Origin of the sequence: Paraburkholderia podalyriae (assembly GCF_014397785.1) — a bacterium.
Classification (GTDB): domain Bacteria; phylum Pseudomonadota; class Gammaproteobacteria; order Burkholderiales; family Burkholderiaceae; genus Paraburkholderia; species Paraburkholderia podalyriae.
Map to the genome: position 1 here is coordinate 1 of NZ_VZQQ01000054.1, position 42,556 is coordinate 42,556.

Below are 42,556 nucleotides of genomic sequence, written 5' to 3' on the forward strand. Positions count from 1 at the left end.
CGACTTCACGTACGACCTGCGGCAAAAGCATAGTGTGCCGCTGCTTGAGTCCTTCAAGGCGTGGCTCGATGAACTGGCGCCGAAGGTGGCACCCCAGAGCCTGCTCGGCAAGGCGATTGCATACACGCGCAACCAATGGGAGTATCTCAGCCGCTACGTCACCGACGGTTGCGCCCCCATCGATAACAATGTGTGCGAACGCGATATAAGGCCGTTTGCCACTTCGAGGAAAAGCTGGCTGTTCAGCGACACGGTGGATGGCGCAAAGGCGAGTGCCACGATCTACAGCCTGGTCCTGACATGCCGGGCTTGCGGCGTCGAGCCTTACGACTATCTGCTGTATATACTCACCGAGCTGCCGCAGCGTGCGCCGGGCGCAGACGTGACCGACCTGTTACCGTTCAATTATGCGCAGCAACAGCCGGCTAAGGCACAGACCGGCTAACGCACTGAACACGCGTCGGTCATCATGACTGCGCGCGCTCCCATCACCCCGATGCAGACATCGCCGGTTGATCTCAACCGACGCGGTGCGGCTACGCTCGGCCGTTACTTGCAAACGATTCTCCATTCCGTGTGCTAAATCCACCGCTTACCATCATCCGGTCGCGCTCTGGGTTTGTGCCGCGCTGTGAGCCTGCTCCCATATCTCCGCCGCTTCTTTCGCCACATAGAGGCCCATAGCCAGTCCAACGGCCAAATCGGCGTAGCGCCATCCGGTAGCAAACACAACTATCCCCGAGGTCAACACACCGACGTTCGCGATGACGTCAGTACGCGTGCAAATCCAGCTCGCGCGCAGGTGGACTTCTCCCGACCGGTGCTTAGCGAGTAGGGCCAGAACGGCGACGTTCGTTGCTAGCGACAGAAGTGAATACGCAATTATCACGAAGCCGAGAGGCTCACTCCCGATGAAGAATCGACGGGCGACATCGACCACGATGCCGACGCTCAGGAGCAGCAGTGTCCCGCCGGTCCACCGCGCCGAGTATTGTTTGAAGCGTGCCCCCCTTGTTACCGCCATCAATGCGAGGCCGTATGCGCTCGCATCGGCCAACATATCGAGCGCGTCGGCTATCACGCCACTAGACTCAGCCCTCCATCCGGCCAGCATGCCAACCACGAACATGGTCGCATTCAGGACAAGTGCGATTCGGAGCGTGCGCCGCTCCTCACTGTTCCTGGCTGACGCCGACCCGCAATCGCATGACATCTCGTCGCCTCCGTCGGATTACCAATGCTCGCGTGTTGCCCAGCGAGCGCCGGGCAAGTGCGCGGAGTTAGCCACAGCCAACCTTTCGTTGGACGACGGCCGGTATCGATACGGCAGGAGCGCAGCATGCGCTGCTCGCACCTGCCACGGTCTTCTCGTGACTATCCGCGCCGAACAATGGGATGTCTCCAAGCGTGTGATACGTCTCCCAAGGCACGCCGGCCGGGTCCTGCGTCCAGTACTTGTCCGACGCTGCGTAACAGCACTGCGCGCCGGGTTGGTCCTGTATCTCCACGCTTCCAGCGACAACCTGTTCCCGTAGCGCAGTGAGTTCCTCTTCGCTATCGACCTGGAAGCCGAGATGATTGACTCCGGCTTCGCCTCCTCGCGCAGAGATGGCAAAGTTCACTCGTGGGTCCTCCAGCATCCACTTCGCGTAGTCGTCCTTGAGCACAGTCGGATTTGCACCGAACATGCTGCTGTAAAACCGCACGCTCTCGTCTAGCTTCGGGACAACAACGTGCACGTGAAATCGCTTCATTTACACCTCCGCTTCGTTGGGCGCGCAAGCGCATTGCTCCGCTGCGCAGCAGTTTTCCATCAGGAAATCGATGAGCGCCTGCATGTGGTCGTAGCTGGCGCTGTAGATGATGTGCCGCCCCTGACTCTTACTTTCAACGAGACCCGCGTGAGTGAGCTCCTTCAGGTGGAAGGACAGCGTAGGCGCGGGAAGCCCCAATTTTTCAGCAATAGCCCCCGGACTCATGCCCGACCGTCCAGCAATCACCAGAAGACGGAAGACTGCAAGACGGGTGTCCTGTGCGAGCGCCGCGAGCGCCTTGACTGCCAGCTTCGAATCGAGGGTTGCCATCACTGTCCTTTATTGATTGCTCGCCTGCGGTTCCTTGCGGGAATGGTTGGCGATTGCTCGAGAAGCAAGGTCAGTGGCCGGGTCGAGCGGACGCTCTTCCTTCACCCGCTCGCTGTACCGGTCGACGAGATAGTCGGCACGACCGCGCAGCAGCAGCGTGAACTTGACGAGCTCCTCCATCACGTCGACCAGACGGTCGTAGTAAGACGAGGGCTTCATCCGGCCTGCCTCATCGAACTCTTCGAACGCCTTGGCAACTGACGACTGGTTGGGGATGGTAAACATGCGCATCCATCTTCCAAGCTGACGAAGCTGATTCACCGAGTTGAACGACTGTGAGCCACCGCTGACCTGCATGACAGCCAGCGTGCGCCCCTGCGTCGGGCGGATACCGCCGCTGACGAGTGGCAGGTGGTCAATCTGTGTCTTTATCAGGCCGGTGATGGTGCCGTGGCGCTCCGGGCTGCACCAGACGTGTCCTTCCGACCACAGCGACAGCTCGAGTAGCTCCTTCACCTTCGGATGGTTCTTGACGTCGACGTCATCGGCATGCGGAAGACCGCGCGGGTCGAAAATCCTCGTCTCGGCGCCAAAAGTTTGCAGCAGTCGTGCACCCTCCTCGACGAGCAGTCTTGAGTACGAGCGCTCCCGCAGCGAGCCGTAGAGCAACAGTATCCGCACAGGCGGTTGCCCCTGCATTCCAAGCCGAGCCGCGATGTCTGAGTCGAAGAACTGTTGCTGGGCGGCCGGAAAGCTGCGGTCGCCATCGATTGGATGAACTGTCATCTGGTATCTCTGCTATTTGATAATTCCAAGTATATGGAAATATCCGGTCAATTCAAGACGTTTCGCCGCCATCTCTGGCCAGTCGAAATTTTGCGCCCTCGGCTGCTTGCATTCTACGACAATTCCGGTATTCTGGAAATATGAAATCTTCGGGGCGACTTCATGAGGTACAACGAACCGGTTATGCCTGAATCGCTTCTCCCTGTGTCAGGCGGGTGGCATTGCCGTTCGATGCAGGGGCTTCTGATGCTGATGGCCCATGGGCGCGCAACTGGCTCACAGCCAGAAGCGGGGAAAGGCACCCGGGAAAATAAGGCCGGATTGCACGTCTCTCGCGATGGACGTGGCGCAGGCGTTTCAGAACGAGACGGGACGCACCACGTCAGCGAGATTGCTAACGCCAGCAGTCGACGAGAAGCTCCCGCTTGCACGTTTTCTTGCTCCGGGCGGCTCGTCTGCAGCGGTCCTTCTGATGGGCCTCGCAGACGAAGGTGCGAAGTTTTTCGTCGCATTGACGATGTCGGTACAAGGGACAGGGGTCAGCGCGGCGCTTACGCAAGTTAGAGCGGAGTTTGTCGCGCGGCGCGTCGAGCGATTCTGCAAACGCAATGGAATCGGCTATCTCGGCTTTGTGAACAGGGCGCCGCAACTCGCTCTGCCGACGTTGACGCCGCCCATTCACGAGCAGGTCGCCGCCGCAATCGCGCACAGGTTGGCCTCAGCAACTTTCTTCTGCTGTGACGCCTTTCGCACCGGTAGCGGCAACGTCCATAACCTTAGCCAGATGAGAGAGGCTGAATAAATTGAGCACAACGTCGCGCCCAAGTGAGAGCGCCAGCGCAAACAGCACCCCGGCAGATAGTCAGGACAGACTCGTTACGTGGGCTTTGGCGCTAGCGCAACTTGTCTCGTGGGGCTCCGTGTATTACTCGTTCTCTCTGTTGGTCGTACCCATGGAGCAGACCATGGGTTGGAGCCGCACGGCGACAAACGCTGCATTGTCGGTTGGACTGCTGGTCTCCGGGTTTGCTGCCTATCCGATTGGCCGCTGGATTGACCACGGACTCGGTCGTAGGGTCATGGCCGTGGGCTCGATTATCACGTCAGCCATGTTGTTGCTCTGGGCTGATGCTCAGTCACTTACAGTGCTGTTCGTCGTATGGGTCGGTCTGGGGATTTCGATGGCGGCGACTTTCTACGACCCCGTCTTCGCAGTTGTGACCCATCGGTATCCAGGGTCCTTCAGGACCAAAATCACGCTCATTACGCTAGTCGCAGGCTTCGCTAGCACTGTCTTCATTCCGCTCACTCAATTGCTGGTGGGCTCGGTCGGCTGGCGCACATCACTGATTGTGCTCGCTGCCTTCAACCTGGCTATCTGCCTCCCCATTCATGTGGTGGCCATCCGCTCGTCACGTTCCGACGTTGGTTCGCGGCCGAACAGCGACGATGTGAGGCTGGCAAACGACGCTGCAACGCGCCGAGCACTGCGCACGCCAACGTTCTGGGCGCTCGCTGTCTGCTTCACCGCCTACTATGCGACATTTGCGGCACTCACATTCCACCTGGTGCCGCTGATGGTAGAGCGAGGCGTGTCGAATGCGGTGCTGGTCACAACCATGGCGCTCATTGGACCCGCTCAAGTGGCCGCGCGTGCCGTGTGGTTCACGTTCGGTCGAACCGTGCACGTGAGCACTGTGGGTATCATTGTCGTGACGCTTTTCCCGCTGTCGGCCATTGTCCTGATAAGCGCCGGTCACTCGGCCGGGCTTCTGTGGCTCTTCGCACTTTGCTACGGAGCCGCGAACGGACTGATGACAATCCTGCGAGGCACTATCGTGCAGGACCTCATGTGGACCGAAGGGTACGGCGCGGTCAGCGGCATGCTTTCGTTCCCCTCAAATATCGCAAAGGGAATAGCGCCGATTGCCGCAGCGAATATCTGGAGTCTTACTCATGGCTACGTCGCTGTCGAGTGGACAGTTTTTCTGGTCTCGATACTGTCGGCAATAGCGTTCTTCGTAGCGGTTCGGGTCAGCCGGCACTCAATGCGCGTCGCCTCACACCGCCCAAAATCCTCAAACGACGTACAAAGGCCATGAAAATACGTGCTGCAAAAAGCGACGACCTTGGTGCCATCAAAGCATTGCTGGCAGAGAATGACCTTCCGTTTTCCGACGTCACCGCCGACCTGCTAAGGGACTTTTTGGTCGCTGAAGATACCGATGACGTCCTCGTAGGCAGCGTCGGACTGGAGAAATTTGGCCGCCCCGCGCTGCTGCGGTCGCTGGTGGTCGCACAGGCTGCTCGCAGTGACGGACTCGGGACTAGCTTGACGGCTCATTCAGAGAATCTTGCTCGCGCTTTGGGCATTTCTCAGCTTTGGTTGCTGACAACGAGTGCCGCCGACTTCTTTCAGAGGTTTGGCTATGTATCTGTTGACCGCTCGAGCGTGCCCGTCGAACTGCAAGCCAGTACGCAGTTCGCGCAGCTGTGTCCGGCGACCGCCGTGTGCATGATGAAATCGCTTTGACATTGTTGGGCAACCACTCGTGGTCCCGGTCGCCGAACTAGCGCGCTTGCCCCATCTGTCCGCTCTCTCCACCGTCACCGACTTCGCCAGATTCCACGGTTTTTGCTGGCGACAAATAGGAGCGCTTCAACGGCTTCCGCCGCTTGGAGTCTTCGGAGGCCGTGAGCGCCGTGCGCCTATCGTCAAGAAGCGCATTCGCTAGAGCAGCAATCGCCCCCGCGTCTACGATACTCCGGCGAGCAACGAAACCGCTGCGCGTGAGCTGGGGGAAGCTGTCGCAGGCGGAATCGCTTTCGCCATTGGTCCGGAGCACGGGCGAGAAGCGCCGACCAGCCAAGGCAGCAGGAGTCGGGCTGAAAAGCCATCCTATGATGTTGCACAGACCGAGAAAACGACAGCCATCTCAAGCGCTGTGGCGGTCGTTCCTGCGACTGTGACGTCAGTTGGGTGCCGTCATGTGAGCTATCGGAGCGCACCCACCAATAAATGTCTCAACGGATGCTTCCCAAAATCTCAGTTTATGGTTCCCGCTACACCAGCGGGTCCCGGAAGTTCCACTGGCGAAATATCTGCTTGCGTGGAAAAGAGCGGCGTGCCGTTCCACGACCTCGTCACCCATCGCGATGATGGTCTCCGGCGGAAGCGCCATCGCAATAAGGGCGCAGACGCATCCAGCAGGTGGCGGCGAGAGAAAAAAACACCCTTCTTCAAGGGTGCCCCGGATAGGCAGATTCAATTGGCGCCCCGACCGCTGCCGTCCTGTAATTGAATTTTCGTCGTTTGCAGTTCCTGCATCTGTCGACGTCCGCAGAGCACCCTTACGCAGCCCAGCGCTGGGGACGTTGTACGGGCTTGCGGCCGAGACCAATACAGGGTCATCAAGGCATTACGGTGCCGCCATTGACCTCAGGCGACAGCCATCCCTTATGGGACCCGACAGCACGTACGGGTCCTTTTTTTCTGCATGCCATGGAGGCTTCCCCTTGAAGCCGCCGTAGAGCACTACAACTGCTTACAAATCTCGCAGTGGGCCGGTGCACCGCTCTGTCGGCTGCGGCGTTCTTGCTGACACACATCAACGGAGCGCGACATGAGCACCAACCTGACTTCCAGTTCACCGCAGCGTGGTCGCATTCACCCTTTGGTTGCGGGTGCAGCCGTGGCCGTCATCCTGGCCAGCGCTACGGGTATCGCGGCGATGACGGGCATTCTTCCGACGTCCCGAGCTGTGACGGCGCCTACGACGCAAGCTATACCGGTCGCGGCACAAATCGCCAGCGCACCGGTCGCTTCGCCGCAACCGAACGTGGAGCAACGCGTGACCCGGGAGGAAGCACCGGCCCAGCCGCGCGTCCATCATCACCATAGTGTGCCAGTTGAGCAGGCCCAGAGGTATGCGAACAACGATGCATATCAATCCTCGGCAAAACCCGCGCCGAGGCCGGTCGCCGTTGACCCGAACGCCGGCGAAGTAGTCGCCGTCAATACGGTCCAGGAATCCGAGCCTACAACGGGTCTCGGGGCCGTAGGCGGGGCCGTTGCTGGCGGGCTGTTGGGAAATCAGGTCGGCGGAGGACGTGGTCGCGTTCTGACAACGATTGCCGGCGCCGTCGGCGGTGGCCTGGCGGGCAATGGTATCGAGCATGCCGTGCGCAAGGCGACGAGGTACCAGGTGCAGGTCAGGATGCAGGACGGCAGCTACCGGAATTTCAACTACACGACGCAGCCGCCGGTCCAGGTCGGTGAGCGCGTTCATGTCTCGGGCGACTCCCTGAGCGCGTCGTAATCAGCCTCCCAAACCGGCGGGACCATTACGGTTACTGCCGGTTACAGACTTGACAATCCGACCGTACCTGCTGCGGCTTGGCACCCTTATAATCGGCGCCGTTCGTCGTGTCTGGCACCCGTCAGAACTGAGCAGGACAGGAGAACTCCATGAAGCGCGCTATCCTTTCTCTTGCCGTGGGCATCTCCGCTGTGTGTGCATCCAGCGTGGCTTTCGCTCACGTAGACGTCGGAGTTTTTCTGGGTGTGCCCGGTCCTGTCTATGCCGCGCCGCCTGCGGTCGTGTACGAGGCGCCGCCGCAGGTGGTCTACGCGCCTGCCCCAGTCTATGGCTACGGATACCGCTATGAAGGCGATTACGGCGACGAACGCCGATGGCATGACCACGGTCGGCACCGTGGATGGGAACACCATCGTCACGAAGACGACGACTGATTTGCCGCTGCCGGCCCTCGATAGCGTGTGATTGGTCGCAGTCGGAACTGAGCGCGACTCTTCCTCGACAAGGGCCATTTCTCGCAGCCCGGTAAGTGCCGTAGCCTTAGCTGGATTCGCGGTGCGTCCGTATTGGAGTGCTTACGCGCATTGACGCAGGCAGTTACTTGCCGCCGTGTTTCGCCTGCCATCTCTGCATAAAGCCGGATTCGTCGTGCTGGGCATTGATGATGTTCCTAGCCAGCCGCTTCAACTCAGGGTCCTTGCCGTACTTCAGTTCCACCTCGGCCATCTCGATGGCGCCCCGGTGATGGGGAATCATGTGACACGAAATCCTTGTCGGCATCTCCAGTGTACGGAGGGGAACCCATACCTTTCATCATGCGCTCGTCATCCTCCTTGAACGCCGCTGTCGACGGGCCAGACCCGGTATCTGCCGAACTGAACATATTCATCCCAGGCATCGACGCACTCTGCTGAGCGTTCGCGGCAAGAGCAGCGATAGCCAACGTCATGCAGGCGAAAGCGGACGCGGCACGGAGGGCGGTTGAGCTTTGAATCTTGAATCTCCTTGATTAAACGTCACTCCGTGTAACGGTGAGATGGATGGCGACATTGCTCATGTGAGCGTTTGTAGCGATTAGAGGTACCGTCAACCGGGCGCTGGGCGTCACTCGCATCGACCCAGGAGCGCCAGTTTGAAAAGCGACGCTAGAAGGAAAATGCGGGCAACCCCCAGGGTATGACGTCCCGAGTCAGGTTTCGGCTCTCGTGGACGACACGATGCAACTACGCTTTGACAGTCGGGTGAAACCCCGCTGCTTCAATTGCCGCGAGCACACGGTCGGGCACGAGCGTCGAATCGACTGTCACGAGCTTTGCATCCATGTCGATGTTCAGCTTCGCTGCCGGGTCAACACCGGTGACGGCGCGCGTAATGGCGTTGGCACACCCGCCGCATGATATATCCAGAACTTCGAATTTCATTTCTACCTCCAAGGCAAACCGGAACCCACATCCTGAAGCTTCCCATGGTCGGAAGGTCAAGCAGGCTTAAAGCGTCTGCTTTCGCTTTCTGCTGCCGCTTGCAGGCGGTGCCCGGCAAGCTACCCTGGAGCGTAGCGAATCATGTCGCCACCGTGCTGCATGATGATGTGTACTGTCGCACTGATGGCAAACGTGACGAAGGACGCTACGCCGAGCGAGGTAGCATCCTTCTGTTTTTCGTCTCCAACGTAATGAAGCACGGCCGCCGTTGCTATCCACGCCACGCCAAAACTCATTCCAGCGAGGACATCTGAAAACCAGTGGGCTCCCAGATAAAGACGTGAAAAAGAGATGAGGAGAATGAACAGAGTCGTAGCAATCGCGATGCGAAGCCGCGCGACATTGCTCCAGGCGCGCGCGACGAAGAACGCGAGAAAACCATAGGTGACGACGCTTAGCGTCGCGTGGTTGCTGGGAAATGAGAAACCCTGAACGCCGTCGTACATCAACGCCGGTCGGGGTCGATGGATGACAAATTTCAGCGTCACTACAAAGAGCTGCGCGAACCCGACGGCCGCAATCCAGTAAAGGGCGCTTCGCAGCTTCTTTTGCGATACGAGCCAAACTAGGACGACGAGAATGACAGGGACCGTGACAGGTGCGTCTCCCAGTTCTGACACGCCAACCATCAGGGAATCGAGTAACGGGAAGCGAATCTGTTGCAACGCGGCATGAATCTGGACGTCGGCGGCGACGAGCGGGTCGCCACTGATGACATCCTCCAGTACGCCGAGGAAGAGCCATACGCCACCAATCACCAGCACCCCAGCCACGAGCAGGTTGCGGACCCCGATGCGCTCATAAAGAAGACGCCAGGTCATGCTTTGCCGCTGCGTGTGGTTGTACCGCTTGCCAGCACAAACAGCGTCGCGACGCAGAATCCTGCCCCGGCATAAAACGTCGCGCTCGCTCCGAAGCGGTCCCAGAGTTCACCGGCCACAACACTCGCGACAAGCATCGCCAGGCCGCTCATCAGGTTGAAGAAGCCGAACGCGGTGCCTTTCAGCGCGGGCGGCGCTGATTGCGCAACCATGGTCGACAGCAGACCCTGCGTCAGCCCCATATGCAGCCCCAAAGGGCCATGCCGATTATCACGACGGGCCACGAGTTGCCATGAGCGAGCACGATGTCAGATGCGATAAGCACAATGAGGCCGCCAGACAGGAGCCTTGTGTGACTCGTCGAGTCGGCTAGCTTTCCGAACGGATACGCCGAGACGGCGTACACGATGTTCATCGCCACCATGACGAGGGGAACGAGCGCAATCGGAACGCCTCCTTGCATCGCACGCAGAACGAGGAAGGCTTCACTGAACCGTGCGAGCGTGAACACTGCGCCGACACCCACGACCCACCAGTATGCCCGCGATAGTTTCTTCAGATTTTCGAGCGTAACCGGATTGACACGCTTCGCTCCCGGCTGCCGTGCAGGTTCCCTGATGCCGAACGCCAGTAACGCAACCGCGATGAGCGCCGGCACCACCGCTATCCAGAATACCCTGCGAAAGTTGTCTGCCCAGAGCAGCATCAGGACAACCGCAAGCAACGGTCCAAGAAACGCGCCGACTGTTTCCAGCGATTGTCGAAGGCCGTAGGCCGCGCCACGCAGATGTGCGGGCGTGATGTCAGCAACGAGGGCATCTCGGGGTGCACCCCGAATACCTTTGCCGATACGGTCGACGACCCTTGCAGTCAACACGAGTCCCGCTGTGGGCGCCAGTGCGAACAGCGGTTTGCTCAATGCCCCCATGCCGTACCCGATGACCGCAAGCCACTTCCGGTTGCCAAGGTAGTCGCTCAGCGCCCCGGAAAACATCTTGACGATGGGCGTAGCCGCCTCGGCAACGCCTTCAATCAGTCCAACCACCATGGCGCTTGCTCCGAGGCTCGTTACGAGGAACATCGGTAGAAGGCTATGGATGATTTCAGACGAGACGTCCATGAACATGCTCACGAAGCCAAGCATCCAGATGCCGCGAGGGATTTGACGGAGCGTCCCGGGGCGCTCGATGGAATCAGTCCGCACGTGTCCTCTATTAGGTGACGAGTTACCTCAACACTTGCATTGTCGCGCTCTAATGCAACAGGACATTGAAGTGGACCGCAGTCTGCAACGCAAATTTGTTGTCGGCCCCACCTATGATGCCTTTCGGAGCTGCCGCTCGCGTCGATACACATAGAGAGCTGGCAACAGGTTTGTGCTGAGCAAGCCACTCCATAACAGCCCACCGAGTGTAACGACGGCGAGCCCTTGCTCCGGAGCTGCGCCTTTTCCGAAGCCGAGCGCGGTTGGTAGCAGACCCAGCGAGCCAGTCAGCACGGTCAGTAGAATTGGCCTGAATCGCACCTCGACTGCATCGCGTACTGAATCGAGCACTGACAGGCCCTGCGCTTCGTTTCGCTTCACCAGTTGCAGGAGCACGATGCCATGGTTCAGGCTCACGCCAATCAACGTCAGAAACGCAATCAGGCCGATGGCGTTCAGACCGATACCACTCACGACCAGCGCGATTGCTCCGCCGGAAAATGCCAGAGGCATCTGTAGTAGAAGCAGCCCGGGAACCAGCAGGCCATCAAACTGTAGCGTCAGGATGCCAAGCATGAGTGCCAGCGCGACTGCCGCCGCGATAGCGACGTTAAGCGCGGCATGCTCCAGTTGTGGGTACAGGCCGCCAAACTTCACGTCGTATCCTGGCGGCAGGCGAAGCGTTTCGAGCGCACGCTTCGAGGCCGAGATGACCTGCCCGAGCGGCGCGGTCGGTGTGGCCAGTATCTCGATTGCACGAAGCCCATTCAGATGCCGGATGACGTTTGGCCCCGTCGCCATGTGGACATCGGCCACGTCCCTCAAGGCGACCCAGCCGTTGGCCATGACCGGGATTTGCTTCAGTTGCTCGATGGAAAGCTGTGTGGGGTCCGCCAGTCGAACGAAGACGTCCAGGTGGCTGTTGCCCTCAGGAATCGTTGCAATCGTCTGTCCTGCCAGCAGGATGTGCAACTGTGAGAAAAGCTGTGCCGGAGTGATGCCGTGAAGGGCAAGACCGGCTGGGTCAGGGGTAATCTGCAATTCGGTGATGGGGTAACCATCGTTGTTGAATACGTCAGACAGCTTGGGCACGCCCGCGAGTCGGCTTGTCACTTCAGACGAGAGCGACTGCAGGGTCGTCATGGAATCGCCATACACGTCAATCACGAACGGCTGGGGCAACCCGGAGAGTGTCTCGCCCACACGCTCCAGTGTCGGCGTGCCAATCGCTGTCTGTACAGCGGGCAACTTCGACGCGTCGAGGACCTGCTGCCCGATTTTATCGAGGCTGCTCGCATTAACGTTCGGTTTCAGCGCGATTTGAATCTCACCTGCGTAAGCGGGTTCGGTGTAGGAGGTTCCTGATGCCGAGCCCACGCGTACGAAAACGTGCGCGACTGGTCCAAGACCTAGCAGTCGCTTGCTTATGCGGTCAGCAACGTCCTGGGCATCGTGTAACGATGTACCGGGCGGCAGCGTAAAGCTCTCGAGCAGGACCTCCTCATTAGGCAGCGGCAGGAAGTCGACGGGCACCAACGCGAGTCCTGCTACCGAGAGCACAAAGATAGCGATGCACGTCCAGAGGGACAGCCTTGGGCGGCGCAGGGTGAAATCCAGCAACCGGAAGTTATGGCTCTTGAGCCACGCGACCGCCCGCGAGCCTGACGTCGCGCGCCTTTCGACGTGTGGTCCGATGAAGCCCAGTACAAGCGGAATCAGGCTCAGGGAGATGATGAGCGAGGCGATAAGGCTCACGGTCATCGCCAGTGAGAACGGCACAAAGAACAGTCCGGCGAGGCCGCCCACGAATGCGAGCGGCAGAAAGACCGAGACGGTCGTCAGCGTGCCGGAAATATCGGGACCCGCGATGTCGCGCAAGCCCTGAGCCACCCCTTCCCACCGGCCATCACCTAGCTCCCAGCGGTGGTAGATGCTCTCAAGCACAATGATGGCGTCGTCGGCCAGCAAGCCAACCGCAACCGAAAGGGCACCGAATGTCAGCAGGTTCAGTGTCTGTCCCATCAGATACAGGCCGGCAATACCCATCAGAAGCGAGAGCGGGATGCTCAAGGCGAGTGCCCAGATTCCGCGACTCGCGCCGAGCATCCAGAACAGGACGGCAACGGCCAGTACCGCGCCGATAGCGAGGTTCCGTGTCAAATCCTGGGCGACCACCCCGACAATGTGCCCCTGGCTGTAAATGCGCACGAAGCGCGTACCGCGTGGCAGTTGGGATTCAAGCTCACGTAGCGTCTTGTCCACTGCGTCGACAACCGGCACGGTCGAGGCGCCTGGTTGCTTGAAGATAATCAGCGCGATGGTCGGCCGGTTGTCGAGCTTGACCGCGTGGTGTGACGGTAGGGCTGAGCGGACAACGTCAGCCACTGCGCCGAGCGGAACACCGCCACCGGGCGCCTGCACGGACACCCCAGCATAGGCGGACGGCTCAGTTGGAAGATTTCTACCTTCGATAAAGACGTCCTGGTGCCCCAGGTCGACATATCCGCTCGGCACCATCGCGGTCGTGGTTTCCAGTGACGATGTGAGCGCCGATGCAGAGACGTTGAACCGCTGCAGCTTCCCGAGGTCGGGCCGCACCCATATTGCGTCCGCGCCTGGTCCGACGACGGACACGCGTTGAACGCCCGCCACCGCCCGGATACGGGGCGCGAAGTTCGATTCGACCAGACGCTGTACCTGTGAGGCATCTACACCGTCTGGAATCTGTATTGCATAGTCCGCGACTTCGTTGATTGCGTTGCCGGAGATTTCCGTCGTCACGCTCGTCCCTTTGGGAAGCGCGCCATTGACGCGGCCCACCACGCCGTTGACGTCCTGCAGCGCGCTTGCGGCGGTTGTCCCTTCTGCGAACCGCGCTTCAATCTTGACTGAGCCCTGGCTCACGACCGTCCGCACGTCGCTCAAGGACTGAAGCGACGTGAGCTCAGCCTCGACAGGCCGGGCGATTAACCCCTCGAGGTCGAGTGTGGTCGCCCCGGGCAACTGGGCGACGATGCTCACCTGCGGCATGTTGAACTGCGGCAGGACTTCCGAGTGGATGTTGATGAGCGCATAGATGCCGTAGGCAACCAGGGCGCCGTACAGCATGACCCATAGCAAGGGCCGCTTGACGATGTCGTTGAGCATATTTTTGTTGGGTGGCGTCAATCGGCTTGCTGGTAGTGCGCAGAGAAGTCCTGATGGAAGAGCAAATAAGTGTCCTGTGTGACGACCCGCTCGCCCGGCGAGAGACCGGTCCTGATAGCGGTCCAGCCGCCGTCAGCCAGTCCGGGGGCGACGTGGCGACGGTGATTTCCCGATTTGTCGTGAACCAGTACCCACCATTCGCCGCCATCGAGGATGAGTGATGTGGATGGAATAGCCAGCCGCTTGTCGTCGGACGCTGACAGGGAGACGGTGCCGACGGCGCCAGATTCAAGGCTGCCGCCCGGTGCGACATTCAGCCAGACCTCCAGCTGACCGGGTGCCGTGACGCTCCATGACGTGCGCTGGACGACAACGTCGACGGGCGCATCGCCACGTTCAGGCAGAAACACTCCCTTCATACCGACGGAAGCCAAGGCAGCGTCGCTGCCGTAAAGCGTCGCGACAACATGGAGGTCGCGCGACGACGAGACGGTCACAAGCGCCTGTCCGGCACTCACGTACTGACCATCGGCCGCGCTGACCGCTGTCACGACGCCTGCTTCCGACGCAGTGATTGTGGCAAGTCCGGTGTAGCCTTGAGCGGCCGACTGTGCGGCCACCAGTTGCTGGCGCGCTGCATCCAGGTCAGCGCGAACGCGGGCGATAGCGTCGCGCGTGCTGAGCTGGTCCTCAAACTTTTGTTGTTCGATGGCCGCCGCTTGTGTCGCAGCGGACACGCGTATCTGGGCAGTTTTCAGGTCGGCCGCAAGACGCGTCTTCTCGGACGTCACCGTCGGCCCCGTCAGATGCGCAATCGTCTGCCCCGGTCGAACCGTTTCACCCGGCGTGATTCGCAAGCCCGAGACAATGCCCGCCGTTGGTGCGGCCAGTACAGCATTGGACACGGCCTGCACGTGCGCTGGTGCGGTTACCTTCGCCACGATGCGCTTTTGTACTGCAGGCATCGTCACAACGTCCTGGGCGAACGCGTGGGGACTCACGGCGCACCACGAGCTCACGAGGGCGGCAATAACGAGCAGGCGGATAGACTTCATCTCGGACCTATTGGAGAGATTGGTGGTCGATGGCGCTTACGCCAATCAAGGTGCACAACTCGACCTGCTGCTGAAACACTGCATTCTCGAGCTTTGTGATTGCGATACGCTGGTTGAGCCGGCGCGACTCGAGGTCCATCAACGTCGGGAGTGTCACGTCGCCCCGACCATGAGCGATACGCGCCTGTTTCGTTGCTTGCTCCAGCGACGCTTCGATTGACCGGGTGTTGCGAAGCTGTTCATCAAGCAGGTCCAGGTTTGAAACGATGTTGTCGACGGCGGCGTACGCCTCTTTGAGCCGTTGCGTGTACTCCTCGTAGAGGCTCTCCCTCGTGGCTTTTTCGACCGCAATGTTTCCCCGATTGCCGTTGAACAGCGGCAACGTCACGGTGACGGCGATGCCCGAGGTGTAGATGGCGGACGTGTCCCGGCCTCGCGTAATGCCGATATCCAGGCGGGGAAATTGCCCAAGAAGTGCTGTGCGGTAGCGCTCGTCCTGTTCCGCGTAGCCGGCGCGCAATGCTAGAAGGTCAGGACGACGCTGGCTGAGATTGGCGAGCGCGTCATGTACGGCGTCGAGCGGCACGTCGTAGGGTTCGGGCGGCGCCGCAAGCATCAGGTGGGTGCCAGGCCGCAGGTCGAGCAGTGCAGCGAGTTCCTGCTGCGCCTTGAGATGGTCCTGCCCAAGCGTGTCCAGTTGCTGCAAGCCGTCGCGGTACGCGGTTTCCGACTGCACTGCGATATCGCGCGTCACGTCGCCCCGCGCGAGCGCCTGTCGCATGCGGTCGGCGACAACCTGTTCATGAACCACCAGTTGCGCGACCTCTGCCTCGACTCGGGCAAGGCTCACATTGCTGACATACAGCGCGTAGGCATGGTTGGCAACCTGCCATCTGGTCCACTGCAACGTGAGCTGCTGCTTGTCCGTTGCCGCCGCCGCAGCACGCTGCTTTGCCGGGTGGTCAACAAGCGCCGACACCTCGTAGCTGAGCCCGACCATGAATGCCGGAATAAATCCAGTCGCGCCGGGACGGTCAGTGCTGAAGCTGAGCTGTGGGTCCGGGAGTAAGCCCTCGGCATATTTGTGAGCGTTTGCGATATCCAGCTCGCGTTCGGCGCGCCGGACGTCAGGACTGTGCGTCAGTGCGCGTTCGACGACCTGGTCGACAGTCAGCGGTGCAGCCGCTCCGGCGATGTTATCGGGCCAGTCCGGGGCCGTCGGAAGGGGCTTCGGCGCGTATGACGCACAGCCCCAAAATGTCGCAACCAGCACCGCAAGCGTGCCTCGCACGAACGCGAATTCTCTGACCCGACGCAGGCCAGTTGCGCGAATTCCGTTTTGCGACCTAGTATCGTAGGCACCGCTCGGCACGATGGCTATCCTGTGTAAAAGACGCTCAGGATGCTATTCCGCAAGACTTAGTTTTGACTTAGCACGACCTGAATTAGTTTTGGCTTAGCTCGATATCCACGATTCCGCGACACCTATGAGAATCCTCCTGGTTGAAGACGACGAAATGATTGGTGCTGCCATCGTTCAGGCGTTGAAAGATGCCGCGTACGCGGCCGACTGGGTGCGCGACGCGGAAGCTGCGAGTGGCGCGCTCCTGGGGCAGGAGCACGATGTCCTCCTGCTGGACCTGAACCTGCCGAAGGCCGACGGCATTGACGTGCTTCGGTCACTTCGCGGCGCAGGCAGCAAGATTCCAGTGATTGTTCTCACGGCGCGCGATGGTCTCGACGACAGGATTGCCGGGCTGGATGCCGGTGCCGACGACTACCTGGTGAAGCCGTTCGAAATCGGCGAACTGCTCGCCCGCCTTCGAGCGGTAACGCGTCGGCTAGGCGACCATGGCGATACCCGCATGAAGAGCGGCAAGCTCAGTCTCGACGCGGCTACGCACATCGCTGTGTATGACGGGACCGAGTGTCGTTTGACCAGCCGGGAGTTTGCCCTGTTGAGTGCACTGTTGATGCGTCCCGGGACTGTCCTCTCACGAACCCAGCTGGAGCGAAAGCTTTACGCATGGGCACAACAGGTGGAAGGCAACGCGGTAGAGGTTTTGATTCACGGCATCCGCAAGAAGCTGGGTGCGTCGGTGATTCGCAACGTACGAGGTGTGGGATGGCTGGTAGACAACGAAGACAATCACGCTCGCTGACGCTGCAGCTTTCGGCGTGGATTGGCGGCGTGATGGCGGCAGTGGGGGTGCTTGCGTGTGGATTTTCGTTCGCGTTCGCATTGCAGGAGGCGCGCGCGCTGCAGGACGGCCAGTTGAATGAAATCGCGGCACTCATAGACAGTCACGCGCTGGCATTGACGGGACCCCGGTCGTCCGTGGAGAGCTCACAGGATTCAGACGTCAAGGTTGTCATCGACAAACTAAGCCCAACCTCCGGAGGCCTGTTACAGGCAGTTGGGCTCGCAATACCCGGGCTGATGGCGGATGGGTTCCACGACCTCGAAGGCAGCGGACAAGGCTGGCGCATCAACATCCGTACGCTTCGAAGCGGTGAGCGCGTTGCCGTTGCGGAACCCTCTGCCTTGCGCGATGAAATAGCAAGGGACGGTGCAATGCGAACCCTCGTGCCCGTCCTGCTTCTCATGCCCGTGTTGTTTGTCGTTGTTGTCGTGATTGTCAGGGCGAAGGTCGCACCGCTGACTCGTCTTGCGAGGATGGTAGACCAGCAAACGGACACGTCGCTTGAGCCGCTACCTGAAGAAGGTATTGCCACCGAGGTGCTTCCTTTTGTGCGGTCGATTAACAGCCTCATCGCACGGTTGAAAGAGGCCATCGGTCAGCAGCGCCGGTTTGTTGCCAGCGCGGCCCATGAATTGCGCTCGCCGCTTGCAGCCCTGTCGTTGCAGGCGGGCAATCTGGGGCCCGCCATTACGTCGCCAGACGGCCGGGAGCGACTATCAGCCCTACAGTCCGGTTTGCGGCGTACCCATCGCCTGGTGGAGCAACTGCTGGCCCTGGCAAGGTCTGAGCAAGGCGGACTGGAACGGCCGGCAGCTTTATCGTTGAGTACTGCGCTAACTGATGCAATCAACGCGAGCATAACGCTCGCACGAGCGAAAAACATCGACCTCGGTATCGAACAGGTCGACGATGTCGACGTTATGGTCGATGCGTCGTCCATGGCACTGGTACTGAGAAACCTGGTCGACAACGCGGTGCGATACACGCCCGACGGCGGAAAGATTGATGTATCGGCGGTCCGGCTGGCGGGTGAGTTGATGGTCGAGGTCGCGGACACGGGGCCAGGCATACCGGACGACGAACTTGAGCGCGTGCTTGACCCGTTCTATCGTCTGGACCACTCGGTAGTATCTGGAAGCGGACTGGGTCTTTCTATCGTCTCTGAAATCGCTCGCCGCACGGGGGGGCGCCTGGCGCTGGCGAATGTCGAAGGCGGATTCCGCGCCCGCTACTTCCAGCCGCTTCAACAGACGGTGTGATTGCACGACCGAACCCACACACCCGAGAGCGCTGGGGATTTATCGCGGCCCAGCTCCGGCGTGGCTGGCTGGTGCGAAAGACCGTAGCAAGTTTCTGATTGATGGCGGCGGCGCGGCGGCCGATGTGGGCGCTTCGAACGGGACGAATCCCTCGGCCAAAAAGGCGGTTGTCAAGAAAGCCGTAGTCAAGAAGGTCACCGCGACAAGAGCCACACCGACGAAGAAGCCGGCGGCTAAGAAGACTGCTGCCAGGAAGGTGGTGAACGCGAAGGCATCGGCAAAAAAAGCGATTGCAAAGAAGGCAGTGCCGGCCGTAAGCAAGAAGGCATCGGCGAATAAAGCACCGAGGACGGAGGCCGCAGTGGCCTCTTCGTCTGCCACAGTTGAGTCTGGCGCCGAGTCGATGAACTAAGCGCAGTTGTCCGTTGCCCGGTGAAGCCGCGATTCTCTGGTCCCACCGGGTGCACCAAGCCGACGACGTTTTATTGTGCCTGTGCTGCCTGACGTTGCGCGGCTTGTTGTTGAGCGTGCTGTTTCGCAAGGTGCCTGCCAACCATGCAGCCGCCGACCGCCCCAACGACCGCGTGGTGTCCAGCATAGTGGCCTGCTACTCCGCCCACCACCGCGCCCTTGAGGCAACCGGCGGCGTTCGCCGTTCCCATTGTTGCCAAGGCCAGGGTAGTGGCCAGCAAGGCGATTTTTATCGGGTTAACTTTCATTCGAAGGTAGTACTCTGAGGTTGTACGTTGGGTATGTGGTGCCTTCCGGCGTTGTTTCAATAGCCACCCCAGCGGCCGCGCTCGTGCCACTCGTGCTCACGCCATTCCTGGCGGCGCCATTCTCGTTCACGCCAATCAGGACGCTCACGCCATTCCCGGGCCCGCCAGTCGTCGTAACCGCCATACGCGACGGCGACGGGTGCGGGAGCATACACGACGGGAGGCGGCGGTGCGTAGACTGGCTCTGCAGGTGCATACACAGCCGCAGGAACGCCTAGTCCAATGGCGACGTCGACGTGCGCGGATGCTGCCGTCGATGCGGCCAAGACCGCAACACCTAGAATCGCGCCAAGTATCTTCTTGTTCATTTCGCTACTCCTCGCAGGTTGTGTGCAATGTCAGTGACTACGGTGCGAAGTTTAGGAGGGGAGATTGGACACAGGTGAAACGGCCGTGCGAGATTGGTAACGGGGGATTACGGGCTCCGATGCTGCGGACGCAGCCGCATTGTTGCGCTACTTTTGACCAGTCAGGTCAGCACACACTTGGAGAGGTAAACAACTGCTCGAAAGTACGACGCCGGTTCGTGGTTCACGGGCTTCGCGGGAGCGCATGTTCGATGTCCCGGTTTGGAAGCAAGCATCGCAAGGCTTGCAGGTAGCAGCCGCCGCTGCCGTTTCGCCGACACGCCCGGGTTCATATGCTGCCTCTAGACTATTGCCAACGCGTTCCGAATTCACATATCGGCGCTTAAAGTGGACCCGGGACCGCAATGTTGGCGATGTCTCCGGTCATGCAGGCTGTGATGCCCTGCGCAACACGGTCATGCTCATCGCTTTCCATCATCTCGTGCCCGCCCGTTCTGAAAAATGTGACCGTCAGGACGACGAAGATGGCGCCAATGATTGTGTGGAGAACCGTGATGTAGTTGAAGGAACCGGGATGTGGCACTATTCACATCGAAGACAGTCGGGCTCTCTTTCGTCTATCGACCTTCTGGGGATATTGCCAGTGCATATCGAGTACTTGTGGATTAGCCATTTTCGAGGCATTGAAAGCCTGAGTTGGCGACCGGCGCGGGGCATTAACTGCCTGATTGGTCCTGGTGACAGCGCGAAGACGACCATTCTTGATGCGTTAGAACTGTTATTCGCTGAGCGCCAGGTTGTGACCTTCGATGACCTCGACTTTTATGACACCGACACCTCGAAGGCGATTTCGATAAGTTCTGTCTTGTCTGGGCTTCCCGCCGAGTTCCTGCGCGACGACCGGTACGGCCTATTGCTGTCGGGATGGAATGCGGCGACCGGACAGTGGACTCCTGAGCCGGCGGAACATCTCGGCGTCAAGCCAGTACTAATCCTGCAGCTTGACGTCGACAGTACGCTCGAGCCGTCGTGGTCAATCTACGTTTCGCGTAGCGGTACAGTGGACAAGTCCCGGCGTTTGAGCTTTGCGGACCGCAAGGCAATGGCTCCGGCAAGGCTCGGCGTGTACGCCGACCGCCATCTTTCTTGGGGTCGGGGCTCGTCCCTTCAGCGGGTTGGCTCGCACCCGGAACAGCTACCAGCGACGCTCAACGGCCTGCTACGCTCAGCACGCGACAACTTTGCAGCGGTTAGTGCCACGGCGTTCTCCGATGTAGTGAACGCAATCGCGCCCGACATCGCCAAGCTAGGTGTGAGTGTCCGGAGCGGGTTGGTCGCAAATCTTGACCACACCAGCTTCTCGATGAATGCGAGTGGCATAGCGCTGCATGATGGAAATGTGCCGATGCGTTGCATGGGAACAGGTTCGTCTCGTCTGGCGGTGGCCGCATTGCAGAGCGCCGAATCCGCCGGGAGACAGTTCCTGCTGGTCGACGAACTCGAGTACGGCCTGGAGCCACATCGTATTTCACTTCTTGTCAGCCATTTGCGTCAGCGCGTCGCCAGCAGCGGGCAGGCGTTTATAACGACTCATTCGACGGCGGTTCTTCGCGAAGTGCGTTTTGATGAAGTTTTCGTTTGTCGACGCAATGCGAATGACGGCACTGTGAAAATTTCTGAGGCCGCGACGACCACTACGCCGGTCCTTGAAGCGAAGCGATACGTTCGCGACAAGGGCGAGGCCCTGCTTGGAAAGACGGTGCTCGTTTGCGAGGGCCAAACGGAAATCGGGTTGCTGAAAGGTTTCGCCGAGGGAACGGGTCGAAATTTTCAGGCAAGCGGTGTCGTTCTCGTAGACGGCGGCGGTGACCCAACAGTGTTCGCCGTCGCACTGCACTTCGCCAAGCTAGGCTACCGCACGGCGGTACTCACGGACAGCGACCGGCCAATGGACAAGAAAACGTTCGAGGAACTCGTGACGTGCGGCGTTCGCCATTTCGCATGGGGGCAGTCGCGCTGCACCGAGGAGGAACTGCTTTCTGGACTGCCCGTCGCTCTGTTGGGCGACCTGCTTGCATTGATTGCCGAAAGTATCAGCCTTCCCCGGTTGTTACAGGAGCTCTCGCGGTTGGCGCAAGTCACCTTCAACAGCCTCGATGAAGTTGCACCATATCTTTCGAACCCGACGGCGGTGCAGGCGATTGGAAGCCAGGCGAACAGGTCGAAGTGGATTAAGAACCACTTCGACCTTTGTTTTGAAATTGGTTCGAAGGTTCTGTCTACGGCTGACCTGCTGGGCGAGGGCAGCCTCGATGGTCATCTGCGATTGCTCACTGACTGGTTGACGGCCAATGATTGAGGTCGCCGTCGGGCAAATGCTGGCAACGCGAAAGGGAGCCATCGAGGCTCCTGCCGGTACGGGAAAGACCGAACAGATTGCGCTCGTAGCCGGCACTCTTCCGGGGCGCTGGCTCGTGCTTACGCATACGGTCGCGGGTGTTGACGCAATCCGGAAGCGATTGAAGAAGTACTCAGTGCCTGACGCGAAGGCCCAAGTCGAAACGATATCAGCATGGTCTCACCGCTGGGCGCGCGCATTTCCCGAGAATTCGCATCTACCAGTTCAATGGACGACAAAGGAAAACGATTGGTCGACAGTTCAGCGTGCTGCCGCTGACCTCGTCGAGAGCGGTGCGGTCCAGAGCGTCCTGGCTGCGTCTTACGATGGCGTGCTGGTGGATGAGTATCAGGATTGCTCGGAATCGCAGCATCGATTGATATGCGCACTCGGTCGGATTATGCGCTGCTATGTGTTTGGAGACCCGTTGCAGGCAATCTTCGGCTTCACCCAAACTGACCGCGTCGTCGATTGGCATACGCGCGCTCTGCCCGAGTTTCCCTTGGCTGGACAGCTCGCGACACCGCATCGTTGGAATGCCGTTGGCAATGGAGACCTAGGAGCCTGGTTGTTATTTGCACGCGCCGGAATTCAGGCAGGGAACATCGACTTGACCAAAGCACCGCGCTGCGTCGAGTGGGTCCAATGTGAGGCTAGACAGCCCGTCACTGATTTGGGCCAGTTCTGTTCAGTTCGTACGCAGCAACCCGGGCAGACGATGGCGGTACTCGATTCCAGCTTCGACGCAGTACGTCGTGCCAAGCTGGCGAAAACCATTGGCGGCACGACCGTCGAACCGGTGTCCGGTAGATGCGAGCGCGGCTTCTACGACTCCGTGCGCAATACCACCGGTATGAAGCGTGTGGCGGCCGTCCTTGATTTTGCAAGCACTGCATTTGCGGGAGCTGACGCCTCAGGCAAGAAAAAACGGGTCGAAAGTCTGGTGGCAAACCCGGGGCGCCAGAGAATCCCTGCGTCTCCTGCAGAGATTGCGCTTTGCGCGGTCGCGCGCGATGCCTCATTCCGGAGTGTCGTGGATGCGTTGCAGTGCATCGAAGTCGAAGGCGGTGTTACTGTGACTCGGCCAGAGCTCGTCTACGGGATTAAGGCCTCTTTACGCCTTTGCGTTGAGAATCTGGGTCTCTCACTGGAAGACGCGACATGGCAAGTTGCCAACACGCGACGCGAGCGTGGCCGAATCGTGCGCAACCGGTCCGTCGGAAGCACGTTGCTCGTCAAGGGACTGGAATTCGACCACATTGTTATAACACCGGATGCGTGCCGGACCAGGCTTGAGTGGTACGTCGCGCTGACACGCGCGACCCGGTCCGTGCGAGTGCTCTCGCCACACCAGTTATTCACCGTCGGCTGACGAGTCGCTGATTGTTTTTTGCACGAGGCTTCTGGTTCTGATGCTCCGACTCGGCGCAACCTGTGAGGAATTTTGTGCGTTGCCGATTCGGTACTGACTACCGGAGGCTATCAATCCATGCACGCGCCCAATCCAGGCCGGCATGTTGCGCCTCTTCTTCTGTGTCGAAGTACGCGAGGATGCCTGAGGATTCAACCAGCTTGCCGCTCAACGTTATGGTTCCGCTCGCCGCATAGCGTTCCGGTTGAAGGATGTCCGCTTGCTGCAGGATGGCATGCCCCCATACACTGTAGCCGTGATAGAGCAGCGACTCCATCAGTGGGAAACCACAGCAAAGGCCCCGCGAGCAGTTACGCGGAGCACATTGCCTTCGGGTGTTATTTGTCGTGGAATGTCTGACGTGTCTGGCTCGTTCGCGGGAACGGCTTCTTGCAAGTGGCGTTGCTTCGCCATGAGCTTGGGCGTAGCTGTCGGCGCGAGCCGCGCGCGCACCTTCACCGTATGCGGAACCACATGTCGATGAACTGCGAGCTTGTGCGTAGTCTTGACGTGCCGGGGCGCGGACGCACGTGCCTCTGGTGGATTCCAAACTTCCGTGTAGGTGCCAGCCGCGAACACAGTCGGCGCGAGCGTGGCCATCATTAACGCCAATCCAATTCTTGTCACGAATTCTCCTTGCTGGTTGTTCGTTTCAGCCACTCCTTGCAACCAATACCCTGTCCGACGCATCCGCCATCACATCCGGGGCAATACTGCCGGTCTCGTAAGGCAGCGTTGGCGCGCCACACGTTCTCGTTTGCCGGACTTGCTGTCCCAACAGCGTGGCCATTTTCGCACGCGTAAAAGCCAGGCTCGCCAGCTTTTCCACGCCTGACCGCATCGTCAATTGCCTCGTCTCCGAATGCAGAGCGTACTTCTGCGACGAATGCAGCCATCTCAGGCATCGGATGGTCGGCCTTGCGAATGCGGGCATCCATGGTTCAGCCTCCGATTAAAAGTGTCAGTTCATTATCTCAAAATTGCGTGTACGATACTGTATAAATATACAGGTTTTTGAGCCACCTATGTCTACCGGTACCGTTCGCGTTGAGGAAATACACCCGTCCCTGTGGCGAGCGTCCCAGCTCGCGCGCAGTCGTGGACGGGTTGTGGAGACTGGGTATCCTGCGCTGTCGGCAGAGTTGCCGGGCGGTGGATGGCCGGTTGGCGCGCTGGTAGACCTGCTTGTCCAGCAGGCCGGCGTGGGCGAGATGCGACTGCTTCGTCCAGCGCTTAGTACCTTCCCTCCGACGACTACATCTGGCTGCGCAGTCGTCGGAGACGCTTTTCTTTATGGTCCGCCCCCTGGCAGCAGCACAGGACGCATCTCCCGCCGTTTTGCGGCTGGCGCTGCGGCCGGAACGGGAAGGTCTGACCGTCGACATTGCAAAGCGACGAGGTCCAGCACGCGTAGAACCTCTGTCGATTCCACTTCAACCAACCCCCGTCCTGTTTTCGCACCATGCGCGTATTCCTCGCCGTCCACTTACCCCGGTTGCAACTCGAGGTCTTCCGGCCAAGGTGGTTGCCTGAGTCAGCGAATGGCAGCGTTGTCCTCGACCGGGGCAAGGTGCTGATTGCGGACGGCGTCGCGAAGTCTGCGGGTGTGCGGGTCGGCATGAAACGCGGTGGTGTGCTGACACAGGCCCCCGAGGTTGAAATGTATGAGCGGGACCCATCGATTGAACACGCGGCACAACGCGAAGTGGCTGTGGCGCTCATGCAGTTCTCGCCTGACGTTGCTGTGCTCGACGAGGCCGTCGTCGTTGCAGACATCGGCGCGAGCCTGCGTCTTTTTGGCGGACTGCTTGCAATCTGCCGGCAGACCAAAGGAATCCTCGAAGCCATTGGACTCACCGCGCGCATCAGTGCTGCTCCGACGGGTCAGGGCGCATGGTTGCTCGCGAGAAACCGGAACCGGCGCGCGCTCAAGCTCGACTCGCTCGAACGACAGCTATTGCTGATTACCGTCCCGAGACTGCCAATCGATGGGTGCCGGTTGCTAGCGCCTCGAAAAGCACGGCGCTGCCAGAGCGATTTCCGCGACCAACATGGCTGCTGGAGAAGCCCGTACGTCTCCTGATGCGCAAACACCGACCGTTTTACGGGTCACCGTTGAGGATGGTGTCGCCAGGCGAGCGCATCGAGGCCGGCTGGTTCGACGGTGAGCTTGTGACGCGCGACTATTTCGTCGCACAGGGGGATGACCAGAGCTGCTTCTGGATATACCGCGAGCGCGTCAGCAGTCGAGACGCGGAGGAAGACCAGAGATGGTTTCTCCACGGCCTGTTCGGATGACGCGCATGGACTCTACCTTTTCCGCGCTGCCGGACTACGCCGAGCTGTTTTGTTTTTCGAACTTCACTTTTCTGCATGGAGCCTCCCATGCGGAAGAACTGGCCGAGCGCGCGGCGCAGCTCGGCTACTCGGCCCTCGCGATAACTGACGAGTGTTCGCTTGCCGGTGTGGTCCGCGCGCACGTCGCGGCGAAAGAAGCAAAGCTTCACTGCTCGGCGTGTTGGGAGTTTGGCAATGCGAGGGCGAAGTGCGACATTTGGTTGCGCAACGGCTCGTCGACATGTCGCATCTATTAGGTGAGCTGCCGTCCGCAAGCCGGAATTTTTGCTAATAGCAGCCAGCGTAGCGTCGGCTATAGTACGGAGGCCCGGCCGCGACAAGGTCCGCAGGTTAATAATTGATTCGACTTATAATTGCGCGGCTCCGAGCGGGAGCACATTTCGACCACCCCGTTGACGCAAGAACTGCATGCCTCCCAATCCGACCGGACGAATTATCCAAATTAGCACGCGAGAAGCGCTTCTAAAGCGCAGGCTGCGCCGACATCTCGCCAGCCTGGGTTTCAGTCGAACGCAGAATGGTGGACTGGAGGCGCCGGGGGCGACAAAAGACATTATCCGGCAGTTGCATGCACCGCAGCGGAAAGAAATCCTGCGCGGTCAATCGGAATTCATAGCGCGCCAGTTACCCAAGCTGCAGGAATATTTCGCCTCGGGAACCGATGTATGCGTGGAGCATATCCGTCCGCGAGTCGAACGAGTAGCCAGTGGCACTTGGCAGGCGGAACTTTTTCGGCTCGCGTCTCTTACGTGGTCGGTGCCTGTATCGAGTGGCTTCGGCCGGCGGCTTCGATATCTGGTGTGGGACGACAACAACGGGAAACTGCTTGGCATCTTTGCCATCGGCGACCCGGTGTTTAACTTATCCGCAAGAGACAAACACATTGGATGGACCGGCAACGACCGAGCAGACCGCTTGGTTAATGTGATGGACGCTTACGTGCTCGGAGCTGTTCCGCCATACAACATGCTTCTCGGTGGAAAGCTCGTGGCGTGTCTGATACGCAGTAGGGACATCTATGATGAGTTTGCGGTCGCCTACGGTGACGCGCGCGGTATCATCTCCCAGGAGCAAAAAAAGCCGAGGCTGCTAGCTGTGACGACGTCGTCGTCAATGGGGCGTTCATCTTTGTATAACCGACTTAAGCTCGGCGGAATTCAATATTTTGACAGCCTGGGTTACAGCGGAGGCTGGGGACATTTCCACGTGCCAGAGGGCCTATTTGCAGATTTGCGCGAATATTTGCGAGATACTGGTCACCCATACGCTGATACTCACGAATACGGGGACGGCCCGAATTGGCGGATACGGACAATTCGCGCGGCGATGAGCTCTTTGGGTTTCAAAGGCGACGTCTTGAAACACGGCATCCAGAGAGAAGTTTTTATTTCCCTTCTTGCCGACAACGCAATTACAATTCTCCGAAACGGTAAGGGCAAGCCGAAGCTGGCAACGTTGCGTTCCGCCCCCGAAATCGGGTCAGTCGCGGTAGAGCGATGGATGATTCGCCGTGCGGAAACACGACCAGAATACATGCAGTGGTCAGTAAATATGCTGCCGCAATTGATAAAGGCGTCATATTCAAGACGGCAAGTTGGCCTCAACAACAAAGTAGCATAACGTCCGACCGGGCTCTGAAGAGGCAAGGCGGAAACCCGGGGGTATACCTTGAGAGAGGCCCTGAACAGAATAACGGGGCGGTACGTCGACGCGGAGAAGGCGATTGACGGCCGTCGGCTTTATCAATGCCCGGAGTGTCGCGCTCCGGTGTCCCTGCGCGCCGGCCGGTCGAAGCAAGCCTATTTCGCGCACATGCCGGGTAGCAGCGGCAAGGATTGCGGCCTTTACGTCGAAGCTCTCTCGTCCGGTAACGGCGCTCTCGCTATTCTTCCCAATTATTTCGACGGGGCATGGGAGATTAGCCTAGGTCTACGCCTATCGGATTCACGCGCTCCTCAAGGATGGGGCTTGGAACTGACAATTCCGACCGGCGACTTCTCCGGCGCGGAAATCACCGTCGATGTCGGCGGAAGGACCCAGGTGATTCGTTGCACCGGCGGCAATGAGAGCGTAAGGAATGTTACTGCCGAGCCCCAGGCAGCGCACTATGAGGTCGTGTCTGTGCTTCCGCACCACACGGCTGTGGCCACAAATCTCCAACGCAATTGTCCGGGTCTGGCAGCGGACCATGCAACAGCGTTTGGCGAAATAGGTCGCCCGGGTAACCACGTCATCGCCCGAGTTCGTGAGCTGAAAATCGGGCGAACATACGTATTAGTTTGGCCTGCGGCCATCGCTCCGGAATTTCCTGACCAAGTGGAACGAGAGTCGCTGAAGCCGCGTAAGGATTGGGAGGCGGCTCTGGTCACGCTGTCTCATCCGCTCAATCCCTGCGTTCAAAGCTGGCTACAAAAATTCACGAGACTGCCGATAACCACGTCTCTACCGGAGATTGTGCCGGTTTGGCCACCGCTGACCCGGAAAGTCACTGCGGGATTCATTGAAGCAGTACCGAAGGCGGACGTCACCTTCTATGCAGGACATTTAACGCCTCGCGGAACGCAAGGGATGAATGCGATGTTTGCGCGTTCGCCGGCCCAAACGATTGGGCAGAACGCAAAGACCGTCAGCGAGTCATTCTTTCGGCTAATCACTGAGGGTGAGTCTGTCATAGAGTTGACATGCCTAGAGCCAGTACGCACACAGCTCACGATTGACCTTGCCTTGAAAAACGAAGTCCTGTCGGCGGGCTCGGTAGACCTTGTCGGAATCGACGTCGACGGTGCCGTTACGGCGGTCGAGTTACATAGCCAGGCGTCGGTTGGTTGGTTTAACGACATCCGTCGCAAAAAGGTCAAGTTCTCTTACTTGGCAATTCCTCCCCACGTGAGCGGCGACCTACTCGCCGGTAGTGACGGAATCTGGGAAAAACGCTTACCGCTCCAAGCCACGAGCGCGCGAGCGCAGCATAAAAGCGGCGCAAGATTGTTGGGTGCCGCCATCGCTGAGCAACTCGCCAAAATCATATTGAATCCAAGCCTCGATTTGCTCTTGGACTTTGGAGCGTTCGGTCGAGTGATTTCCACTGGATGGCTCACGAACCATGTGCCGCAGGCAGTATCGCTTCCTGCAGAGCTTCGAGGTCGGCTGTTGGCACATCTTTTTCAAACTCGACGGCAACTCTTCCCGGCGTTAAATGCCCAGAAAATATCCGATACAGAAATTGTATTGGCCTTTCTGCAAAGCACGCCGGATATTGCCAGCACGGCATCTTGGCGAACGCTAAAAGCGGCGCTGGAATCTTCAAGCAGAAGTGTGGCCGGAAGCCGTATGCAGGAGACCAAATGACTTTCACGTACTGCCAAACCGCAAAGCAGCGAATTGCCCAGCAGGGCGCTGCTTCTATCGCTGCATTTCTAGACGAGGTGCCTCTCGCAGTTCGACAAAAAATCGTCAAAGCCCTGCCGACGATACCTGGTTTCCGCAAAAACAGTGCTCCGGAATTCAAGAAAAAATGCGAGAGATTGGTTGGTGCGATTGCGCATGCTCCAGGCGAAAAGTTTCGGGCTGCGACTGCTGAATGGAACGTGTTTGGTGGGATATGGGCATCATGGGGGTATGAAAAATTTCATCAAGCCTTCCCGAAGGGTCCGCACAGCTTTGCAGACATATCGCAGGAAGGAGCACTTGAGTTTCTTCGCAAGCTCGTTGAAGCAGAAAAGTCAGGTTGCGCGCGGGAAGACGTCGAACGTCTTGTTTTGTTCAGCGGCCTGCCAACCAGCGACGTCGTATCTGCGTTCGTCGGCGCACTGCCGCTGAGGGCTGCTCTCGAGCGGGACCGTGCCCTCGCGAAGTTACCCGAGGATGTAGCCACGCTTCAACGCAAGGTCTCCGATATCGGGCGGAATACCGAAAAACTTGCTCAGGAGATGCGTGCAGTTATGACGGATTCGTCAACTGCCGCGCACACAGCTCAGCGCGCATTCGATGCGATGGAGGACGCACAGCGCAGACTTTCCGAACTACCGAAGCCGACCTCAGGTCCTCCATTGAAGGAGGTTGCCGCTCTGTCGGAACAAATCGCCGCCCAGACCAAGCACTTCGACTCGCGTTTGAAAAAAAGTCTGGACGCCTGGCAGGCTTCGGAAAATGACCTACACAGTAAGTATCGTTCGTTGCAGGAAAGTGTTAGCTCGCTCGCTAGCGAAATAGTCAGCATAAAAGTGTCGGTCTCTGCCGCCAACGAGTGCTATCAAACCCTAGTCCAAACACAGACGACTAGCTCCGATTTCGCGTCTAGGCCGAACGACGAGTCGATGGCAATCGCGCTCGAAATCGGTCCGAGACCAATCGCAGGAGTGGTCAAATGGGTTGAAACGCCATCAAGAAAAGAATCCGAGCGATTCGACCTATTGGAAACAATCTTCCAGTTTACACACGATAATCTTGTTGCTACCGGCGTTCGGCAGACAGACGCCGATGGCGTTGCTCGAACCATTGTCGCGGCGACGCTCGCGGGCCAATTGATTCAGTTTTGCGGTTCATTGGCCGATGTCTTAGGGGGTGCTGCAGCCACTTGTGTAGGTGGGGGCAAAGTCCTGTCTTGGCAGGTGCCACTCGGCCTCTGCGACGGAAATGACGTTGAGGCTCTCCTACGACAAGCCGCCGGGGCAGTGCCGAAAGCGCAAGCTCTTTTGTTAAGAGGCGTTAACCGGTCTGCCTTTGAAATCTATGGGTCTGGCATTCGCGACGTTGTCTTGCAGCGTCAGTTCTCACGCACTTTGGCAGCGAACTCTCAAATGACCTTTATTGCGACATGGGCTGAAGGTCCAGCTACGTTGCCAGGAGGCGCAACTCTCATTGAGCTCGGCCCGGTAGTTGATTCCGATGAGTTAGCATGGAGTAGTTCTGCTGACTGGGGCAAGCAAAAGCTTGGGGAATTTGTTTTTGATGACCGGTCCGTCGGCGAATTACAGTCCACGTTCGGGGACGAGATAGCCGAGGCTTTGCGTTTGATTGATGCGCTCGAGCTCCCTCGGAACCGCTTCTGGCGGACGGCGTTTTCCCGCTATATTTCCATTCTGTTCGCCCTGCCCGGTTCAACCTACGGGAGTAGCCTTTCCCTCGCGCTGTCGACGTGGGTTCTACCGTGGGCCAAGTCGAAGGGCGTCACGAGAGACAAGCTTGAAGCCGCAATCAAAGCATGTGCTTCCGAGCAACTCAAGGTCGAATCCGTGCGCAGTGCACTTAAAGAGTTGCTCGCTGAGGTCGTGGCGTGAAGCTCGAGTCTGTATCACGCATTGAGACTCTTAAATCTATCGAGAAGGAGTTTGGCTACGGCGGCGAAGAGGCAGTCACCCGGCTAGCGGCCTTAAGCGAACACATTCGAGCGGCGGTGTTATTAGAAAGTCAACGGGACGGGGGGGAACAGATAACGCCAGTTGCAACAGCGACAATCACTCGTACCGTCCGTCAACGCCTTTCTCCGCTCTGGACGGAGTTCGCCGGTGATGACCAGACCAGTGACCCAGTTCTTGAAGGGCTTGGTCACTTGGCTATGCTCGGCGAGTTGATGAAGGTGGACTCTTCGCATTGGATTCCCGCACCGTCCCGCACGATTTCAGTCGACCATGATACTAGGGTACTTATCGCTGCCTCACCCCTCGCAGCGTTGCCGCTTCGCTTGCGCAAAGCGATTCAGGTCGCAGGAAGGGCGAGGTTAATTGATATAAAAAGTGCCCCTTCGGAAAGCACGTTACCGTTGCAGCGATTGACCGATTGGATGCGTTGTCCTCATGACCAGGTCGGCGTTTGGTCGCAAGCGTTCATCGAACATTACGCAAAAAAAATGTCAGCCGTAGAGGGTGTCGAAGGGGCGGAGCTATTTCTCCACGGGACTTGGCAACAGCTTAACGCGTTAAAGCAGCAACCTGTCGGAACACAGTTGTACCGGCGTAAAGTGTTCATATACGGTAGTCCGACGAGCGAATACGGACTGTGCCGTCTGCGTGAGACCGTTGACAGCCGAGCAGAAGTAGCGGCAGCTTTAGTCATTGATAAGCAGGACGCGCGACGTATCCAAGGCGCTATGCAATCGCCGTCTGGGAGCTCACAACCAATGAAGCTCCAGCGCAATGTCTCTACTGCCACACTCGTCTTGCCCAGGCCTTTGCCCGCGCCCGAAAATGCCTTTTTAAGTTTGGGATGGAAATTAGCCGACCAGAAGCCGTCGGATTGGCCAAAGCGGTACGCTTTTTCCGCACGCTTGGTGCCGTTGCTCAAGAGTGCCGTCGAGTTGATAGGGTATCAATTAATCGAACAGCCTAGCGGGGAGTAGTCAATGCAAGACGATGAAAAAGGTAAACGCTACGGCGTTCATGACACGGTTTTCGGACTGCACGAGGGGTTGCGGCAATATATCGAGGCGCAGTACCACATACGGGACGAAGGGCTAGTCTCGGAGCGCAACGCGCTGCTCAAGCAACCTCAGGTTATTGCTCAGAAAGCCTTCGTTGAGGCGACCCCGGTCTATGCATTTGGGGAGTCTTATGAAAAGCTTGATATTCCCGAGCGGGCAAAAAAGGCATTGCTTGAGATAGCATCTGTATCGGATAACAGCGGGTTGTATCCCACACCGTATAAGCATCAAGCGGATGCCCTTGAATCATTTCTGGGAGCGGAGCGCAAGGACTTGGTTGTAGCGACGGGCACCGGTTCGGGCAAAACTGAAAGCTTTCTCATGCCTATCGTTGCTTCACTGGCCATCGAAAGCGAAGAGCGGGTGACGAGTCGTTCGTTGCCTGGATGCAGAGCGATATTGCTCTATCCGATGAACGCGTTGGTCAACGACCAAGTCGCTCGAATTCGGCGTCTATTGGGCAACACGCGGGTTAGCAAAATCGTTAGCGAGGGGCGTGGTCGTCCTGTGAGATTTGGAAGTTATACCGGTCGGACGGCTTATCCTGGTCCGCGCAGCAGTGGGCGAGATAGCTCGCGTATCGCGCCATTGTTCGAGGACTTCTACAACAGGATTGAAGAGAAGCCCGAACTTAAGGCGCAACTGCAGAAGCTCGGGCGCTGGCCTAGCAAGGACCTGCATCGGTTCTACAATGCGGAAGCCAGTGAGAAAAAAGTCTATAAAACCGGCGCAAAAAAGGCGGGCAAGGAATATGTCAGCCGCAACTGGCAGTACAGGTTGATTACCCAGAAAGATGACCGGGAAATGATGACTCGGCACGAGATGCAAAAAGAGTGCCCCGACGTTCTGGTCACAAACTATTCGATGTTGGAATATATGCTGATGCGACCCATCGAGCGTCGCATTTTTGAAGATACAGAACGATGGTTGAAAACTGATGAGCGGAATGAGCTCATCTTGGTTCTCGATGAGGCGCACATGTACCGTGGTGCCGGTGGGGCAGAAGTCGCATTGCTTATCCGGAGGCTTATAGCTCGTCTAGGAATATCCCGGTCAAGAGTGAGATGTATCTTGACAAGTGCGAGTTTGGGAGACGGTCCCGATGCGATTCGTGACGCCGAGCAATTCGCTATTGACCTCACAGGGACTTCCGACGTTGCTGGTTCCCGACAGTTTAAGGTGGTGAAAGGTACGCTCGAAGCAAGGCCCGACGGGCGACCGGCAAACGAGACGGAAATCGATGCCCTTAGCCAGTTCCGGATTGACCGGTTCGCGTCTGTATTGACTTCGTGGTCGGATGCATTGGACGAGGTGCGGAGTTTAGCGGCGAGACTCGGGTGGGACGGGCCACCGGATGAATTCAACGACATTCCCGACTATCTTTTCGGTCAACTTTCCAAACTTGGACCGGTTGACCTTCTTGTCAATCATGTATCAGGACACGCAACGGCGCTAGATGCTCTCACTGCATTGGTATGCCCGGATTCATCTTCCGACGTTGGCGAGCGAGTCATAGATAGTCTTCTTGCCCTCTGCTCGCACGCAAAGCGGACGGACGGGCGAGTCCTCCTTCCGACTCGCCTGCATCTCTTTCACCGAGGCCTTCCAGGCTTATACGCGTGCGTGGACCCGAACTGTACCGAGCGCCTCGTGAAGACCGAAGGCGCAGCGATTTTAGGTCGCTTTCACACAAAGCCGATGCTCTCATGCACTTGCGGGACCAAGGCGCGCGTTTTCGACTTCTATACGCACCGCGACTGTGGCGCGGCGTTCATCACCGGCTGGGTCGACGAGAACGTCGACTTCGTTTGGCATAAACCTGAGACCGTCGACTCGAGAAACAAGAACAGGAGGCTCTATCCGATTGAAATTCTAGTCGAATCAAAGGCTCACTCATCAAGTCATTGTTCCGATGCATGGCTCCATTTGGAGACTGGTCGATTAGTGAGGGCTCGACCGTCTGCCATGCATGGTTTCAGGCACGTTCGCATCCCTGACAAAAACATTGATGTCGCGGAGGAAATGACCTTCGACGAATGTCCGGTTTGTTGTCGTAGAACTCGAAAGTCGCCGGACGACCCCTCTAAAATCATGGACCATGTGACCAAAGGAGAGGCTCCTTTTGCAACGCTGGTTCGTGCGCAGATGTTTCATCAGCCCCCGAGCCGACAGCGAGAGGAGAAATTCCCGAATGCCGGCAGAAAAGTTCTCGTGTTCTCGGATGGGAGGCAGAAGGCAGCGCGTCTCGCGCGAGACATGCCGCGCGACATGGAGCTAGACTTGTTTCGGCAGGCGGTGGCTGTCGCAGCGAAGTTGCTGACAGCGATTAAGCGAGAGACAAAGCCCACGGGCACTGTTCTTTACGTCGCGTTCTTGGTGGCACTCGCGAGAAACAATGTGTCGATGTTCGACGGCAACGACGCGGAGACACTAGACCAGCATATCGGTGCGCTCCGTCGTGACTTTGGTGAAGATTTGCAGGAGGCGCTCAACGAAAGCTTCCATCCCGGCGAGCCGCCGTGGCGATATCGCATTCTACTTTTGAAGCTGTTGTGTAGCAGTTACTATTCCCTGAGTGGGACAACCATCGGCTTTGTCGAGCCAGGTAAGCTTGCGTTTCCGAAGCTCGTGACACAAGTTGAAGGCTTGGGTCTGAAACTGAGCGCCGCGCAGATTCGAGGATTGTCGGTCGCGTGGATAGATGAATTGCTGGGCGACTTTTCGTTTGAAGTTCAGTTTCCCCCGCATTTGAGAGAAAAGGCCAATGGCTTCTATCGGCCGCACTGGGGAAGCAAAGGTCAGTTCGGTAGTCAGTTCCGCCGTGCCCTAGTGCACGGTCACGGCCTAACAGAGACAGACGTTAAGAAGATAGAAGAAGTGCTTTGTGCGGTACTAGCCGATAACAAGGAAGGGTTCTATCTCAATTCCAACGCGTTAAAACTGACCATCGACCTTGAACATAAGTGGGTGCAGTGCGGGGAATGCACGAGCCTAATGCCAATTACTCTCGATGGCGCATGCCTCTCATGCGGTTCGCGCGAAACGCAGTTGCTTGACCCCGCGAGCGACCCTTATTTGAAGGCGCGAAAGTCGTTCTGGCGTTTGCCTGTTGCCGCCGCCTTGGCGCCCGATGCGGTTATTAGCAACATGTCGGTTGAAGAGCACACTGCGCAACTGTCGAATCGAGACTACCGAAATGTCCACTCGACGACGGAGCTCCACGAGTTACGTTTTCAGGACATCTTGTTGGCGGAAAGGGACCGGCCCGTTGATGTGCTTAGTTGCACGACTACAATGGAAGTCGGTATTGATATCGGGTCTTTGGTTGCCGTTGCACTTAGAAATGTGCCGCCGCAGCGCGAGAATTATCAACAGCGCGCTGGACGCGCTGGGCGTCGCGGTTCGTCCGTCTCGTCTGTCGTCGCCTTTTCCCAAAACGGGCCACATGATAGTTACTACTTCCTGAATGCTGCTCGAATGGTGGCGGGTCCGCCGCGAAGCCCAGAACTAAAAATTGACAATCCGAAGATTGCGATACGACATGTACATGCGTTTCTAATTCAGACTTTCTTCCAAGACCCAACTGTTGAGGGTGCGAAAGCTGGAAATGGTAGTGCCATGTTGCAGAAAGCGCTGGGTAAGACGCGCGATTTCTTTCTGGCACAATCTGACGGTCCAAACTTCTCCAATTTTGGTAGATGGATGGAGAAGAACGTATTCAGCGCACCTCATACCTTGGCTCGAGTCATCGCCGACTGGCTACCGGGTGGTCTAAACGTCGGGACCGTCGATGTCTTTGATTGGGTGCTGGACACCTGTCGGAAGTTGATGGTGAAGCTGAGTGCTCTCGCCGTTGAGGTTCGTTCGTTGCCGCCGGCGAATGACGGTAGCGACCGGCATGATGCTGCCGAAGAGGACAGCGAGGAGACTGACGACGACGCCGCCGAAGAAAGGCAACTCGAGCAGGAAGATTTGCTCGAGTATCTGTTCTTCCATCAGTTATTACCAACGTATGCATTTCCAACAAGTCTGTGCAGCTTCCTAGTTGAGGAATGGAAGAAGAATTCGAAAGGTTACTCCGAAATAAAGTTGGAGCAGCAGCCGCAGCAGTCAACGGGCCAGGCGCTCAGCGAATACGCTCCCGGCAGACTCGTTGTTATCAACAAGAAGACCTACCGCTCCGGGGGGGTGTTTGCCAGCGGGCCGGCTTCTGACGGCAATAGAGCGGCCGAACTGTTTGAGGCTCATCGAGCGAAGTGGCTAGTAATCTGCGAAGCATGTTCGTTTGTTCAGAATCCGTATGCTGGGGCGAAATCGCTCGCCGTTTGTCCGGTATGTGAAGGGCCACTGAAGAACCGTTTGATGATTCAGCCAGAAATATTTGGTCCAGAGAAAGCAAGAGCACTCTCTGAGGAGGACCGAGACCAGGAATTTACATACGCGACGATGGCGCAGTTTCCGCAACCTACGGATGCCGAGACGTTTGATTTCAGGGATGGCGGTAAGTATCTGCGATATGCACATACGGAAGACCGACGGCTATTAACGTTGAACAAAGGCAAGACCGTTGATAGGGAGGGCTACGGATTCTCCGTTTGTCGAAAATGCGGTTGCGCCGAGGTGTTCGATGCAGAAAATCTGAAATCTGGGAAGCATTCACGTCCATATCTAGTAGCCGGTAAGGCCATTCCGCGTGAGTGTGACGGCGAGTTCGTGCAAACGTTCTTAGGCTATGACTTTTCGACGGACCTTTTGCTTCTTCGCTTTGAAATTGCAGCGCCCCTCGTAACGGATGTGGCTTCCTCAAGCGTGGTGCAAATACTTGAGAGTGCTGCGTACAGTCTGGCAGAAGCCTTGCGGTTGGCGGCGAGTCGGCATCGGCAGCTCGACCTCGACCCAACCGAGTTCGGCTCTGGTCACCGAATTTTGCCGACGAATGCGGATGGTCACGTATCTCTCGATATTTATCTTTATGACACTCTTTCGGGTGGGGCTGGCTATGCCGAACTCGCTGCGAAATACTTCAAAGAGGTCGTGGAGGAAACGCTTTCCCTACTTGAGGGGTGCGATTGCGATACGTCATGCACCGACTGTCTCGACCATTTCCACAATCAACATTTGAAACCCCAACTCGACCGCAAGTTGGCCGCTGCGTTGCTTCGTTATGGACTCTTCGGTACCTTACCGAAGAGTGCCGTACCCGAAGTGCAAGTGTTGCAACTTCGTAAGCTTGCGAGCAGCTTGGCGCTGGATGGCATCGAGTGCGAATTTGGTGCCTCCGTGGCCGGCACAGACATACCGCTTCGCGCAAAATTGAACTCGAAGTCGTTATCAATCAATTTGTATCCGAGTTTGCTCGCTGCGTCAGATGTTGAGCTTGATAAGAAAGCGGGCGCCTCCATGTACCAACTGACGGAAATTGCACTGAGACGCGATTTGCCTGCTGTGCACGCCGAGATACGTAGGAGGTTGACGTAATCTTGCTCAGGGTTGGGGGAAAAGCGCCGGATACCTACGAGCCCCTCAGCGGGAAAGGGTCGAACTTCCAAGCGAGCGTCAGACATTAGGCCTGGAGCTCGCCGGCCCTTCCGCGTGGAATTCTCAGCCCACAATTGACATGCTGGATTAAGTCCAGACGTCGGTATTAAAGGTTCGCCGGGTCGTCGAAGACGACCCGAATGGCGCGACGGCCGAACCGCAAAAAATTGCAGGTCGTAGTTATTGCCGTGGGACGTTAGCCTCAACAGGAATTGATAGGGGTCGGCACTTGGCCTGTAGTAGGAAGGAGTTCAACACGAACTCGCGGCGTTGCCGTCTGGCTTCCCCTCATCTTCGACTTGTCGGCAACTTTCACGTTGTGTCTCATCAGCGTGTCCGCTCTTCTGCGCCAAAAATGTTGCTATGGCACAACGAGCTATCGGGCCATCAAACACCGTGCTTCGTGCTATTTAACGCCAAAACAGCGTTTTTAATATTTAATGCATTAGCAGGTGTAAATGCGATTTTTCTTATCAAATGCCAAGAAGCGCGTTCTGTGGGATATTTTCAGAAACACTCGCTTAACTGATTGATGGTCGCGTAAATTAACTGACAGTTGCCTATAAACCTCAGAAAATGTCAAGCTCGGTCAAAATTATATAAAAAGCGAATCCTATTTTGAATCGCCCTGCTACGATGCGACGCAATTGAACCCTTCGGGTTGGAGAGCGTAGAACATGGCTGGCGAGCACTTTCGGAAGATTATTCAGAGGGCGGAGCGGCTAACAGATTTCTATGTCCACGTTCGCAAGTCACAGTATCCCGCCGAGATAACCATTTACGATGACCGGGGAAGAATTGTCTCCCTAGCTACCCGTTGGCTGGCCGACGTCGAATATACCAATGCATGTGGAAGCCGTGAGACCTTCGCGAGATATGTTATTTATCTCCTTCGATGGATGCGGAGAAGCGGGAGTTTAGTCCGGCTCTCTGTTGACGAGGCTTTGCGCACACTAACTCGAAATCATATTAAAGCTTGGATAGATGACTCAAGTGACTCAAAAAAATTAAAGGCATCTACCATTCATCAAAGAGAAAGCGTGATAGCTGCGTTCATTGAGTGGATGGAAAAAAACCACATACGTGATGAAACCGACACACCATATAGAAGTGGAAAATTAATCACTAAAGATAGCCATAACGGACTGCCGCAGGCTATTTCAGAAGAAAAATTTATTAGGTTACTAAACGGGTATCACAACGAATCAGAACGATGCATGTTGCATGGGATGTATGACACAGGTATGCGTATTTCGGAGATATGTCGCCTAAGAAATAGAGACTTACCTGACGAGCATGACTTCGACGGTAAAAAGGGTTTGCTGCCAATTCGTATCCAAGGGAGTAAGGGCAGAGGGGGGCACCTTGTCGAAAGGAATTCGATTATATCGCTGCCACTGCTCGCGAGGATTCGAAAATATCACAATTCTGACCCTGCATATGTCCGCCGTTACCCGCGAAGACATGACCCGGACAACTTAGTTTTTCTGAGCGCAACAGGGAAAGAGCTGAGTCGCCCGAACGTACATAAGCAACTCAAACGAGCTGCCGGGAGGGCAGGATTGAACCCGGAGAGCGTGCGAACCCACACCCCTCGGCACTCTTTCTCCTTTGAAGTGTTGATGGCGCATGACCTCGCTGCGGAAACTGGCACACGCTACGTGATGCTGACAACGTTATTGGGCCACCGCGACCCAAATTCTACGAAAGTCTATAGCCGGGTCCACCCAGAAGTGCTGGAGGCCATGAGAACCGAATTGTTTTCGAAATATGAAGCGGCTTGCCGAATCGCGGAGGCCACAACGCTCGCGCCCTTGAAGCACACGGAAAAACGAGGACATAAAACATGCTGAATATATCTCGCAATCTACCAGAGCCGACGGTGCGTAACCCGTTCGTTCAAGTTGAATACATTTTCGACAGATATTGTGAAGATGGAAACGGTGAACGAAGCACTGTTAATACTCTCCTTAAACGCTACAAGGTATATCTAGACCAAAAATTTGGTGTCGGTCGCCCTCTCTTTTTGGCGGATGTTTGGAATGAGTCAGCTCTCATCGATTTTTCTATGTGGGCAAAGAGCCAAAAAGCGTATAAAAGCGGTCGTCCACTGGGCTCTGGTACTCAAGCCACTATGTCTTATTCGTTGCGAGGGATAATACGGTACGCCTACGACGAGCGCTATATTAATATGTTGCCTTTCATAGCTCCTATGAAGAGCATGGGGCGCGAGACATCTGTGCGTAATGCATACTCTCAGAACGAGGAGATGAAAATTCTCGACGCTATTGGTCCGGAAATACGCTATGCACATCGCGCGATGCAACCGTACATTCGTACAGGTGCTGGGAGCGCACCGGAAAGACGGAAGCCAATAACGAAAGAACAGCTGACTTATGTCTTCGAAAATTCACTTAATTGCATTCCGATAAGTGCGACTCAACTGTATCTCCACTATCGGAAGGAGCTAGATGCGGCAATTCGTCTGTACGGGAGTGTCGACGCCTGGTATCGGAGTCTGGGCGTAGCCGAGATTGTCTCGTCGGACTTAATAATGCCATTTGTATATAAGCTGGCGTGGGAAACAGGTTTGAATGTCGAATCTATTTTGAGTCTTCGGCGAGATTGTTTTATCGCGAAACATCCGCTCACGGCAATGCCTTGTATTATGTACTATAAGGAGCGCAGTCAAGGGGAGGCGTCATATCCTGTTGAGCTGCTCGAGGCAAACCTTCAGTCTAAACAAAGTTCCGTGGTAAAAAACACAATCAATCAGATTTTGAAATTAACCAGCGGACTTGTCGAATCGGCTGAAGAAGAAGATAAAAACATGCTACTTCTCGTCCAAGTTACTCGCAAACAGAAAGGTCGCGGTACGCGGGGAGCAGTGTCAAGATTGAAAGTTAGACATCTTACGAAATGGTCGAGAGCGTTCTTTACACCTTCCATCAAATACACAAATCCGCACAACTCGGACGAAAACATCAATGCGAGTCGCTTTCGCCCAACCTTTGTTGCTCGGCTAGTGCTAGAGGGTGTTGATATTTTCCACATATCTGCTTTGCTAAATCACGTCAATATTTCGACCACGTATGCATATTTAGATGAGCATGGACTCAGTCCGCAGTTTGATATGGATATGCGCAAACATCTGAATCAAATTAAGCAGAATGGACGAGAACTTAGAAAGACGATTCCAATTGTGGTCGCGTCGGATGCAGCTCCCGAAGAGGTGTACCTGGCTAGTGGGCTCTGTCATTGCAAAAACCCATATAATCCGCCCAAAAAGATACGGCTGGCATCCAAGTTCATCCCCGGCAAAGCATGCACTTACTATGATATGTGTTTGCTATGTAAAAATATTTTAATAACAGAATACGATTTGCCGAAGCTAATAAACCATCGCCTGAATTTGCAAATAGAGTTAGACAAAGGTGTTGGCGCGGAGCCAAGGAAGGCCCTTTATAGGAAGCAGTTATATGTGTTGAATGAGGTGCTGGCGCCCGACGAATTCTTTACCGAAGATGAGCTGCAACGAGCCGCGATATTGGCTAAACAATCTGACTTCGACCACTTCGACGATTTTCTTTATGAGTAAAAATAAGAGAAACGTTTTTGCCCAGTTGCCACCGAATGCTTACCAAGTTGAACCGGCAGGCCGCGACGCGATTCTTCCAACATCTGCGGTCAATGAATATTGCTTGTTTGATTCGCAAACATGGCCGCTAAATCCACCGGAATCCTTAAAAGCGACTACGGCCGGGGACCATAGTGTCGTCATTAGCTGGTCTCCAATTTTTGAACGGTTGCCACATGGAGTCGCTAACGACCTGAAAATTTTTGCTTATATATACGTTGCACGACCATACTTGATTGGGCGTCCGCGAATTCCTGACGCGGTGACTATAGTGACTAGAGTTCGAGCGTTGGTAACCGCCTTGTGTCGATTGAAGGAGGAAAAGGGATTTACATCTTTCAGGCAGCTTTCTTTGGTCACAGTTGTGGAATATCTGCGAACCGCCAGAAATCTAAACCAGGTTAAGGCAGCTTTTTTGTTACTTTGCCATCCCAACGTTGGTAAATTCTTGGCAGGGCGCTTTTTCCCATTCAATGCAACCCAGCTTCGACGAGCGCTTCAGGATGCGCCGCCTGCCCCATCTCCTAAAGTAGATTCACCGGAGGACATATTGAGCATGCCAAAGCATGGATATCAGGTGCTTCCTGCTCCGCTGTTTCTCTTCTTTACAATCGAAAACCAGAAAATTTTAGGTAATTTTCTGACGCTGATGGGAATTGCTGTCCGAGATGCTGATTTTGACATTAGGCAGGCAGAAGAGGAACTTGCCTGTTGGGGAAATTTCAAAAATGCATTTAAATCGTACGTAAGGCTACGCAAACTTACAAGAGGGGAGCCGGATACTAAAAAACGTGACGTGTTAAGAGTCTCGCTCGAAAAAAAGTTTTACAAGACCTACGGATTCCGTGTTAGCGCGCTCGCGAATTTTCTCGACCAAGCTCAGATGGCGGGGATATCTCAAATCCTACTCTACACGGGAATGCGATATGAGGAAATCACGCTGTTGCAAAAAGGCTGCTTGAGGTCCGACGCTTGGGGACAAAGTATTTACTCTACGGAGGTGAAAAGACGCAAGCGTAGTAGCCAAGATGTCCGGCCCACTGCGGAATTGTTTGATAAGTGGGTCGCCATTGACATCTTGGTGGACGCCATTCATGTGCTCGAAACTTTGTGCGATGTTAAGGATACGAAATGGCTAACGGCCACCGTGAACGGGAATCAATCGGACCGTAAGGAGAAGGTCGGGCCGATGGGGAATACTGCGTTGAATGGTCGGTTGAAGGTAAGCGCCCGGCAATGGCACCCTGGGGAGTGCCTACGAGCGATCAGGCGGTGATCGGCGCCCAGCGATGAGGCAGTAGCTGAGCGATGTGGTCGGCGCGATGCGTTGGCAAGCGATTCAGTACGTC

The 42,556-nt window shown here is 57.0% G+C and carries 32 protein-coding genes and 6 pseudogenes; 22 read left to right on the forward strand and 16 right to left on the reverse strand.

The window, feature by feature from the left end:
- The coding region (locus tag F6X42_RS33735) for an IS66 family transposase (protein WP_187638326.1) at window positions 1–445 on the forward strand (445 nt) is incomplete at its 5' end.
- A gap of 153 nt (window positions 446–598) precedes the next feature.
- Here the strand turns inward: F6X42_RS33735 and F6X42_RS33740 are convergent.
- From F6X42_RS33740 to arsH, 4 genes are all read right to left on the reverse strand, one after another.
- On the reverse strand, window positions 599–1,213 hold the full coding sequence (locus F6X42_RS33740; RefSeq protein ID WP_187638327.1) for a cation efflux transmembrane domain-containing protein: 615 nt from the start codon (window positions 1,211–1,213) through the stop codon (window positions 599–601).
- A 67-nt stretch (window positions 1,214–1,280) separates the two neighbouring features.
- The gene (locus F6X42_RS33745; RefSeq protein WP_187638328.1) at window positions 1,281–1,754 is read right to left on the reverse strand and encodes an ArsI/CadI family heavy metal resistance metalloenzyme; all 474 of its coding nucleotides are present in this window, start codon (window positions 1,752–1,754) and stop codon (window positions 1,281–1,283) included.
- Window positions 1,755–2,084 carry an ArsR/SmtB family transcription factor gene (locus tag F6X42_RS33750; protein WP_187638329.1) on the reverse strand — a complete coding sequence of 110 codons (330 nt, stop codon included), beginning with the start codon at window positions 2,082–2,084 and terminating at the stop codon, window positions 1,755–1,757.
- A 9-nt stretch (window positions 2,085–2,093) separates the two neighbouring features.
- Window positions 2,094–2,870: an arsenical resistance protein ArsH gene (gene arsH, locus F6X42_RS33755; RefSeq protein ID WP_187638330.1), complete on the reverse strand. Its 777-nt coding sequence runs from the start codon at window positions 2,868–2,870 to the stop codon at window positions 2,094–2,096.
- A gap of 259 nt (window positions 2,871–3,129) precedes the next feature.
- Between arsH and F6X42_RS33760 the strand changes: the two genes are divergently transcribed.
- The 5 genes from F6X42_RS33760 to F6X42_RS44495 all read left to right on the forward strand — a co-directional run bounded on the left by F6X42_RS33760 (window position 3,130) and on the right by F6X42_RS44495 (window position 7,623).
- Window positions 3,130–3,672 carry a hypothetical protein gene (locus F6X42_RS33760; RefSeq protein ID WP_187638331.1) on the forward strand — a complete coding sequence of 181 codons (543 nt, stop codon included), beginning with the start codon at window positions 3,130–3,132 and terminating at the stop codon, window positions 3,670–3,672.
- Between the two features lies 1 nt (window position 3,673).
- Window positions 3,674–4,972 carry an MFS transporter gene (locus F6X42_RS33765; protein ID WP_187638332.1) on the forward strand — a complete coding sequence of 433 codons (1,299 nt, stop codon included), beginning with the start codon at window positions 3,674–3,676 and terminating at the stop codon, window positions 4,970–4,972.
- Window positions 4,969–5,403 (forward strand): arsenic resistance N-acetyltransferase ArsN2, encoded by a 435-nt coding sequence (arsN2, locus tag F6X42_RS33770; RefSeq protein ID WP_187638333.1) that lies wholly within the window; start codon window positions 4,969–4,971, stop codon window positions 5,401–5,403. Before F6X42_RS33765 ends, arsN2 begins: the two co-directional genes overlap by 4 nt.
- 1,090 nt (window positions 5,404–6,493) lie before the next feature.
- The gene (locus F6X42_RS33775; protein WP_187638334.1) at window positions 6,494–7,189 is read left to right on the forward strand and encodes a glycine zipper 2TM domain-containing protein; all 696 of its coding nucleotides are present in this window, start codon (window positions 6,494–6,496) and stop codon (window positions 7,187–7,189) included.
- A 149-nt stretch (window positions 7,190–7,338) separates the two neighbouring features.
- On the forward strand, window positions 7,339–7,623 hold the full coding sequence (locus F6X42_RS44495) for a hypothetical protein (protein ID WP_246530342.1): 285 nt from the start codon (window positions 7,339–7,341) through the stop codon (window positions 7,621–7,623).
- A gap of 163 nt (window positions 7,624–7,786) precedes the next feature.
- Here F6X42_RS44495 and copM read toward each other — a convergent pair.
- The 7 genes and pseudogenes from copM to F6X42_RS33810 all read right to left on the reverse strand — a co-directional run bounded on the left by copM (window position 7,787) and on the right by F6X42_RS33810 (window position 16,269).
- A pseudogene (gene copM, locus F6X42_RS33780) lies at window positions 7,787–8,138 on the reverse strand (CopM family metallochaperone).
- Between the two features lie 274 nt (window positions 8,139–8,412).
- Entirely contained in the window at window positions 8,413–8,610 is a 198-nt protein-coding gene (locus F6X42_RS33785; protein ID WP_187638335.1) for a heavy-metal-associated domain-containing protein, read from the reverse strand.
- A gap of 119 nt (window positions 8,611–8,729) precedes the next feature.
- Window positions 8,730–9,491 carry a phosphatase PAP2 family protein gene (locus F6X42_RS33790; protein WP_187638336.1) on the reverse strand — a complete coding sequence of 254 codons (762 nt, stop codon included), beginning with the start codon at window positions 9,489–9,491 and terminating at the stop codon, window positions 8,730–8,732.
- A pseudogene (locus F6X42_RS33795) lies at window positions 9,488–10,695 on the reverse strand (MFS transporter). Before F6X42_RS33795 ends, F6X42_RS33790 begins: the two are co-directional and overlap by 4 nt.
- A 111-nt stretch (window positions 10,696–10,806) precedes the next feature.
- On the reverse strand, window positions 10,807–13,842 hold the full coding sequence (locus tag F6X42_RS33800) for an efflux RND transporter permease subunit (protein WP_187638337.1): 3,036 nt from the start codon (window positions 13,840–13,842) through the stop codon (window positions 10,807–10,809).
- Window positions 13,843–13,859: 17 nt separating this feature from the next.
- The gene (locus F6X42_RS33805; protein WP_187638338.1) at window positions 13,860–14,807 is read right to left on the reverse strand and encodes an efflux RND transporter periplasmic adaptor subunit; all 948 of its coding nucleotides are present in this window, start codon (window positions 14,805–14,807) and stop codon (window positions 13,860–13,862) included.
- A 97-nt stretch (window positions 14,808–14,904) separates the two neighbouring features.
- Window positions 14,905–16,269 carry a TolC family protein gene (locus tag F6X42_RS33810; protein ID WP_187638339.1) on the reverse strand — a complete coding sequence of 455 codons (1,365 nt, stop codon included), beginning with the start codon at window positions 16,267–16,269 and terminating at the stop codon, window positions 14,905–14,907.
- 115 nt (window positions 16,270–16,384) lie between these two features.
- Between F6X42_RS33810 and F6X42_RS33815 the strand changes: the two genes are divergently transcribed.
- Both F6X42_RS33815 and F6X42_RS33820 read left to right on the forward strand, forming a co-directional pair.
- Complete coding sequence (locus tag F6X42_RS33815) at window positions 16,385–17,059, forward strand: response regulator (RefSeq protein WP_187638340.1); 675 nt, start codon at window positions 16,385–16,387, stop codon at window positions 17,057–17,059.
- Window positions 17,023–18,360 carry an ATP-binding protein gene (locus F6X42_RS33820; RefSeq protein WP_187638341.1) on the forward strand — a complete coding sequence of 446 codons (1,338 nt, stop codon included), beginning with the start codon at window positions 17,023–17,025 and terminating at the stop codon, window positions 18,358–18,360. Before F6X42_RS33815 ends, F6X42_RS33820 begins: the two co-directional genes overlap by 37 nt.
- Before the next feature lie 39 nt (window positions 18,361–18,399).
- Here F6X42_RS33820 and F6X42_RS33825 read toward each other — a convergent pair whose 3' ends face one another.
- The 3 genes from F6X42_RS33825 to F6X42_RS33835 form a co-directional block, all read right to left on the reverse strand.
- Window positions 18,400–18,741, reverse strand: a complete 342-nt coding sequence (locus F6X42_RS33825) for a hypothetical protein (RefSeq protein WP_187638342.1) — start codon at window positions 18,739–18,741, stop codon at window positions 18,400–18,402.
- Between the two features lie 101 nt (window positions 18,742–18,842).
- On the reverse strand, window positions 18,843–19,079 hold the full coding sequence (locus tag F6X42_RS33830) for a hypothetical protein (protein WP_187638343.1): 237 nt from the start codon (window positions 19,077–19,079) through the stop codon (window positions 18,843–18,845).
- Between the two features lie 56 nt (window positions 19,080–19,135).
- A complete protein-coding gene (locus F6X42_RS33835) occupies window positions 19,136–19,447 on the reverse strand; it encodes a hypothetical protein (protein ID WP_187638344.1) in 312 nt (103 codons plus the stop codon).
- Between the two features lie 457 nt (window positions 19,448–19,904).
- Between F6X42_RS33835 and F6X42_RS33840 the strand changes: the two genes are divergently transcribed.
- Both F6X42_RS33840 and F6X42_RS33845 read left to right on the forward strand, forming a co-directional pair.
- On the forward strand, window positions 19,905–21,806 hold the full coding sequence (locus tag F6X42_RS33840; RefSeq protein WP_187638345.1) for an ATP-dependent nuclease: 1,902 nt from the start codon (window positions 19,905–19,907) through the stop codon (window positions 21,804–21,806).
- Window positions 21,799–23,217 (forward strand): UvrD-helicase domain-containing protein, encoded by a 1,419-nt coding sequence (locus tag F6X42_RS33845; RefSeq protein WP_187638346.1) that lies wholly within the window; start codon window positions 21,799–21,801, stop codon window positions 23,215–23,217. The genes F6X42_RS33840 and F6X42_RS33845 overlap by 8 nt, the downstream gene beginning before the upstream one ends.
- Before the next feature lie 97 nt (window positions 23,218–23,314).
- On the opposite strand, the gene F6X42_RS33850 is transcribed toward F6X42_RS33845, so the two are convergent.
- Together F6X42_RS33850 and F6X42_RS33855 are read right to left on the reverse strand one after the other, a co-directional pair.
- Entirely contained in the window at window positions 23,315–23,533 is a 219-nt protein-coding gene (locus F6X42_RS33850; protein WP_187638347.1) for a DUF6566 family protein, read from the reverse strand.
- Between the two features lie 346 nt (window positions 23,534–23,879).
- Window positions 23,880–24,194: a hypothetical protein gene (locus F6X42_RS33855; RefSeq protein WP_187638348.1), complete on the reverse strand. Its 315-nt coding sequence runs from the start codon at window positions 24,192–24,194 to the stop codon at window positions 23,880–23,882.
- 87 nt (window positions 24,195–24,281) lie between these two features.
- On the opposite strand from F6X42_RS33855, the pseudogene F6X42_RS44500 reads away from it, so the two are divergent.
- The 12 genes and pseudogenes from F6X42_RS44500 (at window position 24,282) to F6X42_RS33905 (ending at window position 42,483) form a co-directional block, all read left to right on the forward strand.
- Window positions 24,282–24,789, forward strand: a pseudogene (locus F6X42_RS44500) (ImuA family protein).
- Window positions 24,719–25,554 (forward strand): annotated as a pseudogene (locus F6X42_RS33860) (Y-family DNA polymerase). Before F6X42_RS44500 ends, F6X42_RS33860 begins: the two co-directional pseudogenes overlap by 71 nt.
- Before the next feature lie 5 nt (window positions 25,555–25,559).
- Window positions 25,560–25,751, forward strand: a pseudogene (locus tag F6X42_RS33865) (PHP domain-containing protein); the annotation flags it as partial.
- A gap of 271 nt (window positions 25,752–26,022) precedes the next feature.
- Window positions 26,023–27,234 carry a Druantia anti-phage system protein DruA gene (locus F6X42_RS33870; protein ID WP_187638349.1) on the forward strand — a complete coding sequence of 404 codons (1,212 nt, stop codon included), beginning with the start codon at window positions 26,023–26,025 and terminating at the stop codon, window positions 27,232–27,234.
- 48 nt (window positions 27,235–27,282) lie between these two features.
- Window positions 27,283–27,441, forward strand: a pseudogene (locus F6X42_RS46455) (competence protein CoiA family protein); the annotation flags it as partial.
- 141 nt (window positions 27,442–27,582) lie between these two features.
- Window positions 27,583–28,962, forward strand: a complete 1,380-nt coding sequence (locus tag F6X42_RS33875) for a hypothetical protein (RefSeq protein WP_187638350.1) — start codon at window positions 27,583–27,585, stop codon at window positions 28,960–28,962.
- Window positions 28,959–30,893 (forward strand): hypothetical protein, encoded by a 1,935-nt coding sequence (locus F6X42_RS33880; RefSeq protein ID WP_187638351.1) that lies wholly within the window; start codon window positions 28,959–28,961, stop codon window positions 30,891–30,893. Before F6X42_RS33875 ends, F6X42_RS33880 begins: the two co-directional genes overlap by 4 nt.
- Entirely contained in the window at window positions 30,890–31,951 is a 1,062-nt protein-coding gene (gene druD / locus F6X42_RS33885) for a Druantia-type antiviral defence protein DruD (protein WP_187638352.1), read from the forward strand. Before F6X42_RS33880 ends, druD begins: the two co-directional genes overlap by 4 nt.
- Before the next feature lie 3 nt (window positions 31,952–31,954).
- Entirely contained in the window at window positions 31,955–37,510 is a 5,556-nt protein-coding gene (locus tag F6X42_RS33890; RefSeq protein ID WP_187638353.1) for a DEAD/DEAH box helicase family protein, read from the forward strand.
- Window positions 37,511–38,247: 737 nt separating this feature from the next.
- Entirely contained in the window at window positions 38,248–39,423 is a 1,176-nt protein-coding gene (locus F6X42_RS33895; protein ID WP_187638354.1) for a tyrosine-type recombinase/integrase, read from the forward strand.
- A complete protein-coding gene (locus F6X42_RS33900) occupies window positions 39,417–41,168 on the forward strand; it encodes a site-specific integrase (RefSeq protein ID WP_187638355.1) in 1,752 nt (583 codons plus the stop codon). The genes F6X42_RS33895 and F6X42_RS33900 overlap by 7 nt, the downstream gene beginning before the upstream one ends.
- On the forward strand, window positions 41,161–42,483 hold the full coding sequence (locus tag F6X42_RS33905) for a hypothetical protein (protein ID WP_187638356.1): 1,323 nt from the start codon (window positions 41,161–41,163) through the stop codon (window positions 42,481–42,483). The genes F6X42_RS33900 and F6X42_RS33905 overlap by 8 nt, the downstream gene beginning before the upstream one ends.
- Window positions 42,484–42,556 lie beyond the last annotated feature (73 nt).

Bases quoted from the DNA above. Each gene is read 5' to 3' on its own strand.
- F6X42_RS33740 (WP_187638327.1), bottom strand. From the start codon at position 1,213: ATGTCATGCGATTGCGGGTCGGCGTCAGCCAGGAACAGTGAGGAGCGG.
- F6X42_RS33820 (WP_187638341.1), top strand. From the start codon at position 17,023: ATGGCTGGTAGACAACGAAGACAATCACGCTCGCTGACGCTGCAGCTT.
- F6X42_RS33870 (WP_187638349.1), top strand. From the start codon at position 26,023: ATGCCTCCCAATCCGACCGGACGAATTATCCAAATTAGCACGCGAGAA.
- F6X42_RS33855 (WP_187638348.1), bottom strand. From the start codon at position 24,194: ATGGATGCCCGCATTCGCAAGGCCGACCATCCGATGCCTGAGATGGCT.
- F6X42_RS33900 (WP_187638355.1), top strand. From the start codon at position 39,417: ATGCTGAATATATCTCGCAATCTACCAGAGCCGACGGTGCGTAACCCG.
- F6X42_RS33750 (WP_187638329.1), bottom strand. From the start codon at position 2,084: ATGGCAACCCTCGATTCGAAGCTGGCAGTCAAGGCGCTCGCGGCGCTC.
- F6X42_RS33785 (WP_187638335.1), bottom strand. From the start codon at position 8,610: ATGAAATTCGAAGTTCTGGATATATCATGCGGCGGGTGTGCCAACGCC.
- F6X42_RS33840 (WP_187638345.1), top strand. From the start codon at position 19,905: ATGCTCATCGCTTTCCATCATCTCGTGCCCGCCCGTTCTGAAAAATGT.
- arsH (WP_187638330.1), bottom strand. From the start codon at position 2,870: ATGACAGTTCATCCAATCGATGGCGACCGCAGCTTTCCGGCCGCCCAG.
- F6X42_RS33835 (WP_187638344.1), bottom strand. From the start codon at position 19,447: ATGAACAAGAAGATACTTGGCGCGATTCTAGGTGTTGCGGTCTTGGCC.
- F6X42_RS44495 (WP_246530342.1), top strand. From the start codon at position 7,339: ATGAAGCGCGCTATCCTTTCTCTTGCCGTGGGCATCTCCGCTGTGTGT.
- F6X42_RS33775 (WP_187638334.1), top strand. From the start codon at position 6,494: ATGAGCACCAACCTGACTTCCAGTTCACCGCAGCGTGGTCGCATTCAC.
- F6X42_RS33745 (WP_187638328.1), bottom strand. From the start codon at position 1,754: ATGAAGCGATTTCACGTGCACGTTGTTGTCCCGAAGCTAGACGAGAGC.
- F6X42_RS33805 (WP_187638338.1), bottom strand. From the start codon at position 14,807: ATGCCTGCAGTACAAAAGCGCATCGTGGCGAAGGTAACCGCACCAGCG.
- F6X42_RS33850 (WP_187638347.1), bottom strand. From the start codon at position 23,533: ATGGAGTCGCTGCTCTATCACGGCTACAGTGTATGGGGGCATGCCATC.
- F6X42_RS33880 (WP_187638351.1), top strand. From the start codon at position 28,959: ATGACTTTCACGTACTGCCAAACCGCAAAGCAGCGAATTGCCCAGCAG.
- F6X42_RS33760 (WP_187638331.1), top strand. From the start codon at position 3,130: ATGGGCGCGCAACTGGCTCACAGCCAGAAGCGGGGAAAGGCACCCGGG.
- F6X42_RS33890 (WP_187638353.1), top strand. From the start codon at position 31,955: ATGCAAGACGATGAAAAAGGTAAACGCTACGGCGTTCATGACACGGTT.
- F6X42_RS33790 (WP_187638336.1), bottom strand. From the start codon at position 9,491: ATGACCTGGCGTCTTCTTTATGAGCGCATCGGGGTCCGCAACCTGCTC.
- F6X42_RS33830 (WP_187638343.1), bottom strand. From the start codon at position 19,079: ATGAAAGTTAACCCGATAAAAATCGCCTTGCTGGCCACTACCCTGGCC.
- arsN2 (WP_187638333.1), top strand. From the start codon at position 4,969: ATGAAAATACGTGCTGCAAAAAGCGACGACCTTGGTGCCATCAAAGCA.
- F6X42_RS33905 (WP_187638356.1), top strand. From the start codon at position 41,161: ATGAGTAAAAATAAGAGAAACGTTTTTGCCCAGTTGCCACCGAATGCT.
- F6X42_RS33845 (WP_187638346.1), top strand. From the start codon at position 21,799: ATGATTGAGGTCGCCGTCGGGCAAATGCTGGCAACGCGAAAGGGAGCC.
- F6X42_RS33815 (WP_187638340.1), top strand. From the start codon at position 16,385: ATGAGAATCCTCCTGGTTGAAGACGACGAAATGATTGGTGCTGCCATC.
- F6X42_RS33800 (WP_187638337.1), bottom strand. From the start codon at position 13,842: ATGCTCAACGACATCGTCAAGCGGCCCTTGCTATGGGTCATGCTGTAC.
- F6X42_RS33895 (WP_187638354.1), top strand. From the start codon at position 38,248: ATGGCTGGCGAGCACTTTCGGAAGATTATTCAGAGGGCGGAGCGGCTA.